We start from the raw sequence: 57,671 nt of genomic DNA, 5'->3' as shown, positions 1-57,671 counted from the left end.
AATCGCCATTTTACCTGTGCTTAAAACAAGACGTTTTACTTTGTTTGGTTTTGTGCCAAGGTTTTCTTGTTCTAAAGCAGGTTGGAAACGACCTTCGCTTAACTGACTAGCAGTTGAAAGCGTAAGTGGGTGACGTAATAAACTCTTCGGCGTCATCAGTACTAATGGTCGAACAGCTTCTGTTCCTAAGATAGATGCTTGACGACGTAAAATATGGAAGTATTGTGCCGCGCTCGTTAAGTTTGCAACTGTCCAGTTGTTCTCAGCAGCTAACTGTAAGAAACGCTCAGGACGCGCACTAGAGTGCTCTGGTCCTTGACCTTCATAACCGTGTGGTAATAGAAGAACTAAACCAGATTTTTGACCCCATTTTGCTCTTCCTGCTGAAACATATTGATCAAATAATGCTTGCGCAGTATTTGAGAAGTCACCATATTGCGCTTCCCACATAACAAGCGTTTCTGGAGCAAATACGTTATAACCATACTCGTAACCAACAACAGCAGCTTCTGATAACGGACTGTTATGAACAGAGAATGAAGCGTTGATGTTTGGTAAGCGATGTAATGGTGAATATGTTTCATTTGTATCCGTATCGTGTAATACGATGTGACGGTGCGCGAATGTACCACGCTGTGAATCTTGACCAGTTAAACGAATTGGCGTACCTTCTTGTAAAATAGAAGCGAATGCCAATGACTCAGCAAGTGCCCATTCAATTTTACCGTTCTCTTCAAGAGCATCTTTACGGCGCTCAAGAATTTTCTTCACTTTCGGATATACGTTAAAGCCTTCTGGCCAAGATAGTAGACCTTCATTAATTGCACGAAGTGAGTCAATTTCAACACCAGTATCAATTAGTTGAATGCCTTTTGCAACAACATCTGGCACTTTAACGTGAATTGTTGCATCGCTCGTATCAGCTGGCGGTACTTGTGCATAGTCAGATTTTAATTGCTCTTGCGTAAACTGTGTAATTGTTTCAATTTCATCTGCATTTAGAACACCAGCAGCTTGTAATTGATCTGCATAAATTGCTCTTACCGTTGGGTGATTTTTAATCTTTTTGTACACTTGTGGTTGTGTAACTGCTGGGTCATCCATTTCGTTATGACCGTAGCGGCGGTAACCAATTAAATCGATTAAGAAATCTTTTTTGAACAACATGCGATATTGAATCGCAAGGTTAGCAGCAGCAAGACAAGCTTCCGGATCATCAGCGTTCACGTGAACAATCGGAATATCGAAACCCTTTGCAAGGTCACTTGAATATTTTGTAGAACGAGAATCATAGCTATCAGTCGTAAAACCAACTGCATTGTTTGCGATAACATGAATTGTTCCGCCTGTTTGGTACGCGTTCAATCTGCTTAAGTTGAGTGTCTCAGATACAATACCTTGACCAGGGAATGCAGCATCACCATGAACTAAAATTACGAATGATTTTGAAGTATCTTGTTCTGGAAGACCAGATTTTTTACGGTTTTCTTGAGCCGCACGTGCGAAACCTTCTACAACAGGATTCACGAACTCAAGGTGACTTGGGTTATTTGCTAATGTAACGCGAGTGCTAACTTCCTCGTTACTAACGACTTGTTCTCTACCTAAATGGTATTTTACGTCGCCAGTCCAGCCAGAATTTGCTACTGCGCCTTCTATTTTTGCATGTTTGAACTCGGCAAACATGTGACTATATGGTTTTTCTAATACGTGTGCAAGTACGCTTAGACGACCGCGGTGAGCCATACCGATCATGACATCTTCTACGCCGTTTTTAGCACCTTCTAGCACAATTTCATCTAGAACAGGTACAAGCATATCAACGCCCTCGATAGAGAAACGCTTTTGCCCAACGAATGTTTTATGCAAGAATTGCTCGAAACCTTCAACAGCTGTTAAACGTTTTAAAAGAGCAGTTCGTTTTTTATTTGATAGTGGTTGACGCAATGAATTTGATTCCACCATTTGATGCAACCACGCGCGTTCTTCACTATCTTGTATATGAGAAAATTCATAAGCTAAAGTTTGTGTATACACTTCTTTTAATCTATGAATTACATCAAGTGCAGTGTGAATACCTTCTGGTGCATCTTGCCATACTGTTTTTGCTGGAATCGCTTTCAAATCAGCATCGCTCAGTTCGTTCATTGCTTTCTCAAGAAGAGATTGTCCATTTGCAGCATCTTCCATCGGATTGATGTGAGCCAACGTATGCCCGAAAGAACGAATCTGTTCAACAAGTTGAACGACTTTAAGAATTTTTTCAATGTTACCTGTGTTTTGAGGAGAAAAATGTGTTGCTGTGTTGTCCCCTGTTACGACATCATCTTGAAACGAAGGAGCTCCAAAAATTTCAAAAAGCTCTTGTAATTCCGGATCAACAGAACCTGCTCCAGTTACGTAAAGATCATACTGTTCAATAACATAACCAAGGTTCGGACCGTGGAACTTGGCCCAAGGGTTTGTCGTTGTATTCTTCCTCGTCATTTGTTTAAACCTCCCAATGCATATAATCCTTTTTCCATACAAAAAGGTGCATTTTGCTCTTTTCAATAATTGATGAACCAATAATCAATGTAAATGTTTTTCTTTACTCTTATGTTATTACAATAATTTACATAATACCAAACACTATTACTTATCTGTTTTGTAAAAAAACATTCACAATAACTTATCACCCAAGTTAATCTTTCATGTTATAAAGTAATTTCACAGAAAAATAGGGTGGATATATTTGGTATACCTATACAAATAACTAAAATTGTTGCATGTAAATATAAGTATAATAGTTAGAATGTTTCGATAAAAATAAGTTCGAATTATGTATATTGAAATAATAAGCGCTTTCATTGATATTATACAACAATATAACGGAATATAGTATAAAAAATAAAAAATTATGAATTTATCGTAAACTTTATTTAGATAGTGTTAAATATTGAAAGGAAAGTGAAGGATTTCTACAAAAAAAGTTGCTAAACATAAAAAATGCTTCATAAACAGTTAGTTTCTATAAATATGACGAAAAACAGCGTAAAACCAATAACGTATTTCGTGGAATAAAGGGATAAATGAAATATTTTAAAAGGATAAAACAAATATGGAGATATTAAATTTTAAAAAAAGAGAGGTGGAGATATAGTAACAGTTATTTACATTGTTCCATGTTTCATTACAAAATAGACGTGCTGAAATTGAAAAAGTTTCTTCTATAATAGCGTGAATAATAATTAAAATGAATGTAAAGGAAACTTGACGTAAAGTTTGCTTTACGTATATACTCTGTATAAGGGAGGAGGGAGAAATTTCCTTGGAAAATAAAATGGTCGAATACCGAAAAAAATTTGGACTATCTCAAGAAAAATTGGCTGAGAAACTTGGCGTTTCCAGACAAACCATCATTTCAATTGAAAAAGGAAAATACGATCCGTCACTTCCGTTAGCATTTGAAATAGCAAAAACATTTCAGACAACGATAGAACATGTATTTATTTATGAAGGAAAAGAAGGGGAGGAGTAAAGATGAATTATTCACAAAAGTACTTCGTAATTATGGGGATTATTTTTCTATTTATGAGTGGATTTATGATACTAACAGGTATAATGACGCATTCTGCACCACCAACTCCAACTTATACAGTGCTTGCGATGATGATCATGTGCTTTTGCTTAAGCTACTTACATCCGCAATTTAAAGAAAAAGACGAGCGGATGAAATTAATTCGTTATAAAGGCATGTTCTTCAGCTTTTTTGCATTAACAGCGTATTATCTTCTTTTCTCTATTGGCTTAAACTTAAATGTTATTACACTATCTGCAGTTGAACTACTGAACATACTTATGGCACTCACGATGAGTACCGTCTTTATCTCGTTTGTTGTTTTGGCAAAAAGATATTAAGATGGAAGAGAGAAAGGAAGATTAACATATGCAAATGATGTATGCTTTTGGCATTGGACTTGTATTATTTTTAGCCGTATTCTTATTTATTCGGAAAGACGTGCAAGGTGGGACGTTAACGAAACGAGGCTTTTATAAAATGATCGGCTGTTTAGTTGTTATGTTTATAGCGATTATCGTAATGATCGTTTTAATAAATCAGTCACTATAGAATGAACCTTACTTGAGTAAGGTTTTTCTTTTTGTTATAAAATCCTAAAATTCCCACTAAATCCATTTGCTGAATATAGTAGATATTATATAATTTAATAAAATGATAGATAGAGAGCATATTATATGAATAAAAAAACTATCTTCTTTTTATTAACATTTCTATTACTTGTAGCTAGTACTACTTATATAATATGTAACAAACGAGAACAAGTGCCACCTATGTTAGTATGGGAGGGACAAGAATACTACGTAACGCATGAACCTGCCAAAGCAGAAGAAGTCGGGCAAAGGCTAGGCGAAGTAACAAAGAAAATTGAAACAAGTGAAAAACCTATTAAAAATAGTGAATCCAACATATTAAACGAAAAAACAGAAGTATTCACATTGATAGAAGAAACAGAACCTCATTCACCTTTAATCATAAAGGAACCTGATGGTGACGAATACAGAATCGTGAGGCCAATGTTAAAAGTACTATAAAGTGAAAAGGAGATTCATATGCAGACAGTAACTTCATATCCATGGTCGTTAAGAAAAATGTTTGTTTTTTCCTTTGCTTCATCCTTCCTCCTATCGGTGCGATTTACATTGTAATGAATAGAGGGACGCTACAAAAAAGAGACTTCATTTTATATGTATTATTTGCTGCTATTAATATATCGTTTTGGGTGTCAATTATGATTTTTGATCGGAGCGTGTGGATGGTTTCGGGGCATTATGTGCTTGGGGCAATTGTGATTGTTTTTTCGAATATGAATAAGAGATAAGCCAGCAATCTTAAAATTACTGGTTTTTATTTTGCTATTTATAATGAAGAAACAAATTTTTAATAGAGAGTAGTGAGCGTTATGAGATGGAAAGAGGGAACGTTTGAAAAAATAGAAACGAATGACTCATCTATTGAGAAACTCATACATACATTCAAGGAACAAAACGTGAATGGCGGAGCGGTTATAAGCTGTTTTAAAGTACATAACGAAAATTTTTTCAAAGAAATACCACATTCGAAAGAGGGACACGAACACTTCTTTAGAAGAATCGTTAACTCTTTAGATATAATACATAACTTAGAAGAGTTAAAAATACATACATCAGAAAAATATAAGTTTCATTTTGAAGAACATCTGGCAGTCATGCTTGATGGTAGCATTGCCGCGCAAATTTTGTGGGGTGGAGCATATGGAGGGTTTAAGGAACGACCAGTTATCGCAAAGCAATTAGCAGTCAATGTATGCCAATATATGTTCCAAGATCGATACGAAGATATTAAAGTTTTTGAAAGCTATCGCCCTTGGACAGATTGGTTTTACGATGTTGCGTGGGATATTACTTGGATGGTGTTAGATAGTAAGGAGCAGAAAATGTGGTTCATTTGTGCTACGGATACGGATTGATAGAAAAGGGCCTTGTAGGAATGCTGCAGGGCTCTTTATCTTTTGGAAATGAATAGAAAATAAATCCTATAAATGCTATACTAAAAAATGTTTGTAATGTCAGTTTCATACTATTATATAATGCTGACTTACTAGAAAAGATAAGAGGAGAATGGGCGTGCAAAAGATAAAGAAATTATTGCTGTTAATGATGGTAGTAGGATTAACAGTAGTTGTTTTAGCAGGATGTGCAAATCCGAAAGATACGACAGAAGAATTTTTAACAGCGATACAAAAAGGTGATGTAGAAAAGGCTCGTACATTTGTTGAGAGTGACAAAGAATTTAATAAACTAAATGAAAAAACAGATGATGCTGAGGCAAAAGCAATGCTGAGTGCAATTACGAAAAACTTTAAATTTGAAAAGCCAGAAGAAGTGTCGAAAAAGGATGACAAAGCAGAAGTGAAAGTGAAAATTACATCTGCTGATCTATCCGTTGCTGTAACAAAAGCAGTGGGAGAAGTTATGCCAATGGCCTTCGCTAGTGCCTTTAGCGAAGACAAAGAGCAATCTGAAAAAGCAATCGAAAAAACAATGACATCAGCAATCGTCAAACACTTATCAGATAAAGATGCAGTCATGGCAACTCGCGAAGTTACATTGAACTTAAAGAAAAACAAAGATGGCGACTATAAAATCGTTGCAGATGATAACTTGAAAGAAGTATTATTTGCAAATGCGAAGTCTTTAGAGAAGATGTTTGGTGGGAAGTAATTAGCTTAGATAAAAAAGATAAACCATATCACGTAGAAGTTTGATATGGTTTATCTTTTTTTATGCCCCCGGAGAGGATCGAACTCACTATCTCCACCAACACTCTTTCATGATTATAGCAGATGATAGGGGATGAAAGTTGTTGTAGCTCCGTTACATAGTGATACTATACAGGAAACAGTTGATAGGCATACCTCTTTAGTTTTATCTAGAAAAATAGGATGGGGGTAAGTCTACATATTTAATAGTAGAAATAATTTCGTAGAATGGGACTAGATGATATTACTGAGTTAGCACAAATGCATAAGTTATAATTTCAAGTGCCATAAGGGGACCCCTGAGGAGAAAAAGACTTCGGATTTTTAAGATTATATAAAATATTCATAGTTGCGAAAACTCTATTGTGGTAAAATATTCTATATGAATATTTAAAAGGGGAATGGATATGGGGGATATAAAAGTTACTCCTGAACAGTTGCGAAAAGTGGCAGGAACTATTAGATCAACTATCACGAATGCAACTGTAACACAGGAGCGACTAAAACGAGATATTGATATGATTTCTAGTAATTGGTTGGGCTCAACCTATATGAAATTTAATACGGATTTCCGTGATTCATCCTTTAAGATGGCACAATTTATAATCATATTAGAGCCACTTGAGAAGTTTCTTCTTGATTCTGCTAATAAATTTGAGCAAGTAGATAACATGGATGTTGCTATTGCACTAGCCTCCAGTATTTTAACTGGGAAACCTTTTAAAGGGGATTACGAAACTTTAACAGGTGATTTTAAATTAGCAGAAGGAAATCGAGTGGGGATGAAAGCAGAAGGTTCATTGATAAAAGGTGAATATGAAATTTCGAAAGGAACAAATCTTACTTTTAAAGGGGGAAATGGCTCCTTAGAGACCAGTGTCCCAATGGACGAGAAGACATTTATTAGTGATGTTGCAGGAGGGGGGTTAGTAGGGTTTAAAGTTGGTGCTTCTCTTTTTGAGGACTCAATAGAAAAACAAATAAATAGCGGTTTTGCAGAAAAAGCAACAGTTACACAAAAGTTTGCAGATGCATCTGCTGTTGTTGGAATAGATGAGTATACTTTTCAGTTAGGAGCAGAAGTTACAGCACAGAAATATGAAGCTTTATTCGAAAAAATTGATATTCCAGACTTTATCCCATTTTTTAAGGATCATGATTTAACAGTTCGTTTAGAATATGGATTTGGTACTGGAGGGGCTAAAATACATCTCGGTCAAGAGGTGGGTGCATACTTTGGTAAAGCTCATGGCGGAGGTTTTTTTGCTAAATTTGAGAAGAATACAAAGGAGTAGTATAATGATAAAAATTGCGAGAATCGTAATGATGATAGCAATTGTAATTGTAATCATTGCAGGGCTAATAGCCCCATTTTCATTAAAAGAAAAGATGGTACATACATTCGGCATGATTATTTATGGTGCAATCGGGTTAGGTGGACTTACTTTAATAGACTACATTATTAAAAAGAAAAGAAAAGGAGAATAACTATGAAATTTTTACCAATCGGAACAGTAGTTAAGCTAGAAGAGATAGAACAATTTGTTATGATTATTGGAAGAATGGTTGTATCAGCAGATAAACGTGATTTTGATTACGTGGGTGTTCCTTATCCAGTAGGCTATCTAGGTGATGAAAAAGTATTATGTTTTAATCATGAAAAGGTTGTAGAGGAAATGCATAGAGGGTATATGACTGAGAGTGAATTGGTTCTACGTGAGAAATTAGTAGAATTGTAAAAAGAAACATAAATCTTAAAGATATGATAGGAGAAACAAAATGAGGAAGATAATGAGAATTATTGTAATTATTGGTATCCTTATTCCTCCAGCGTTAATGTGGAGTGCACCTGACATTCCTCTAAATGTTAAACTTCTGTTTACAGGTTTACAACTAACTGTAGGATTCATCGCAGTAGTAGTGTTAGAGGTAATATTTAGAAATCGAAAAAAGAAGAGGGCAAAATAGATATAAACTGTATAGACTGGCAGATAAGAATATTGGTGGTTAATCTTCTTAATAAAAGAAGCTAACAGAAGCAGGGAGAAATCCTTGCTATATTTTTTGTATAGAATTACTAAGTAGAGTATCGTTAAATTAGGATATTTGAGGGGGATTATTGTAGGCGAAACTAGGGGGATCTGAGTTAAATAAACGGTAGTCTTAAGAGTTATCTAACTGATTTCAACGAGTGTAAAAACTATAATTTTAATTACTATACAAACTTAAGTAGCATTTTCTTTTCAGTCCTTTCTCAGTTTTATGGAAACAAAAAAGAGGATGCCCCCTGAGCCAGCTGATTTGCTGACTAGAAGTAGTCCTCTTTTAACTTGTGGTGTCTGATGGAGACCTCCACAGTTTTAGTTTTTGAGAATACCCTCTCAAACCTTGATACTATTAGGTTTTATGACCCCGGAGAGGCTCGAACTCACGACCTCCACCCTGTCAAGGTGGCGCTCTCCCTGCTGAGCTACGGGATCTTCAAAAATACTTATGTAATAGCATCTTTAATCATTATGTTAAAGCAATTATATATAATGAACTGAAATTTCGCAATATTTTTTGTGGTAAGTTTTAAAAGGGAAATCATATGCAATTATGCGAGTAGTATCTGAAGGGATAATAATGAGAAAAAACTTAGTAGGATGTAGCGGTCGTATTATTTAAGATATTTATCCAAAGGGTTTTCATCGTTTAAATCAACAAGTAAAGGACATAGGAATAATAGAGGTAGAGCGGCATTAGCATGAAGAAAGGTGTCATTAGATAGATACTGCCTTCCAAAACAATACGGGTAATCCTTTTCAAATGTCACGAGTATCGACCACACATCTTTTACTTTCCACTTCGTTTTACAATACGTACAACGCGCCATGGAGTTCCTCCTCATTATAAGTTTTCTTCTAGTATATTCCATTCTATTGTACGAAAGTCATTTGTATTTGGTGTGATACAATGTAAGTTGTTTTATTTTTATGTGAATGTATTTAGTAATTTATGATCATTTGCATATCGTTTCATATTTTTGCAGGATGATAGATTTTCAGTTTCAATATGCAAATTGGCCAATATATCCTTTTTACAATTTACTGAAAATCATGTATAACAGAGATACAAGATTATTTTATAATTATTCAGAAGTAGAGGGAGAATTATTGTAATGATAAGGAAAACGTTCAAGATGCGCGTATCTAAAAATAGAACGATTTCAATTAATGGCTCAATTCTTGATGTGGATGTTACACATGATGAGTTTTTGCAAGAGTTTGTTGAGTGGGTCGATTCTAAAGGTTGGTCGTTTATGGGGATGACAGATGAGATTACACCTGAGGAAGCTAGTCAAAATTTAATAGATTCATTAATTGATGAGAAGGATAAGAAAGAATAATTCTTTCTTATTTTTTATTGTATATTTATGTTCTTCATCGTAAAAGTATGATATAGTAAAAAACAGTGAATGTTCTTCCAATTTAATACAAATTACATATAGATTGGTAGATTCAGTTTGTAAGCTGTGAGAGTATAGTGAAAAGGGAGAGTCATATGGTAAATTTTAAGAAAATTTTGGCTTTTATTACCGTTATTTGTTTATTTTTTTTGACACCTATGACGTTACGTGCTGAGACGAATGTTGGAGTGAATCCAGAACAAGTGGCACCACCACCTAAGGAAGGGCCAAATGTTTTTAGTCAGTTTGCAACTACGATTGATGCGAAAACTGGAGATATTTTGTATGATAAAAACGCACATCATCGTGCATTTCCGGCTAGTATGACGAAAGTGTTAACGGCGATTTTACTTATGGAGCATACGAAGCCAGAGGATCAATTTACGTTTTCACAATTAGCATTAGATCAAGAGAAGAGTAATTATCAAATTGAGTTTCAACCTGGTGAGACGATTAATAGAAATACTGCACTTATGATTTTAATGGTGCTAAGTGCGAATGATGTGTCATATGCAATTGCAGAGCGTATTGGCGGAAGTGTTGAGAATTTCGCTCATATGATGAATGAGAGAGCGAAGCAATTAGGGGCTACCGATAGTCATTTTGTAACACCAAATGGATTGCATGATCCGAATCATTATACTACGCCATATGATATGGCTATGATTACGAGAGGTGTGCAAAAGTACCCTGAGATTTTGCAAGCGATGAATACGAAAAGGACGACAGTTACGACATCTAGGCAGACGGTGTCCATTTTTAATAAATCTACTTATTTTGAAAATCCATTTAGTATTGGCGGTAAGACAGGTTTTACAAATGAAGCGCGCAATACGCTCGTTCTATTAAATGAGAAGGATGGAAATCGTATTATAAATGTAGTAATGGCTTCTCAAAGACCTGAAATTTATGAAGATTTAAAGCAGATGGCGGACTATTCTTTTGGTCAATTTGTGAAGCAAACTGTATTAGATAAACATACTTGGCACCAAAAGACAACGTATTTAAATAAAGATATTGATAGCGAGCTTGAAAAAAGTGCAGAAGTGATGCTTAAGAAAGATGAAGGAAAAAATGTGAGGACGATTTTCCGTGCGGCTTCATTAGATAAAGATTCTTTGTATCATAAAGGAATTCATCGTGGTGAGGTAGTTGGGGCAGTTGATATCACAAAGAATAATCAAACAATTGCGACGGTTAATGTTCTTTCTAAAGAAGATGTTACTTTTGCAATGCCTAAAAAAGATACGATCGAGCCTGAAGTAAACGAATCAAACGTGAAAATAATAAGCATTGGGATAGGTGCTGCCATATTATTTGGAGCCATTTTATTTGTAGTGTTACGCCGAAATACAAAAGGAATGAAATCAGAAGAAAAATAAATTACTAGTTTAAAGGGCTGTGAAGAGAATTTGTCACAGTCCTTTTTATATTGGAAATAACTAATAATTGTAAATTTTCTTATTGCATTTCCATTTCGTTCGTTATATTATTTACTTGTGTTCTTTTTAAAGAACGAAGGTGAATATTGCATACTTCAAATAATATAAAACAACGGAGAGGGAGAGAAACAATGAAATTAATTTGGAAGGTGATTAGCAACGTTATCTCATTTGTTTTATTTGCATTAATGGTTTGCTTAGCTTTTGTAGTTATTTCTTCAAAAGCTAGCGGTGGGGATCCAACGGTGATGGGATATCAATTTAAATCAGTGTTATCAGGATCGATGGAACCAACATTTTTAACAGGATCAATCATTGCGATAGAACCGACGAAAGATGGCTCTAAATATCAAAAAGGTGATGTTATTACTTTTAAAGAGAAAGATGAAAAAATTATCACTCACCGTATTATCGGTGTGAAAGATACAAATGGAAAAGTAATGTATGAAACAAAAGGGGATAACAACAATGGCCCTGATTTAGAACCAGTACTTGCGGATAATGTCATTGGGAAATATGCAGATATTACAGTTCCTTATGCAGGGTATGCATTAAATTATGCGAATTCAAAAGCTGGAGCTGCTTTACTTCTTATTATTCCAGGAATCTTTTTACTAGGCTATTCAGCGATTACTATTTTTAGTGCGATTCGTAGCATTGATGGAGAAAAGAAAGAGAAAAAAGTAGAACAATCCGTCTAGTTATTTTGGTTATAGTTTCCTATTAGGAAATTAACAAATATATATTAAGGGGATATGGACATGACTTTAAAGAAAAAATTAGGAATGGGTATCGCATCAGCAGTATTAGGGGCTGCATTAGTTGGCGGAGGAACGTTTGCATTTTTCAGTGATAAAGAAGTGTCAAACAATACATTTGCGGCTGGTACGCTGGATTTAGCATTAAATCCATCAACAGTTGTTAATGTATCCAATTTAAAACCTGGTGATACAGTTGAAAAAGAATTTAAATTAGAAAATAAAGGGACATTAGATATTAAAAAAGTACTACTAAAAACAGATTATACAGTAGAAGATGTGAAGAAAGATAATAAAGATGATTTTGGTAAGCATATTAAAGTAACATTCTTAAAAAATGTAGACAAGCATGAAACAATCGTAAAGGAAACAACGCTAGATAAATTGAAGGGTGACACACTTACTGCGGTAAATAACGATTTAGCTGCTTGGTTCTGGGATGAAAAAGGTATTTCTGCAGGTAAATCTGATAAATTCAAAGTGAAATTTGAGTTTGTTGATAATAAAAAAGATCAAAATGAATTCCAAGGCGATAAGTTACAATTAACTTGGACGTTTGATGCACAACAAGGCGATGCTGAAGGAAAACAATAAGGACAACAAAAAGAGACTATCAAAAGCGGTAGTCTCTTTTTATGTTAAAAGAGAAATATAAAAAGAAACATAATTTGTATATCATTTTGTAATTCACTTTATTATAATAAAGATATAGTTCTTGATAAAGAACGAGTTGTTCGATAGGAGAGATTAAAATGCTGAAGCCACCTCGCAAATTCAAAAAGATGCTTATATTGCCATGTTTGTGTTCTATTACTTTTTATTTAGGCTCTCAAATGATGACTTATACAGAAGCGTCATTCGTTCATGAAACGAAAGTAACGGCTACAATTTCGACAGCAAGTATTTTTCCAAAAACAGTTGATCAATTAATAGAACAAGCTAAGGAACATAAGGAAGTCATTTTGCATGAGTATGAAGGGATGAAATCAAAAGAAACTGCTACCTCCATTCAAGAGTTAGAACAGGCGCTTATTACGTGGAAGCAAGGGCGTGAGAAAATAACTGCTGAGAGAGAAGCGTTACAAAAAGTATATAAATCAATAGAAGAACCTTATAATCAAATACAAGAAGAGTTAAAAGGAAATACAACTGAATCGAATAAGCAAGTATTCTCGTATGTGAATGCTGGTTTTCATATAGTGAAAGAAAACTGTGAGTATGTTGATAAAGAAGTTAATTTACAAGTGATTGATAAAAAAATTCAAGATTTTGAGAAGTTATTAGTAGATGAAACAGCAAACCAAGTGAGTGAGGTTGAGAAGCAAAAGGAATTAGAAGAGAAGAAGAAACAAGAAGAAGCGAAAAAACTAGAAGAGAGTAAGAAACAAGAAGAAACGAAAAAGCTAGAAGAGAGTAAGAAACAAGAAGAAGCGAAAAAGCTAGAAGAGAGTAAGAAACAAGAAGAAGCGAAAAAGCTAGAAGAGAGTAAGAAACAAGAAGAAGCGAAAAAACTAGAAGAGAAGAAGAAACAAGAGGAAGCAAAAAAGCAAGAAGAGAGTTAGAAACAAGAATAGCAAGTAAAATGCAGTAACATATAGAGCGAATAGTGGTTATAAAGGCTGAGTAGGTGAGAGAATATTGCGACTCACCTATTCGGCGTGTCCTCTTTATTTTAACAATCTACGTCAAAAAACAGATATGAGAAAATTAATTGGCAATATGATGTTGAAGATTAATAATTAGTATAGATAGGGAATATTAATTAAAGTTTTTCTTTATTTCTCGATTTTTTTCGGAAATTTCAGAATAATATTGAGAAATAAAAATAACTGAAAATATTAATAAATATTTGTTGTATTTATATAGGGTTGTTCGTTATAATGAACGTAAGGTTTTTAAAAAAGAACAAATATTAGCTAATGCTAATATAGTTTTAGTTACATCTCTTATTTTAAATAAGAGATAGCAATAAAAATATAAAAAACAGCTAGGGGGAATTGATTGTGAGTCTGAAAAAGAAATTAGGTATGGGAGTTGCATCAGCAGCATTGGGGTTATCTTTAATTGGTGGAGGAACATTCGCATACTTTAGCGATAAAGAAGTATCGAATAATACATTTGCGGCTGGGACGTTAGATCTTACATTAGACCCTAAAACGCTTGTAGATATTAAAGATTTAAAACCAGGGGATTCTGTTAAGAAAGAGTTCTTATTAAAGAATAGCGGTTCATTAACAATTAAAGACGTTAAATTAGCGACAAAGTATACCGTGAAAGATGCAAAAGGCGATAATGCTGGTGAAGACTTTGGTAAGCACATTAAAGTGAAATTCCTTTGGAACTGGGATAAACAAAGTGAGCCTGTATATGAAACAACTTTAGCAGACTTACAAAAAACTGATCCAGATCTTTTAGCTAAAGACATCTTTGCTCCTGAGTGGGGAGAAAAGGGTGGATTAGAAGCTGGTACAGAGGATTATTTATGGGTACAATTTGAATTTGTAGATGATGGAAAAGACCAAAATATCTTCCAAGGTGATTCATTGAATTTAGAATGGACATTCAATGCTAATCAAGAAGCTGGCGAAGAAAAATAATAAAAAAGCGGGTATCCCCCGCTTTTTTTATAAAGAAAAAAGAAGTGCTGATTGTAAGCACTTCTTTCTATTTATTATTTTTGATCTTGCTTCCATTTTGTAAATTCAAGAAATTCACGAAATTGTTCTTTGGAGACGCCAGAGCTCATCGCATCTTTAACGAGTTGTGTCCATTCGGAGTCTAATTGATTTTCCTTTGTTGTTTCATCATGAAGTAAAGTATCAACTGGAATTTGTAGAACTGCTGCGATCTTTTCAAGAAATTGAATGGAAGGGTTTTTTTGTAAATTTCGTTCTATAGAACTAATGTAAGATTTAGCAACACCAGCTTTTTCGGCAAGTTCAGTTAATGAAATACCTTTTTGTAAGCGAAGGCGTTTTATACGTTCTCCAATCATATTTGCGCACCTTTCTATCAATATGTCGTCGTCTTATGATGTCATTATTATAACATAAACTTCGCTAAAAAGAACAAACCTATTGAGCCTGACTAGATGGTTTCATACGTTGGAAAAAATGTTCGATATCTTGTAGTGCAATGCCAGCGTCTAGAGCTTCAAGTATTAAATCAATCCATTCTTGATCCAATGCGTCAGTCTTATCTTTGTACAAATGTAATTCCTCCCTAATTATCGGTCATAACTGCTGCTACAGAATACGTGATAATGCAATCGGATTTTGTATTTATGTAGTGAATTATCAAATATTTTGTAGATAAAACAAAGATAAAATCCCCATTAAATTCCCTCTATGGCGATTATAAAGTTTCTGACAAATATTTTCAATATTTTCAGAAAACATTGTTGAATTGTGATATACTCGTATGCTAACTATGAAATTTTTACAAATATATTAAAAACATTACATAATATGACTAAATATTGAAAAAATATTGAATTTTTAATAAAATTCAATTTGTAATACATATTATTTATTAGGGGAGGAAATAAGGGATGAACAAGAAACCGTTCAAAGTTTTATCATCAATCGCTTTGACAGCTGTATTAGGTCTTTCATTCGGAGCAGGTGGCCAGTCTGCATATGCTGAAACGCCTGTTAATAAGACAGCTACGAGCCCAGTTGATGATCATTTAATTCCGGAAGAACGTTTAGCAGATGCACTAAAAAAACGTGGGGTAATTGATTCGAAGGCTTCAGAGACAGAAACAAAGAAAGCTGTCGAAAAATATGTAGAGAACAAAAAGGGTGAAAATCCTGGGAAAGAAGTATCAAATGGGGACCCACTTATGAAAGAAGCATCTGACTTTTTAAAGAAAGTGAAAGATGCGAAAGCAGATACGAAAGAAAAGTTAGATAAACCTGCAACAGGAACACCTACTGCGACAGGACCAGTTAAAGGCGGCTTAAATGGTAAAGTACCAACATCTCCGGCAAAGCAAAAAGCGTATAACGGTGATGTGCGTAAAGATAAAGTACTTGTTTTACTTGTAGAGTACGCGGACTTTAAACATAACAATATCGATAAAGAACCTGGTTATATGTATTCTAACGATTTTAACAAAGAACATTATGAAAAAATGTTATTCGGTGATGAGCCATTCACATTAGATGATGGAAGTAAAATCGAAACGTTTAAACAATATTATGAAGAGCAATCTGGCGGTAGTTACACAGTGGATGGAACGGTTACAAAATGGTTAACAGTTCCTGGTAAAGCCGCTGATTACGGTGCAGATGCTGCAAGTGGCGGTCATGATAATAAAGGACCAAAAGGACCACGTGATTTAGTAAAAGATGCATTAAAAGCAGCTGTAGATAGCGGTATTGATTTATCTGAGTTTGATCAATTCGATCAATACGATGTAAATGGTGATGGTAATCAAAATCAACCGGATGGTTTAATCGATCACTTAATGATTATCCATGCAGGTGTTGGACAAGAAGCTGGCGGCGGTAAATTAGGTGACGATGCAATTTGGTCACATCGCTGGACAGTTGGACCAAAACCATTCCCAATTGAAGGCACACAAGCGAAAGTTCCATATTGGGGTGGAAAAATGGCAGCATTCGACTACACAATTGAACCAGAAGATGGAGCAGTTGGTGTATTCGCACATGAATATGGTCACGATTTAGGTCTTCCAGATGAGTACGATACACAATATAGTGGTCAAGGTGAGCCGATTGAAGCTTGGTCTATTATGAGTGGCGGAAGCTGGGCTGGTAAAATCGCTGGAACGACGCCAACGAGTTTCTCACCACAAAATAAAGAATTTTTCCAAAAAACAATCGGTGGTAACTGGGCAAATATCGTAGAAGTAGATTACGAGAAATTAAATAAAGGTATCGGTCTAGCGACGTATTTAGATCAAAGTGTAACGAAGTCAGATCGTCCAGGTATGATTCGTGTTAACTTACCGGATAAAGATGTTAAAACAATTGAACCAGCATTTGGTAAGAAGTATTATTACAGCACAAAAGGTGACGATCTTCATACAAAGATGGAAACACCGCTGTTTGATTTAACGAATGCAACGACTGCGAAATTTGATTTCAAATCGTTATATGAAATTGAAGCAGAGTATGACTTCCTTGAAGTACATGCTGTAACAGAAGATGGGAAACAAACGTTAATTGAAAGACTTGGTGAGAAAGCAAATAGTGGAAATGCAGATTCGACAAATGGAAAATGGATTGACAAATCATACGATTTAAGTCAATTCAAAGGCAAGAAAGTAAAATTAACATTTGATTACATTACTGATGGTGGTTTAGCATTAAATGGATTCGCTCTTGATAATGCTTCATTAACAGTAGATGGTAAAGTAGTATTCTCTGATGACGCAGAAGGTACACCACAATTAAAATTAGATGGTTTCGTTGTATCTAACGGAACAGAGAAGAAAAAACATAACTATTATGTAGAGTGGAGAAATTATGCTGGTGCAGATAATGCATTGAAATTTGCACGCGGTCCAGTATTTAACACTGGTATGGTCGTATGGTATGCGGACTCTGCTTACACAGATAACTGGGTTGGCGTACATCCAGGACATGGTTTCCTTGGTGTAGTTGACTCTCACCCAGAAGCAATTGTAGGAACTTTAAATGGTAAACCGACAGTTAAGAGTAGTACACGATTCCAAATCGCTGATGCAGCGTTCTCATTCGACAAAACACCAGCTTGGAAAGTTGTATCTCCAACGCGTGGAACATTTACGTATGATGGCTTAGCGGGTGTACCGAAATTTGACGATTCGAAAACGTATATTAACCAACAGATTCCAGATGCAGGACGTATTTTACCGAATCTTGGTCTGAAGTTTGAAGTAGTAGGACAAGCTGATGATAATTCTGCAGGTGCTGTTCGTTTATATCGTTAATACAGTAAAACTACCGAGAGATTTTTTTTCGGTAGTTTTTTTGTGAGCAATGAATTTTATATACAAAAAGAAATTATATATAATGTAACTTTACGAATAGAAATTTATTATATATGAAGTCTATATAAATAATGAAAGAATTGGATAAAAATAGTGGGAGAAGGTGAATGAATGAGTGTTTCTTCTATTGTAAATAAACAAAAAGCATATTTTTATAATGGCCATACGAGAAGTATAGAAGTGAGAAAGAATAATTTGAAGAAGCTTTATGAAGGCATTCAGCGTTTTGAAGAAGAAATATTTCAGGCGTTGAAATTAGATTTAAATAAGTCAGTTCATGAGTCGTTTACAACGGAAGTGGGATATGTATTAAAAGAAATCTCTTTTCAATTGAAGCATATTTCATCGTGGAGTAAACCGAAGCGTGTTCGAACAGCACTCACTCATTTTGGATCAAAGGGGAAAGTAGTGCCTGAACCGTACGGTGTGACACTTATTATTGCACCGTGGAACTATCCGTTTCAATTAGCAATTGCACCGCTTGTAGGAGCGCTAGCAGCCGGAAATACAATCGTTTTAAAACCGTCGGAGTTAACGCCAAACGTTTCCAAAGTGATTACGAGGATGTTAGAAGAATTATTCCAAGAAGAGCTTGTAGCGGTAGTAGAAGGCGGCGTTGAAGAGAGTACAGCTTTGCTGAAAGAACCGTTTGATTATATTTTCTTTACAGGAAGTGTGGGCGTTGGAAAAGTAGTAATGGAAGCAGCAGCAAAACAGTTGACGCCGCTTACGTTAGAACTTGGCGGGAAAAGTCCATGTATTGTACATAAAGATGCGAAAATAGATGTAACAGCAAGAAGGATTGTGTGGGGAAAGTTTTTAAATGCAGGGCAAACGTGTGTAGCGCCTGATTATATGTATGTGCATGCTTCCGTGAAAGAACAGTTAATTGAAGCGTTGCGACATGAAATTGAGGAGCAGTATGGAAAAGAGCCACTGCACAATGATAATTATGTACGAATTGTGAGTGAACGTCATTTTGAACGTTTATGTACGTTTTTGAAAGATGGTAAAACTGTAATTGGCGGGAACTATAAAAAAGAAACTTTACATATAGAACCAACAGTGTTAACTAATGTTACATGGGAAAGTGCTGTTATGGAAGACGAAATTTTTGGTCCGATTTTACCAATTATAGAATACGACAACATAGAAGATGTAATTGACACGATTCAGCAACACCCGAAGCCGTTAGCGTTATATGTATTCTCTGAAAATAAAGGAGTGCAAAAGAAAGTAACGAGTAATATTTCGTATGGCGGAGGCTGTATTAATGATGTCGTCTATCATCTTGCAACGCCATATTTACCTTTTGGGGGCGTCGGAAGTAGTGGATTAGGGAGTTATCATGGAGAAGAAAGTTTTCGGACTTTTTCACATTATAAAAGCATTTTAGCCCAATCTACGGCATTCGATATGAAAATTCGTTACTCTTCTACAAAAAGTGCTTTAAAATTCATACGAAAGTTGTTAAAATGATGATGGTGTTTATCAGTAGGCGTAGCCGTATGATAATAGCCCCTTCGGAATGGAAGGGGTTTTTCTGTTCGACATTATGTATCATGCGAAAATGAATCAAACATACTACATAAAGAATAGAAGTGAACGCTTGCTAAATAACCATTTTTGTTTGGATCGAAACAAAAAATAGTCTATAGAACATAAATATTTATTCATGAATATAAAAATTTAAATTTGAGGTAGATAGGACGGGAAAATGAAAAAGATTATTAAAGTTGAAGCAGTAGAAAAACATTTTGGAAATCAAGTGATTATCCCACCGCTTTCTTTAGATATTAAAGAAGGGGAATTTTTAACTATTTTAGGGCCGAGTGGTTGCGGGAAAACGACGTTACTTCGTATGATCGCAGGATTTGAAACTCCAACTAAAGGGAATCTTTTATTAGATGATGAAAAGATTAACGATTTGCCACCATATAAGCGTCATATGAACCTAGTGTTCCAACATTATGCGCTATTCCCACATATGAATGTGGAGAAAAATATTTGTTTCGGTATGAAAATGCAGAAAGTACCGGCAGCAGAGCAGAAAGAGCGTGCTGAAGAGGCAATGCGTTTAACGCAGTTACTTGAGTTCCGTAATCGTAAACCTGCAAAGCTTTCTGGTGGACAGCAGCAGCGTGTAGCAATTGCGAGAGCGATTGTAAATAACCCGCGTGTACTATTACTAGACGAGCCACTTGGGGCGTTAGACTTTAAGTTAAGAAAAGACTTGCAACGTGAATTGAAAAACTTACAACGTAATTTAGGAATTACGTTCATATACGTAACGCACGATCAAGAAGAAGCGATGAGCATGAGTGATCGTATCGTAGTTATGAATAAAGGACATATTGAACAAATTGGAACGCCGAAAGAAATTTATAATAAGCCGAAAACGTTGTTCGTTGCGACATTTATCGGTGAAAATAATATTGTGAAAAACGGGGAAGGCTATGTAGCAATTCGCCCTGAAAACGTAAAAGTGCGTTCGGTTGAAGAACCGGTTTTAAAAGAATACCATCTTGGACATATTGAAGACATTGAGTTTGTTGGAAATATGGAAAAGCTTTATGTACGTGATGAGAAAACATCAGAATTACTAATGGCATATCAAACTGCTGAAGAAGCAGCGCAGTGGAGCATTGGAGATAATGTATACGTAGGCTGGGAGCAAGAGGACGAGGTGACCTTAAATTGAAAAAAGGGAAATTACTCGCACTACCTACAGTCGCATGGCTGTTAATCTTCTTCTTAATTCCCCTTCTGTTTGTATTGGCATTTGCCTTCATGCAACGCGGAGCATATGGGACAGTAGAAATGCAATTTACATTAGAGAACATAGTACGTGTATTTGACCCATTATATATGGGGACGTTATGGGAAACAGTGAAAATTGCGGTTATCACCACAGTAATATGTTTACTGATTGGTTATCCATTTGCATATACAATTACAATTGTTGATCGCAAATATCGTTCGATTCTTTTATTATTGGCAACGATCCCGTTTTGGATTAACTTCCTTGTTCGTTCTTACGCATGGATTGTTATTTTACGTTCACAAGGTCTTGTAAACACATTGCTATTGAAGCTGGGTATTATTAGTGAACCTTTAAATTTACTATATAATACACCTTCTGTCATACTCGGGATGGTATATTCTTTATTACCATTTATGATTTTACCAGTGTATGCAGCGATTGAGCAGCTTGATAAGCGTAAGCTAGAAGCAGCTTATGATTTAGGGGCAACACCAGTAAAGGCATTTTGGAATGTTACAGTACCAATGACGATGTCAGGGATTGCTACCGGTTCTATTTTAGTGTTTGTTTCTTCTATCGGAATGTTTGTTGTATCAGACGTTATGGGTGGATCGAAAGTAGCATTAATCGGCAACGTAATTCAAAATCAATTCTTAGGAGCGCGTGATTGGCCGTTTGGATCTGCGTTATCTATGATTGTTGTTCTATTCTCTGTTCTGTTAATTTACTTATATTATCGTGCAACGAAAGTATATAAATATGATGGGAACGGAGGGGAATAGGCAAAGATGAAGAAGTTTTTAGTTTCTTATTCTTGGTTAATTTTATTGTTCTTGTATTTTCCAATGATGGTTTTAATGGTGTATTCCTTCAATGATTCTCGCATTAATGCGGAATGGGAAGGATTCACATTCCATTGGTATACAGATTTATTTCAAAAACAAGATGTTATTGATGCGTTTGTAAATAGTATGACGATTGCGGTCGTAACGACGATTGTAACGACAGTTCTTGGCGTGATTTTCGCAATTGCATTACATCGTTATAAATATCGTTATGAAGGTGCGATTAACGGTCTTGTATATTTACCAATTTTAATCCCTGATATTTTAATGGGATTATCTTTACTTATTTTATTTAGTCAATTAGGTATGGAGCTTGGTAAAACAACAATTATTATTGCACACATTACATTTAGTATTTCATTTGTTGTCGTTATTTTAGCAGCACGCCTTTCTGGTATGGGACGTGATTTAGAAGAGGCTGCGAATGATTTAGGAGCAACGCCGTGGCAAACGTTTCGTTATGTAACGTTTCCAGCAATTGCACCAGGAGTTATTTCTGCCGCATTATTAACATTCACATTATCAATTGATGATTTTGTAATTAGTTTCTTCGTATCAGGACCAGGATCAACAACATTGCCATTATACATTTACAGTATGGTTAAGCGCGGAGTATCACCAGAAATTAATGCACTTTCTACAATTCTAATTGTGGCTATCGTAGGATTAATGGTTCTATCTGAAATCTTCCGTAACAAAGGTGCAGATGGTGAAGAAAACTCTGGAGGACACCTTCCTTTATAATACGAACGATATAGAAAGTACGAGGAGGTAATAAAACCGATGAAATTAATGAAAAGATTAGCAGGCGCAGCAATTAGCTTTAGCCTTGTTGCTGGTGTACTTGCTGGTTGTGGTGAAAAAAAAGAAGAGTTAAACATTTATAGCTGGGCTGACAATTTTGATGAGCAAGTGTTAAGAGATTTTGAAAAGAAATATAACGTGAAAATTAACTATGATAAGTATGCAAGTAATGAAGAAATGCTTGCGAAATTACAAGCAGGTGGCGCGAAGTATGATTTAATTCAGCCGTCTGATTACATGGTTAAAACAATGGCGAAAATGGATTTATTAGCGCCGTTAGATAAAAAGAATATCCCAAATATCGAAAACATGATTTCTAATTTCAAAACACCTGCATTTGATCCAGAGAATAAATATTCTTTAGTATATACTTGGGGCGTAACAGGTATTGCATACAATAAAAAGTATGTGAAGGAAGCACCTACAAGTTGGGCTGACTTATGGAATGAGAAATATAAAGGGCATGTAACTTTATTAAATGATTCTCGTGAAGTGTTAGGAATGGGTCTTAAGAAGCATGGATTTTCAAACAGCACGAAAGACGATGCACAGTTAAAGACAGCAGCAACTGATTTACAGAAGCTACTTCCAAACTTATTAGCATTTGATACAGATAATATTAAACAAAAATTTATTACAGAAGATGCTTGGATTGGAACAGTTTGGTCTGGAGATGCCGCATTTATCGCAAAAGATAATAAAGATGTAGAGTACGTTGTACCAAAAGAAGGCGGCACAATTTGGGCTGATACGTTAGCAATTCCAAAAGGCGCGAAAAACAAAGAGCTTGCAGAGAAGTTTATGAACTACTTACTAGATGAAAAAGTAAGTGTGAAAAACTACGAGTCAATTGGATACAGTAATCCAAATGAAAAAGCTCACCCTCTTCATAGTAAAGAATATCGTGAAAACCACATGATCTTCTTAACGAAAGAAGAATTAGATCGTACAGAATGGCTTGTTGATGTAGACGATAAGCTAAAAGACTACGACCGTTACTGGACAGAGTTAAAAACAAAAGGTAAATAAGTGAGAAAATGCGGTTTCTAAAGTAGAAATCGCATTTTTTCATAGTAGGAGGAAATCGTTTGAAGAAGAAGTTGCATCAATATGAGGTAATGTGTATCGGTTTATTATTTGCTGTATTTGGCATTGTTGCTTGGAGAGTACATGCTGGTGGTGTTACAGTGATGGATACATATGTCAGAGGGTTAGTAAAAGCATTACAAACTGAAAGTTCGCTTACATTTTTCTCACACTATACAAAATTAGGGTCTGCTATTGGGATTGTAACTACGCTCGTTATAAGTTTACTTGTTTTTTGGAGAAAACGTTACTATGCTGCGATGATCGTATATCCAGTGGGCATCTTAATAACCCATCTTGTGAATAAAGGGATAAAAGAAATTATGAAAAGGGATCGTCCGTCGCTAAATGAAGCGTTGGATGCACTTGGATATAGCTTCCCTAGTGGACATGCGATGTTATCTATTATGACATTCGGATTTCTTGCTTATATCATTGCGGCAAATTTGAAGAGTGTAACAGGGAAATATATGATAACCATTTTGATGGGAATAATCATTGTATCGATTGGATTAAGTAGAGTCATTTTAAATGTACATTATCCAACTGATATTTTAGCAGGCTATTGCGTAGGTGGTATTTTATTAATTATGGCGATTTATTACCATCGTTTACTTACTGAGAGGTTTGGTCTTAATAAAGAGAGATAGAAAAACGTCTAGAAAAACTATTATTATAGTTTTTTTAGACGTTTTTTGTTTGTATGAAGATGTGATACAGTATAAGTGACAATTGAATGATGTAAAGTAGGTGGAAATGTGTGAAAACAAATGTACATAAAGTAGATAAGTGGGGAAAATTAGGAGCTTTTTTGTATCAGTTCCGTTATACAGTAATAGTAGCATTACTATTGGTTGCGATAGCACTCGGTATATTCGCACCAAAGCTACCAGGCGTACTAGGTGGGGATGGCTTCCAAACGGAAGGGGACTACCAAAAAACGAAAGAAATTTTAGATAAAGATTTTAAGAGGTCTCAAGATACACTTCTACTCGTTTTTGAAAAAAATAAGGGCGTTTCACATGAGGAATTTCAAAAGCAAGTAGAGGGGATTGTAAAAAATGTACAAGAAAAAGAGACATATGAATCTTTCCATCATCCAGTGCAAAATAAAGAAATGTTACAAGATGATATTGGCTATGCGACAATTTTATTTTCCGGGAAAACAAATAAAGAACGACTGGAAAAGACATTACGATTTGCTGATAAAATTGAAAAGGAAAGTAATACAGCATTAAAAGTAACACCTACAGGGTTTCCGAAAATTAATAAAGAAATTAATGAAAGAACGCAAAATGATTTAAAAGTGGCAGAGATGATTGGGTTACCAATTGCATTCCTCGTATTACTATTTTCATTCGGTAGCCTTTTGGCATCTATTTTACCAATTGTAAATGGGGCACTTAGTGTTATTAGTACGATGGGAATATTATACTTTATAGGTAGCGATAAGGAACTATCTATCTTTGTGTTAAATGTTGCACCGATGATTGGACTTGCATTATCTATTGATTTTGCACTATTATTTGTAAATCGCTTTCGAGAGGAAGTTGCAAAGCGAACGGTAAAAGAAGCGATAGCAATTACATATCAAACAGCAGGGCGGGCAATCGTATTTTCAGGATTATGTGTATTCGTTGGCCTATCCGGTTTGTTTTTCTTTAAAATCGATTATATTCAGTCTGTCGCAATTAGTGGAATGATTGTTGTGATTATGAGTGTTTTATTCTCGCTCACACTTCTTCCAGCGCTATTATCGTTAATCGGTAAACGAATATTAAAAAAGAATCAAGTAGCACATACACCGGCAAAGGCGTGGCGTACATTTGCACAATTTGTAATGAAACATCCAATTGCGATGATTATTGTTGTTACAACATTTATTGTGATTTGCTTATTACCATTACGTACAGCTAATTTGCAGTTCCCTGATGTGGAGGCTTTACCTAAACAAAGTGATACAAGAATTGCATATGAGAAGTACGAAGAGGCATTTAATGAAACTGCAAAAACACATGCTGATGTTACGTTAGTCGTAGAGACGAAAAAAGATATAAAAGAAAAAGAAAGTTTACAAAAGCTAGAAGAAGTCATTCGGAAGTTAAAAGATGATAAGAAAGTATATGAAGTAAGAAGTTTATACGACAGTTTAAATGGAATGAAATCAGATCAAGTTGCTGGGATGTTACAGTCGCCAGAAGCTGCTAAAATAGCTCCGGTATTTGAAGCGTATACGAAAGGAAATAAGACAACAATCGAAGTCTTTTTAGATACAAAACCACGTACTGAAACTGCTAAACAGTGGGTTCGTGATTTTAAACGAAATTATAAAGAAACGAATGTTACGTATTATCTAGGCGGAATGACGACGTTCCAACAAGAGTTAGAAGATGAAATTAAAGATAAAGTTGCAATTGGTATGTCTGTTATATTTGGATCGACGTTTGTTATATTATTATTTGCATTTCGATCTATACTCATTCCAATTAAGGCGATTATTATGAATATACTTAGTCTAAGTGCAACAATTGGAATTGTTGTTTGGTTATTTGAAGGTGGTCATTTTGGTTTAGAAGCAAGTCCAGTTCTATTTGTTTTACCAATCTTCATTTTCGGCCTCGTCTTTGGGCTTAGCATGGATTATGAAGTCTTTCTTATTTCGCGTATCCATGAACTGTATGAAGAAACAGGGGATAACGATCAAGCGACGTTAGAAGGACTTGTTTCAACAAGTAGAATTATTACATCAGCTGCATTAATTATGATTGTTGTAACTGGTGCTTTCGCCTTTACTGATATTTTACCAGTACGGCAAATGGGTCTTGGCGTTGCATTAGCGATATTTCTTGATGCAACAATTATTCGTCTTATGCTCGTACCAAGTTTAATGAAATTGTTTGGAGACTGGAACTGGTGGTTACCATTTCGAAAGAAGAGAGAAAAATCATCATAAAAAATACTCGTCTATAAGATGAGTATTTTTTTTATGAATAGCAAGACCTACATTTTGCAAATAGTATGTGATAAGAACATTACATATAAGTAGGTGAAGGCAATGTTTCGTTATTTTAAGTTTAAGCTAAATGATACAGTACAGTTTGCAGAAAACGATGGGCATATGTATCGCATTGTCGGTTATCGGTTAGAAAAAGGGTTTTATCCAAAAGATGAATGGACTCATATCATTTATGAATTGCTTAGAGATTTTGATGGGTATACGATGGATGCGGAGGAAGAGGAACTTGTAAAAGTTATTCAAGTAGAAGATGAGTATTACAAAATACAAGAAGTATCGGGCTATCGTTATCCAGTAAAAATGAAGCAAAAACAACAAGTGATGAAAGCAGAAAAGATGGATGACTTATTAGATACGTATAATGATTATAAAAGATTGGCGGATTTCTTTAAAGATTTATCGTATGAACAAAAAGCGGAAGAAGTATTGCAGGAAATGAGAAGGCGTAGAGCGTGAGGGGCAGTCTATTATAAGACTGTCCTCTATTTTTGACGGTGCATCAAAGTGTATTTTCCGTTACAATGAGAGAATCAATAGAAATAAGGTGATACAGTATGGAAACGAAAAAGAAGGGCGAATGGTGCGAAATTACTGTGCCAGCGAAATGGAATGGTATAAGCATTGAGTCGTTATTAAAAATAGAATGGGAAATACCGAAAAAGTTGTTACATCAGCTTCGTATGGAAAAAGGTGTTACTGTTAACGGAGAACAGAGAAGATGGAATGAGCTTTTAAAAGAGGATGAAAAGTTACAAGTTCATATGTTTATGGAGGAAGAATACGGTGTAGAGCCTGAATATGGTGAATTAGATGTAGTATATGAAGACGATCATGTACTCATTGTCAATAAGCCTGAGAAGATGGATACGCACCCTGCTGAAAAAGGCGGGATGGGAACACTTGCAAATCTTGTTGCCTTTCATTTTCAAATGCAAGGTTTAGAGACGAAGGTTCGTCATATTCATCGGTTAGATAAAGATACGACAGGTGGTGTTGTATTTGCCAAACATAGAATTGCTGGTGCAATTATGGATCGTCTATTAATGGAACGAAAAATTAAAAGAACGTATGCGGCTCTTGTAGAAGGGAAAGTGAACAAGAAGCAAGGAACGATTAATGCGGCTATCGGAAGAGATCGCCATCATGCGACGAGACGACGTGTTTCTCCAAAGGGAGATCAAGCAATCACATATTATAAAGTAGAGAAGTATTTTAAAAAACAAAATGTTACGCTCGTAACGTTACAATTAGAAACTGGTAGAACCCATCAAATTCGTGTTCATATGAGCTATAATGGTAATCCGTTAGTTGGGGATATTTTATATGGTGGAGGAACGAAATATATGTCTAGGCAAGCGTTACATGCGATGAAGATAAACTTTTTACACCCAATTACGAAAGAAGAGATTGAAGTTGATGTACCATTTCCTACAAAATTAAATGACACAATGAAAGAATTTCAAAGAGTAAATGCGTAAAGTGTAAGTTTAAATTTGAGAAAAGTAGATTTTTGCAGGAATTTCTCTAAAAGAAGCGAAGCCGTTAAGAGAAAAGAGAGGTGAGAATCACTTGATCAAATATAAATATATACTAGGAATATTTTTCGCTTGTCTTTTAGTTACTCTATGTCTCTATCCATATTTACCAGAGCATTTGGCGGTACATTGGGATGTAAATGGTCGGCCGAACGAGTTTATGAGTAAACAAGTTGTTATAGCACTTATTCCTTGTCTTATTATTTTCTTACATGGATTGATGTATATTATTTCACATAATATATATAAGTTTAATGAAGACGAGCATGTCATGATAAGTGGATTTCTAAAGACGATTACTTTATTTATGTTGTTTATCCATATGCTCATTCTCTTTATTAATTTTGGAAGCATGATATCCTTTCAAACAGGACTAACAATAGGGATTAGTATGTTTCTTTTTATGCTTAGTAAGGCGTTTAAAAAAGTTCAGAGTACGGAAAAAGACTCAATCAAATTAAAAAAGATCCGTTTAGTGAGTAGACGGATTTTTCAAGTGATGGCATGTAGTATATTGTTTTCATTGTTTTTGAACTTGAAATGGGGATTTTATGTGTTACTTAGCGTAATAAGTGGTGGTTCTATTTTGTTTATGTTCTACGCTTTATACTCTTACATAATAGAAAGTTATGAAACGTAAAAAAGAGTCTTCTCATTATGAGAAGACTCTTTTAATCTATTTACTTCGTAATAAATTGTTGTGTCCAGTAGTTACCGCTTTCTACATAGCCAACACCGATGTGAGTGAAGCCATTATTTAAGATGTTTGCACGGTGTCCAGCACTGTTCATCCAAGCTTGTACTACTTCTTCAGGTGTACGTTGGCCTTGGGCGATGTTTTCACCTGCAGATGTATAAGAAATACCAAATTTCTTCATCATGTCAAACGGAGACCCGTATGTAGGACTGTTATGATCAAAGTAGTTATTTTTTTGCATATCTTCAGATTTAATGCGTGCTACTTTGCTTAATTCAGTGTCAATTTTTAAAGCTGGTAGACCTTGTTTTGCACGCTCAGCGTTTGTTAATTCAACAACACGTTGTTCGAACTCGCTTAAAGATTTTGCTTCTTCAGCAGGCTTTTGCTCAGCCGGTTTTTGTTCAGCTGGTTTTTGCGTATTATTGTTTTCAGCAGGCTTTTGAGCTTCTGGTTTTTGAACTTCTTCAGCAGGCTTTTGCTCGGCAGGTTTTTGCTCAGCAGGCTTTTGAGTTTCTGGCTTAGCTGTCGGTTGCTCAGTTACAACATTTTCAGTAGGTTGTTGACCAGGAATAATGCAATTTGGTTGGAAGTTTCCTTGTTGCCATTGTGCTAATGACTCAACGCCCATAGATTGTAAGAATGCTTGTAATTCTTGTTGGCTCATTTGCTTCATCATCACTTTTGAATGCTGAATATTTTGAACCTTTATGTTAGATGGTTGTACTGTTGCAGCTTGTGCATCTAGAGAAGATACTCCTAAAGTAAGAGCCGTTGCAGCGGCTACAGATAATAAAACACGCTTTTTCATGATGTGTGTCCCCCTATATAAAGTTTTAATTTGTTTTCACACGATTTGTTTTTGACAGCCTGTCTGACTGACAAACTCATCGTAGCATAGATTTTGTGAGAAAAAAGATGGAAAAAAATTCATAGACTTAAAATTTACCTAATTTATCCTAAGAGGGGAAAGGGGGGGAAATAAGAGAAACATAGAGTATAAAAGGAATTTTCAGCATTTTTATACTTGATTATAAGAGGGGGTTTTTGGATAAATGTACCTATATTGAAAATGAGGAATCCTATTGTATCAATGGTTTGAGCGTTTTTTTTAGGAATATACTGGATTGATTTTTACAAAACTGTAATGTTTCTGTTGTTCTTTTTTATAATAAAGTAACATATTTTTAATGTTGTAGCGGACAAAAAAGCGGCTATCTCTTTACATAGACGAAGGAGATAGCCGTTTTCCTATTATTACGTATGTTACGAGTTATTACGAGCTGGTTTCAATTGCTTCTAATAATAAATCAACAATGTGAATTCCTCTCATTTTATGAGAAAGACCCTCTCGTTCAATGCCTAATTTCATTTGTAATAAACAACCTGGATTTGCAGTAACAATGGTTGCTGCTTCTGTTTCATGCACACGGTCCATTTTGTAATCTAGAAATTCCATGGATAGTTCTGAATGAACAATGTTATAAATACCAGCAGAACCACAGCAGCGATCCGCATCTTTCATTTCACGGTATGTTGCGCCTTGAATTGCTTCTAGTAACATACGAGGTTCTGAAGATGTTCGCATAACATTGCGTAAGTGACAAGAGTCTTGATACGTAATAATTTGCGGCGTGAGTCGTAAGTCATTACGTTTATGGAAATCTAGTTCTACTAGAATAGCAGTAATATCTTTAATTTTAGAAACAAACTGCTTTGCACGTTTTGCCCACTGTGGATCATCTTTTAACAGGTAATAGTAGTCTACGAGGTAAGCTCCGCAACCACCAGCATTCGTAATAATATAGTCGATGTTTAAGTCTTCGAATGCTTTTATATTGCGTTTAGCTAATTCTTTTGCTCCACTTTTCTCACCAGCATGCCCGTGTAATGCTCCGCAGCAACTTTGTGTTTTCGGAATAACGATATCACAACCAGCTAACTGAAGAAGTTTCATCGTTGCGTTATTTGTTTCTAAAAACATTGTATCCATTAAACAACCTGTGAAGAATGCAACTTGTTTCTTCTTTGTACTTTCAGCAGGTAAAAATTCAGGCCGATCTTTCATTGCTTTCATTTTAGGGACCTTAGGCAAAACGAGATCCATTGTTGCAAGGGTTTCAGGGAATAACTTCATAATTCCTGTTTTGTGTGTTAGCGTTTGTAAACCGGAACGTTGGTAAAATCCGATTAACCCTGTTAATGTTCTCATTCGATTTTGATGAGGGAAAAGTCCTTCAAAAACGACTTTACGAACAGCTCTCACTGGCACTGAGAATTTTTTGTTTTGATTTATAATATCACGGGCTTCTTCTAATAAATGCCCATAATTCACACCAGATGGACAAACAGGTTCACAAGCACGGCAGCCGAGGCAAACATTTAATGTGTTTTCAACATCTTCATCTGGCTCAATTAAACCGTCAACGACTGCTTTCATTAATGCGATACGTCCACGTGGTGAATGTGATTCTTTATATCCAGATTGAATATAAGTAGGACAAGTTGGTAAGCAGAAACCGCATCGCATACAGTTTAGTAGTTCATCTTCACTTAATCGTTCTTTAAATTCTTTTTGAATGTTTTCTTTATTTAATGTTGTCATCGCTCAACCACCACTCTTTTGCGAGTGTCCTTCGCGAACATCTTTCCTGGATTCATAATGTTATTTGGATCGAAGGCATGTTTAATTCCTTGCATAGCAGCAATACCTTCTTTACCTAATTTCATTTCTAAATACGGAGCTTTCATTGCACCAACACCATGCTCACCAGTGATCGTGCCACCAAGTTCGATTGCTTTCGCAAATATTTCAGCAAAAGCTTGTTCAGCTCGGTGCATTTCTTCTTCGTTGCGAGCATCTGTCATACAAGTTGGGTGTAGGTTACCATCGCCAGCATGTCCAAACGTACAAATAGGAATATTATACTTTTTAGCAATGGCATTAATGGCTTCAACCATTGGAGCAATCTGTGATCGTGGTACCGTTGCATCTTCTAATATTGTAGTAGGCTTTAATCTTGCGAGTGCTGACAGTGCACTACGGCGAGCTGTACGAAGCGCATCGGCTTCCGCTTCATCTTTTGCAACGCGAACATCAACTGCATTCATAGAACGACAAACATTAGCCATTTTTTCAATATCTCGATTCACAACTTCAGGCGGGCCGTCTTGTTCAATTAATAAAATTGCTTTTACATCAGTTGGTAAACCGATTTGTGCAAACTCTTCTACTACTTCAATGGTCGGCTGATCTAAAAACTCAAGTGTCGCTGGAATGATTTTATTTGCAATAATAGAAGAAACAGCACGAGCAGCTTCATTAATATCTTCATATAGTGCAAGCATCGTTTTCTTCGTTTCAGGCATAGGAACAAGTTTTAATATCGCTTCAGTCACGACGCCAAGTGTTCCTTCAGAACCGATAAATAAACGAGTTAAATCATAACCAGCTACATCTTTTGCCAATTTACCACCAGTACGAATCATATCACCATTTGGTAAGACAAGTTCAAGACCCATCACATAATCACGTGTTACGCCATATTTTAATCCACGTAATCCACCCGAGTTTTCATTAATGTTACCGCCAATTGTAGAAATTTTCATTGAGCTTGGATCTGGTGGATAAAATAAACCTTTTTCTTCCACCACTTTAATAATATCAAGGGTAATGACACCAGCTTGTACAGTAATTGTTAAATTTTCTTCATCAATTTCTAAAATGTTATTCATATGGCGGAAGATAAGGACGATACCGCCTTCAAGTGGACATGTCCCTGCACAAAGGTTTGTTCCAGAACCACGAACATATACAGGAATATGATGAGTGTTACATACTTTTAACACTTCAGCTACTTCATTTGTATTACGAGGAGCAATGACTGCATCAGGCATTGCTTGGAAGTTTGGAGTGGCATCATAACTATACGTTAAACGCCCCATATTGGATGTATCCACATTATCTTCGCCAACAATAGATACGAATGAATCAATAATTTTTTTTTCTAACATTGGAAATCCCCCTCAAACTGTTAACGTAATTAGTCATAATAAAAAACGTTATCACAGTGCTTTCATTATAATGATAAAAAAGTCGGGGGATTCTTTCTATGTATAATCATCTAAAGATTAATCTGTTTTATCATTCTTTTTTGTGTGATTATCTAATAAGAGGAGCGAGAAGTATAAAATGTTTAAGTCTTTGAATTGTTTCGGATTAAGTCCTGTATACTCCTCAATTTTTTTAAGTCTGTAATGCAGTGTGTTAATGTGTATGTGTAATTGCTCCGCTGTTTGTTTATAGGATTGGTTATAATCGATAAATAAACGTAAAGTGTGCATAAGCTCAGGAGATGATAGTAAGTTTTCAATGGTGCGCTTTAGAAACTGTTCCCGCGTTTCCGCAGAAATATCTTGTAAGCACATTTCTAAACGTAAATCTTCATTAAATACAATTTTTTTCGTTTCAAGTGATACAGAAAGAGCTTGTAATGCTTGTTCATACGATAAGTTCATATTGCTTGGCATAACGGATTGTCCAATCCCGATATATAAAGGAATAGAAAATAAAGTTTCACAGTCTTGTTTTAATCGTTTTAAAAATTGATACGTTTGCTCTTTGGAGTTCGTGGCTGTAAATAAAATGAATCGATCATTTCCCCAGCGAACAAATAGATGCTCCTTTGTTAATAGATTGCGTACATGTTGCCAAATCTTACGCTGAAGCATCGTGTCATTTTGATCGATAGAGAACAAAATAAGTTGTTTTTTCTTATATAAATCAATACCAAGTGTTTTGGCACGATCGAGAAAGCTTGGAGACCAGTCTGTATTTTGAAGCCAATCAAAGACAAATGCTTCATAAGAACGGTGTTCAAGTTCTAGTTGTTCTAAAAAGTAGTTTTCATGGATGAGTAGTTCGGTCATTTTACGTAATATTTCTCCGTATTGTGAAATATTTTCAGGTTCGCCTGTGATTCCAATGACACCAATTACTTCGTCATGGAATAGTAAAGGGAGATTCATACCTGCCTTTACGCCTTGCAAACGTCGTTCATCCTCTTTTGTAATAATGACAGTTTTCTTTTGTTTTGCGCAGCGGAGTGCGCCCTCATGAAATTGGCCGATTCTTTCTATATCTGTACTTGCGATAATAACGCCTTGTATATTAATGATAATAATATTTTCTTTAATTAGCCTGCGTACTTCTCGTACAATTTTATTCGCTAAATCAGGAAAAAGCATAATTGGCACACCTCAAATTCTATTTGTTGTACATTATATATGTAAATGAAGTAGGAAAGGGAAATTTCACACTTTCCACACATTTATTTGTTATTTTACAATTATAACGAAATCATCCGAAGATGGAGGGGATCTTTTGAGAAAGTATGTTTTTCTTCTCTGTTTTTTATTTCTATTAGTAGGGTGTCAAGGAAGTTCCTATACATCGATTGCTAAAGATAAAAGTGTTATTATAACAACGAATATAAAAGAAGGTAGTATTAGTTTTGTAGATAAACATACTAAAAAGTTAATTACGACATGGGAACTTAACGAACCAATGGCAGGGATTGCACTACTTCCAAATGGTGAGGACATACTTGTATATGGTAAGCAGTTAGAGTACATGTATGTATATTCACTAGCAGAAGGAAGGCAAGTGGAAAAATATAAAACAGGAAAAGGCATTGTAAATGTAGTCGTATCAGAAGATAAAAAGCAATTATTTGCTGCCGATCAAAATGCCCAAAAGGTAAGGTTCTTTACGATTAATGGAAAAGAGACAGGGAATGTTTCGACAGGAAAAGGACCAATAACGATGGTAGAGTACCATAACCAGTTATCTGTATTAAACTTTTATGATACGAAGCTAACGACAATTGATACAAAGAAAAAAGAAGTGATGCAATCCTTTATGATTCCACCAGCGTCAACGGGAGCGACAATTAGTCCAGAGGGGAAAGAAATATGGATTGGCGGACATGGTGATGGAAATCAGGTAAATGAGAAAGTATTAGTGTATTCTTTGCAGAGCGGAGAAATGGTACGTTCTTTACACGCTCCGTTTATGCCTGTGAATATTACGAAGGATAATAAGTATGTATATGCATTAAGTCACGGTTCGAATACGCTTAGAAAGTTTGATGTTAGCACGTATAAAGAGGTGGCTTCTGTAGAAGTAGGATCGAACCCATTTGCATTTTTGAAGAGCGGAGCAGAAGGATACGTAGCCAGCTATGATAGTGATGAAGTGTGCGTCATGGATATGAAGAATTTGAAAATAAAACAAACAATTAAAGTCGGAAAAGGACCGTTTCAACTCATAGAGAGAGAAGGGAAGGACAATGAGTAAATATAGGGTGCTAGTTGTAGATGATGAAAGTGATATGAGGCAACTTGTTGGAATGTACTTAGATAATTTCGGATACGAGTGGGGAGAAGCTGAAAATGGAAAAGAGGCTCTAAAAAAATTAGAAACGGACCATTATGATTTCGTTGTATTAGATATTATGATGCCAGAGATGGATGGACTTTCAGTTTGCAAAGAAATTAGAAAAACGTCAGATGTACCAATTATATTTTTAACAGCAAAAGGTGAAGAGTGGAATAGGGTGAACGGCTTACGTATGGGAGCAGATGATTATATTGTAAAGCCATTTAGTCCTGGTGAATTAATTGCTCGTATGGAAGCTGTATTAAGGCGTTATACAAAGCAAGAGCAACAAGAGGAATTTCAGTTTGGACCGATCCTTATTAATGAAAAAAGTAGGAAAATTGAGGTGGATGATGAGCCAATTTCTCTTACAGTAAAAGAGTTTGATTTACTCTATTTTCTTTGCCAACATACGGGACAAGTATTTAGCCGAGAACAATTGCTAGAAAAGGTATGGGGATATGATTATGCCGGAAGTACAAGAACCGTAGATACGCACGTGAAAACGATGCGTTTGAAGCTTGGAGAAAGTGGAAACTACATTCAAACTGTTTGGGGTGTAGGCTATAAATTTGAGGTGTAACGTATGTTTACGATGGTACAGAAGCTTTGGCTGACAGTAGTATGTGCAGTATTTGTAACAGTTTCTTTTCTTTATTTCGTATCTTTATACTCGTATGAAAAACTATACGTTGATAATTTAAAAGATTCATTAGTAATGGAAGGGAAGCGTCTTTCTGCGCAATATGATAAGCGCGAAGGAATATCAATTTTTGAAGAGAAAGTAAGAGCATTTGATCAAATATCTAGTTCAGACGTTCTTTTCGTATCGAACCCACGTGATTTAAGCGCTTGTTTACCATTTGATGTGCACCATCATTCTCTTATAAGTGAAGGGGACAGGCAAGCATTATTAGATGGAAAAACTGTGACAAAGATAGGATACGAGGAACATTTTGACCGTAATATTATGGGGGTTGTCATCCCTGTTTTAGAAAATAAAAAATTAGTTGGTATTGTATATTCTTATATTCCTTTAAAAAGTATAAAAGACTTAATATATGATATGGGTCTTATTTTAGCACCGTTAGCACTTGCTATAACTTTACTGACAATATGGATTGGTAGAAAAATTATTATTGCTATTACGAAACCACTTTCGCAAATGGAGCGAGTTGCCAATCATTTGGCTACGGGAGATTTCTCAGAACGAATTACAATTTCTTCTGAAGATGAAATTGGGCGATTAGGAAAAGCATTTAATAAAATGGCAAATTCTTTGGAGACAGAAGATGTAAAGCGTAAGGAGTTTTTAGCTAACGTTTCGCATGAACTAAGAACACCGCTTAGTTATATAAAAGGGTATAGCGAGGCTATTTTAGATGGTGTAGCGAAGGGACCACAGCAGGAAAAAGTAACACAGCTTATTCATAAAGAAGCAGATCGTATGCAGCGTCTCGTTCATGATTTATTAGATTTAGCACAACTAGAAGGGGAACATTTTCCGTTAAAGAAACAACCTATCGTTTTTTCACAACTAATTGAAGATGTGTTAGATACGTATGAGATTAAGTTTATAGAAAAGAAAATTCGTATTTCAACAAATTTAAATCCAGAAATCATTGTAATGATTGATGAGGATCGTATGCAACAAGTGCTTCATAACGTGTTAGATAATGCGATACGGTATACGAATCAAAACGGGGATATTATGATAACGCTCAGGCAGGTAGATGATTACTGTGAATTGAACATAAAAGATACGGGAATCGGTATTGATACAGAGCATTTAGAAAACCTTGGCGAGCGTTTTTACCGAGTTGATAAAGCGAGAAGTCGTCAACATGGTGGAACAGGTTTAGGCCTGGCAATTGTAAGACAAATTGTTCATATACATGATGGACAGTGGCGGATTGAAAGTGAAAAAGGGGACGGTACGACGGTTAGTATTAAATTGAAAGTACAGGATGAGGAGAGCATGTTCTAATTTTTAGGGCATGCTCTTTATATGGAAGACAATAATTATACGTAAGATATAAATTAATATGTAATAAATATCGGAATTTTGACGATTTTATGAACAAAACATTTGTACTTCTTACCAATTCGTTCTAAAATAGTTATGATGCAAAGTTCTTATAAATCGTTTCAATTGTTGTTTGGAAGATACTGAGGTGATTTAACTGGAGTACAAATCTATTAAACCGAAAAAGATTTACGAAGAAGTATCTGAAGCTATTTTAACAATGATTAAAAATGGTACGTTAAAACCTGGTGACAAACTACTTCCTGTACATCAATTAGCTGAGCAGTTTCAAGTTGGTAGATCTGCTGTTCGTGAAGCGCTAAGTGCGCTAAGAGCAATGGGCTTAATTGAGATGAAACAAGGAGAAGGTACATATGTGAAGAACTTCGATTCTTCTTCATTAACAAAATCATTAAACAATAGATTATTGATGAAGAAAGAAGATATTTTGAATTTATTAGAAGTACGAAAGGTGCTTGAAGTGGGGGCAGTTCGAGCAGCTGCGGCAAAACGTACGGAAGATAATTTGCAAAATATGAAGCATTGGTTAGATGAAATGGCAAAGAGCGTTGGAGATGAAAAAGCTGGTGAAAAAGCAGATTTTCAGTTCCATATGGGAATTGCGGAGTCTTCGCATAACAACATTTTGCTTGAACTTATGAATCATGTTTCAGAGATGATTGCTGAAACGATTGGTGAATCAAGGCGCATTATTTTATATGGTGAACAAACAACATCAGAACGACTTATAGAAGAGCATCAAGTTATATATGATGCAGTGTTAAAGCAAGATGTAGAATTAGCGCAGCAAGCAATGCTAGATCATTTAACAAATGTAGAACATATTGTCACAGGTAGAAACGATATAAATTCTTAATTTAATCTTTTAAAAATCTAATTTTCTGATAAAATAGAGAGAGATTAAGTAAGCGTTTTCTTTAGAAGAGGGAGAGGATAGGCCATGGTTGAGCCTATTTCTTCTCTCCTTAGTCATCTGATGACCATATGTTTGTTGGTGGAGTTGTAAAAAGGGGGAGTAATAATTATGAAAGTTACTTTATTTGTTACTTGTTTAGTCGATATGTTTGAAACAAATGTCGGCAAAGCAACAGTTGAGGTGTTGGAGCGTTTAGGTTGTGAAATTGAATTTCCAGAAGCACAAGTTTGTTGCGGTCAGCCTGCTTATAATAGCGGCCATGTAGAAGCGGCAAAAGAAGCGATGAAACATATGATTGAGACTTTCGAGGATGCAGAATATATCGTTACGCCATCTGGTTCTTGTGCGACAATGTTTCATGAGTATCCGCATGTTTTTAAAGATGATCCGAAGTGGGCTAAACGTGCACAAAAAGTTGCTGATAAAACATATGAATTTACACAATTCATTGTAGACGTTTTAAAGGTTACTGATGTTGGTGCAAGTTTACCAGGGATTGCTACTATTCATAAATCATGTCATATGACACGTATGCTTGGAGTAACAGAGGCACCAGGAATTTTATTATCTAATGTAAAAGGGTTAACTGTGAGAGAGTTACCAAATGTGCAAAATTGTTGTGGGTTTGGGGGAACGTTTTCAGTGAAGATGACTCCAATTTCTGAGCAAATGGTAGATGAAAAGGTAGATAGTGCAATGGAAACAGGTGCTGATTATTTAATCGGTGCAGATTGTGGGTGTTTGTTAAACATTGGCGGACGTATTGAGCGTTTAGGAAAAGAAATAAAAGTAATGCATATTGCTGAGGTACTGAATAGTCGCTCATGAAGGGGGAACATAAGCTATGTCTATGAAAATCAGTGAGAAAAAATTTAATGATCGCGTTGGCGATGGAATTCAAGATTCGTTTATGCGCGGAGCAGTATCTTCTGCACAAACACGCTTATATACGAATCGTTTAAAAGCAGCAGATGAATTAGGAAACTGGGAAGAATGGCGTGAACTCGGTGAAGAAATTCGTCAACATACGTTAGAAAATCTTGATTATTATTTAATGCAGTTAAGTGAAAATGTATCAAAAAGAGGCGGACATGTGTACTTTGCGAAAACGAAGGAGGAAGCAGCAAAGTATATTCAAGACGTTGCAAAAAAGAAGCAGGCAAAAAAGGTAGTAAAATCAAAGTCAATGGTAACAGAAGAAATTAGTATGAACCATGCGCTTGAAGAAATCGGTTGTGAAGTGTTAGAAAGTGATCTAGGAGAGTATATTCTGCAAGTAGATAACGATCCACCTTCACATATTATTGCGCCTGCTCTTCATAAAAATAGAACGCAAATTCGTGATGTATTTAAAGAAAAGCTTGGCTATGAAAATTCTGATGATCCATACGAAATGACAAAGTTTGTTCGTAAACAACTTCGTGAAAAATTTATGGATGCAGAAATTGGTGTGACAGGTTGTAACTTCGCTGTTGCAAATACTGGCTCTCTTTGTTTAGTAACGAATGAAGGTAATGCCGATCTTGTTATGTCGATTCCAAAAACACAAATTGCGGTTATGGGTATGGAACGTATGGTTCCGACAATGGAAGAATTAGATGTTTTAGTTGGTTTACTATGTCGTAGTGCAGTAGGTCAAAAGTTAACAAGTTATGTAACGGTAGCGGGACCAATTCAAGAAGAGGAAGTAGATGGACCAGAAGAATTCCACTTAGTTGTGGTTGATAATGGTCGTTCTCAAATTCTTGGATCTGAATTCCGTCAAGTGTTGCAATGTATTCGTTGTGCTGCTTGTGTGAACGTATGCCCTGTATATCGACATGTTGGTGGACATTCATACGGCTCTATATACTCAGGACCAATTGGGGCGGTATTAACACCACTTTTAGGTGGATATGATGATTACAAAGAGCTTCCTTATGCTTCTAGTTTATGCGGAGCGTGTACAGAAGCTTGTCCAGTAAAAATTCCATTGCATGATTTATTATTAAAACATCGTCAGGTTATCGTTGAGCAAGAAGGTCGTGCTCCACTTGCAGAAAAATTAGCAATGAAAATGTTTAGTATGGGTGCATCTTCAGCAGCTTTATATAAAATGGGATCAAAGATGGCGCCAGCAGCAATGAGTCCATTTACATCTGGTAACCGTGTATCAAAAGGTGTTGGGCCACTTAAAAACTGGACAGATATTCGTGAATTCCCGGCTCCAAGTAAAGAACGATTCCGTGATTGGTATAAAGATCATAAGAAAGGCGGGGACAAATAATGACAGGATTAATTCAAAACCGTGAGTCCTTTCTAGAGAATATTGCAAAAGAACTTGGACGTGCGCGTAAAACGGATGGTATAAAACGTCCAGTATGGAAAAATAATGTGAATAAAGAAACGTTAAAAGATTATTCACAAGAAGAATTGTTAGAAGTATTTAAAAATCAATGTACAAACATTCATACAACTGTTGTGGAAACGACAAACGATCGTTTACGTGAAGATATTCAAAAAGTAATCGTTGAAAACGGCGGGGGACCTATTATGTTATCGACAGATGAACGTTTTGATTCTTATGGGTTGACTTCTTTATTTAAAGAAGAACTTCCAAAGCAAAATGTTGAAGTGAACGTATGGGATCCTGAGAAAAAAGAAGAGAATATGCGTATCGCGGAAAGAGCGAATATTGGAATTGCATTTAGTGATTATACTTTAGCCGAATCTGGTACGATCGTTGTACAAAGTCATAAAGGCCAAGGTCGTTCTTTACACTTTTTACCGACTATATACTTTGCTATTATTCCACGTGAAACACTTGTGCCTCGTATTACACAAGCAGTTGAGGATATGAATAAGCGTGTAGAAAATGGCGAGACAGTGGCATCTTGTATTAACTTTATTACAGGACCTAGTAACTCAGCAGATATAGAAATGAATCTTGTTGTCGGAGTACATGGACCATTAAAAGCAGTATATTTCATCGTATAAAATAGGGGAAAGCAGGCCAGAAAATGGCCTGCTTTTTTAATAGAATAGAGATAATATGAAGTAGAAGTTCTCTCCTTTTTTTGCTATGTTCTTCTGGAAAGGAGAGGAAGGGATGTTCACTTATGTATATGCATTGTTAGCGGGGATGGTGTTTGGTTCTTTTTTTATGGTAATTGCGATGAGAGTTCCGCTAGGGGAGTCTATCATAACCCCGCGTTCATATTGTCATTATTGTAAGTATGTGCTGAAGCCAAAAGAATTGATTCCAATCATTTCTTTTTGTATACAAAGAGGACGTTGTACGAATTGTAAGAGGAAAATTTCAATTTTGTACGTAGTATTTGAACTTATAACTGGAATGATATGTCTTCTTACTGTATATATGATTGGGGTGGAACGAGAGCTTATTATCGTTTTATCACTTTTTTCGTTACTTCTTATCATTTCAGTTACAGATTACATATATATGTTAATTCCAAATCGTATTTTAGCTTGGTTTGCTTGTTTACTCATTTTAGAAAATGTTTTTGTACCGTTAGTCACTTGGATAGATAGTATAGTTGGTAGTTGCGTTATATTCATTTTGTTATACTGCATGCAAAAGATACATCCAGAAGGGCTTGGTGGAGGGGATATAAAACTACTTTCGTTACTTGGATTTATTGCGGGATTAAAAGGGGTTTTTATGATTTTATTTTTATCATCTTTCTTTAGTCTTTGTTTCTTTGGAGCTGGTCTCGTATTAAAACGTATGAAAATGAGGACTCAAATACCGTTTGGTCCTTTTATTAGTCTTGGGGCAATATGTTACATGTTGGTCACGTATGCAAAATAGAGAGGGGATAGAAAATGAATGTATATATGGATGATCAAAGAAGTTGTCCGTACGGTTACGTGCTCGCAACTACAGTAGAATGTGCTTTGCAAATGGTACGAGATTATGAGGTGAATGTTCTTTCCCTTGATTTCAATATGGGATGGGGAGAAAAAAGTGGATTAGATTTTGTAGAGGCTTTTTGTAAAGAGGGCCTATATGTAAATGAAATACACTTTCATACGAATGATGTTATCGGTATGCATAAGATGAAACAGAGAATGAATAAGGGAAAGGAAGAAGGAGAGATTAACCCTAATCTTGTTGTTAAATATGTGGGGAGCTAAAAACTCCAAAGTAAAACTTTGGAGTTTTTAATGTTTCATATGCGCTTGCAACGGAATGATTTCTTCTTGTTGAGTTGCTCCTAATTCAGTTTCTTCTTGTTTCACGTCAGGTACTTTCTTTGTTAAGTAATGGTATACCATACCGACAAATACAGACCCGCCAATAATGTTACCAATTGTAACTGGAATTAAGTTATGAATAGCACCTGTAAAAGAAATTGTCTCTGGATGCGGTGAAACTAAAGATAAAGCAAACAGTGATAAGTTTGCGATGCTATGCTCGTAACCAGATAAGAAGAATGTGAAAACGAGCATCATCATCATCATAATTTTTGCTGTATCACCTTTAACTTGAGAAGGTAAGAAACAAGCAAGACATACAAGCCAGTTACATAAAATTGCTTTAAAGAATAGTTGCATTGTAGGTGTATTCATTTTTCCCTCAACGACTTTATTCATGAAATGACCGTGATCAATTGTTTCGAAAATTCCAGTGGCATAAAATAGTAAGGCAAAGAATAAAGCGCCAGCTAAATTGCCTGCATAACAAGCAAACCAGTTACGAAGTGTATCAGCAATTGTTGTTTCTTTTCTTAAAGTTGCTACAGTGAAGTACATTGTGTTTCCAGTAAACAATTCAGCACCGCCATATATAATAAGTACGAGGGCAATTCCGAAAAACATAGAAGCAGCTAAATAAGTTGCTGGTGAATCTGCAATGTGAAAAAAGTTACCTAATTTAAAACATAGTACAATAATAAAACCGATATAAATACCCGCAAGTGCGGCACGAATGAAATATTGCATCGGGTTTGTATCTAACATTTGTTTTTTGCTCTTAGCCAGTTTGACAACATAATCTAATCCTTGTTCTAGCATGAGTAATACGCTCCTTTAGTACATCATCTATAAATACTCCTTATATGAATAAAGTACATGGATTAGGTCATAGTTTCAATAAGTTTGTGCAATATTTCACAAAAAGGACATACATAGACAAGGAAAACGCTTACAAATAATAGTATAATAGAATTTTTTCTGGACATAGAGAGGGGACAAGGAAAAAAGAAAAAGCGCTGTAATTACAGCGCTTTTTCGTCTAAATTCTTTTCTACTTTTGTTTCTACTTCTTTTGAGAAGAACCAACCACCAGCTGCGATTCCAACTAATACAATCCAGAATGTAAGCTTCCATGGTGTAGATTCTGGGAATGAATGCGGAATTACATTTAATGCAGGATGTGCTAACGTATAAACTGCTAGTTTCACACCAACCCAACCTACAATTAAGAATGCCGCAGTTTCAAGTCCTGGTTTACGTTTTAAAATTTGTACGAAAGCAGTTGCCGCAAATCGCATAATGATTAATCCGATAAGTCCACCTACAAAGATAACAACGAATTGCCCAGTATCAAGACTACCAATTGTACCTAATCCTGTTTTTGGTAAAGTCATTGCTAATGCAACAGCAGCTAAAATAGAATCAACTGCGAAGGCGATATCTGCAACTTCAACTTTAAATACAGTCCACCAAAAGTTCTCTTGTTTTTTCTTTGCTTCTTTTTCTTCTGTTTCTTCATCTGTATTCTTTTTAACATACGTTTTAAATAAGTGATTACCAGCGATAAACATAAGGTAAATGGCACCGATTGCTTGCACTTGCCATACGTCGACTAGGAACGAAATCATAAATAACGATCCGAAACGGAAAACAAATGCCCCTGCTAATCCATAAAATAGTGCTTTCTTTCTTTTTTCTTCTGGTAAATGTTTTACCATAATTGCAAGAACAAGAGCGTTGTCAGCCGCTAAAATCCCCTCTAGTGCAATTAGGATGAGTAATACCCAACCATACTCCAATAATAATGATACATCCATGTACATTCTCCTCTCATTTCTATAAGTACTAAATAAGTGAAGAATTCCCCACTATTTAGTTTCCCCATACTCCTGCCTATTAACTTTGGAAGAATTTGGAAATGGATGCAAAAAAGACCTCTGCCGTTAATAGGCAAAGGTCTTGCTAGACATATGTAATAAAAATGCCAACAAAGCCGGAAGAACTAAGTTCTACGTAATGACGACTTTGTTTCCAAGAAGTCTTCTTGGACGCTACTCCCCTTTGGAGATATGCTATTGTACTCTCATTATATGGATAATTTATACGGTTGTCAACCTGTTAAAATGTCTTCATTCGGATATTTTATTTTCCGGTTCTTTTTACGTGCAAATGAAAAAGCTAATGTTAAAGGTCCCATCTTCCCAAAAAACATCATAAAGATAATAATAGCTTTTCCAATCATAGTTAAGTGTGGTGTGAAATTCATACTGAGACCGACAGTCCCAAATGCTGAAAATACTTCGAAAGCACTCATCAATAGAGGAACTCGCTCAGTAATGCTTAAAATTAAAATAGCAAAAAAAATAAATGAAATAGAAATAATAGCGATGGTCAATGATTTGACAATGAGGGTATCTTTAATGGATTTTTTAAACACGACAATATCATCTTGTTCTTGTAAAAATTTAAATACCCCAAAAAACATGATTAAAAATGTTGTCAACTTAATCCCACCACCAGTTGAAGCACTACCAGCGCCAATAAACATAAGGAGCATCATTAATAGTAAGGAAGGCTTCGATAAGGCAGAAATATCAACTGTATTGAAACCGGCAGTACGCGTTGAAACTGCTTGAAAATAAGCGGCCATGCCTTCTTCAAATGGAGTAAAGCCTCTCATAGAAAGAGAATTGTGAAACTCGAATATAAAAATAAAAACAGTCGCAATAATATTGACGATTAGAGTAGAAGAGAGCATAAGTTTTGAGTGTAATGTAAGGTTTTTAAAATTTTTCTTTCTTTTTATATCTACGATTACTGTAAAACCAATCCCACCTAAAATAATGAGGGAGGAAATGACGAGATTGACAAGAATGCTGTGAGAGTGGGGCATTAAATTATCGCTCCAAACAGAAAAACCTGCATTGTTAAAAGCAGAGATGGAATGAAAAAAGCTATAATAGATCCCCTTAGCAATCCCATATTTCGGAACCCATTCAAAAGAGAGAATGAAAGTAGCGATACATTCGACTGTAAAAGAGAATAAAAATAATGCTTTGGCAAGACGAATGACACCGCCTATATTCGTTTGATTTAATGCTTGTTGCAGTAAAATTCGGTTTTGAAGGCCAATTTTTCTGCCGAGCATAATCGCAATTAAAACGGCAAAGCTCATAATGCCAAGTCCACCCACTTGTATAAGTGTTAAAATGACACATTGGCCAAATAAGGTAAATACTTTCCCAGTGTCCACAACACCAAGCCCTGTAACCGTACAAGCAGAAACGGTTGTAAATAAAGCATCGAGCCATGAAATAGACGTCGTTGTAGCAATTGGCAATTTTAATAAGCATGTACCGATAATTGATAACATAATAAAAGACAAAGTAAGAACACGGGGAGGACTCATGTGAATGTTAATCCGTTTCATGTTACATATCGTTCCTTTCAGTTTGCTTTTACTAGTATGTGAAAAAGCACCATTATGTATGTTAAAAATAGAAAGAGGCAGAGAATATCTGCCTCTAAGCCATATGTTATATTGTTATCCACGTAATTGTTGTTGAGCTAAAGAAACAAGACGTTTTGTTACTTCACCGCCAACTGATCCGTTAGAACGAGATGCTGTATTAGACCCTAAGCTTACACCGAATTCTTGTGCAATTTCATATTTAAATTGATCAAGTGCTTGTTCAGCACCTGGAACTAGTAATTTGTTTGTTTTTGCCATGATGATACACATCCTTATGAGTAGTCCAGTCCAGCTAAGTACTTAGCTGAACTGGTACCGTTATTTTATGTGGAACCGACGTACTCATACGCGGAAGTAATCGGTGTGATTAGAAGTTATTGGATAGAAAAAAGAGTAGCAAAAATTGCTACTCTTTTTTTAGTATTGTCGCTGTACCTTCCACGACAATATCATCCGATTGATTATATATATTTGTTTGCAACGTAATGATTTTTTTATCGTCACGTTTTTTGATGACCTCTGCCACAACGCGAAGTGTATCACCGATTTTGACAGGAGCGCGGAATGAAACGTTTTGAGATAAATAAATCGTATTTTTACCCGGGAGTTTCGTTCCAAGGATTGTAGAAATAAAACTTGAAACGAGCATACCATGAGCAATGCGTTCTTTAAACATTGTCGTTTTTGCAAAAGAGTCTAAAATATGAATAGGATTCACATCTCCAGTCAATTTTGCAAAATTGATAACGTCCTCATCCGTAATCGTTTTTGTAAGGGATGCTTGATCACCGACTTGAATCTCATCATAACGAAGCTCCGGGACGGTTTGTGCTTCTTGAAATGGATTCATTTTGTCCTCCTTCTTTTCCATATCGAAAAATGCTAGCCATCTTGATGTAGTAGGAGGAAGAAAGAGTTTTGTTTGTGCTGCAGTTAGCTCCCACATTTTTCTTACTTGATGGAAGTAAATAGATTTTTTGAGTTTTCCTCGAACTTTTTTGCGAGTTCCAACTGTTTTGTCTTGAAATCTTCCAAAAAACCTTCTAACTGTTTTTGAGCCTCTTCACGTTGTAATTGTTGTTGTTCAATAAATTGCTTCGTTGTTTCTTCAAATTGACCGCTTGTTTGAGTAAGGATAGACAAAGATGTTTTTGTAGGAGAAACAGTTAGCTGTTGCATATGAGCAGAAAGTTCTTTCCACTTGTCTTGCCACTCGTTAATTTGATCATTTAAGGAGTTTCCAGTTAATTGCTTCACGTAATCTGTATATTGATTATTGAATTGAGTAGTAAATTGTTGCAGTTCTTTTTCCAGTTCATCTACTCCTGATGTTAATTTATGCAAAGCGTCTTGTTGTTGTTTTAATGTTTCTAAAGTAAGTTGCTCTAATTGTTTCCCAGCTGAAGAGAAAAGGGAAAGAGATTGAGACCAGTTTTTCCAAAATGCATCGACCAATTCGTATGGTTTAGTTTCCATTGTTTGACCCCCAAATGTTTTTTTGCATATTGTGAACGCAGATTACTCTGCTGTACCACCAGGTGAAGATGAAGAATCCTTTTCATCCTTTTCTGGAGAAGTGGCAAATGGAAAGAATGCGTTCGTATATAACGTGAAAAACGTTCGCAGCATATTTTGGTAATGCTCAAAAGAAGTTGCACATGTTGCTAAATATTTCTCTCCATATTCAGTTAAAGAATAAATTCTTTTTGCTGGCCCTCCTTCGCTTGTATCCCAAGTAGAAGAAATGAGGTTTTCTTTTTCTAATTTGCGTAGTGTTCTATAGACATTACCTTGGTCAACAGAAGAAAAGCCGATATCCATTAGCATTTGAATAAGTTTGTAACCATGAAGACTCCAGTCTTTTAGACATAGAAGTAAGAAGGGAACTAAGAAGTTTTTTGGCATGGAGTTTGGTTGTTTTGCTTGGTTGTTCTCCAAACTTTCGCGTTGTTCTGGTTCATTATGTAGCATGATTGTGCATCACCTCATGAATCAGTTAGATGGAATTTTTTGCTTATAAGTGCAATTTACACCTATCTGTTTTTAAAGTCAATACATTTGTTAGAAAATAGAAAAAAATAAAATATAGACTTGAAGTTTTATTCAGAATATTAGAAAATAATGAATAGGTTGAATTGTTTCAAAAACGAAAAAGGGAGTGTAGGTAAAGTGATTGATCAAAAATTCGATCCACTACAAGCATGGAAAAATGCTTATGAACAAACCGAAACATTTTGGGGAAAAGCGCTCAATGAAACAATTAAAACAGAAGAATATTCTGCTTGGATGGGCAGCGTTCTAGATTTGAATTTGTTTTATCAAAAAGCATTAAATGATACGACAAAAAATTATTTAGAGCAGGTGAATGTGCCTACGAAAGAGGATATCGCTAGAGTGGCTACGCTTGTTATTAACTTAGAAAATAAAGTGGATAACATTGAGGAGTTTCTAGAAGAGAAGGTAGAGTCAGTAGGACAAGCTCCTACATTAAAGCGCGATGTTACGAAAGTAAAACAAGATATTCGCACATTAGAAACGAAAGTTGATCAAATTTTAGAATTGCTAGAAAAGCAAAATGCAGTACTAGCAAAACTACAAGAACCTGTAAAAGAAGAAGTAAAACCTACGAATAAGCCAGAAAATAAAAAGTGATAATAGCGCTTGTTTATAACATATGAAAGAGAAAGAGAGAAACTTATTTCTATGTATAAACAGCGAAACATAATTATATAGGGACTCCATAGTATGAGTACCAAAATGATTCATAGTAGTCGTTCACAAATTCATTTAAGGGGGAAAAGAAATGGTTCAATTAAATGGAAAAGTAGCAATCGTAACAGGTGGGGCAAAAGGAATTGGAAAAGCGATTACAGTAGCGTTAGCACAAGAGGGCGCAAAAGTTGTTATTAACTATAACAGCAGTAAAGAAGCAGCTGAAAACTTAGTAAATGAACTAGGAAAAGAAGGACATGACGTTTATGCAGTTCAAGCAGATGTTTCTAAAGTAGAAGATGCAAACCGACTTGTAGAAGAAGCAGTGAATCATTTTGGTAAAGTTGATATTCTTGTTAATAATGCTGGTATTACAAGAGATCGTACATTCAAAAAGTTAAATCGTGAAGATTGGGAACGCGTAATTGACGTGAACTTAAGCAGTGTGTTTAATACGACAAGCGCGGTACTTCCATACATAACGGAAGCGGAAGAAGGTAGAATTATTAGCATTTCTTCTATTATTGGTCAAGCTGGTGGATTTGGACAAACAAACTACTCAGCAGCTAAAGCAGGTATGCTAGGATTTACAAAATCATTAGCATTAGAGCTTGCAAAAACAAATGTAACTGTAAACGCTATTTGCCCAGGATTTATTGATACTGAAATGGTAGCAGAAGTACCAGAAGAAGTACGTCAAAAAATCGTTGCAAAAATCCCGAAAAAACGTTTTGGTCAAGCTGATGAAATTGCAAAAGGTGTAGTATACCTATGCCGTGATGGTGCTTATATCACAGGTCAGCAATTAAACATTAACGGCGGATTATATATGTAATGAAGTAAGAAAAAAGTGCATATCCATAGCAGGAATGCACTTCTTTTTTTAGAAGGAAATTGACCAAAAAGGAGATAGAAAAATGACTACATTCGCAACAGAATGGGAAAAGCAATTAGAGCTATACCCAGAAGAGTACCGAAAAGCATATCGCCGAGTGAAAAGGGCGAGTGAAATTTTATTACGTGAACCAGAGCCACAAGTAGGATTAACGCCGAAAGAGGTTATTTGGACGAAGAATAAGACGAAGCTTTATCGCTACATTCCAAAACAAGAAAAAACACAAAGAGTTCCAATTCTATTAATATATGCTCTTATTAATAAACCATATATTATGGATTTAACTCCTGGAAATAGTTTAGTGGAATATCTAGTGGACCGTGGTTTTGATGTGTATATGCTTGATTGGGGTACATTTGGTTTAGAAGATAGTCATTTGAAATTTGATGATTTTGTGTTTGATTATATTGCAAAAGCAGTGAAAAAAGTAATGCGAACTGCAAAATCGGACGAGATTTCTTTACTTGGTTATTGCATGGGGGGAACGCTAACTTCTATTTATGCGGCACTTCATCCACACATGCCAATTCGTAACCTAATCTTTATGACAAGTCCTTTTGATTTCTCTGAAACAGGATTATATGGTCCTTTATTAGATGAGAAATACTTCAATCTAGATAAAGCGGTTGATACATTTGGAAATATTCCGCCAGAAATGATTGATTTCGGAAACAAAATGTTAAAACCAATTACGAACTTTGTTGGTCCATATGTTGCTTTAGTAGATCGTTCAGAGAATGAGCGCTTCGTTGAAAGCTGGAGGTTAGTTCAAAAGTGGGTTGGCGATGGCATTCCGTTCCCAGGTGAATCATACAGACAGTGGATTCGTGATTTTTATCAAAACAATAAACTGGTTAAGGGTGAGCTCGTTATTCGCGGACAAAAGGTAGATCTTGCAAATATTAAGGCGAATGTCTTAAATATTTCAGGGAAACGTGATCATATCGCCCTACCATGCCAAGTAGAAGCGTTGCTAGATCATATTTCTAGCACAGATAAACAATATGTATGTTTACCAACGGGACATATGTCGATTGTTTACGGTGGAACAGCGGTAAAACAAACGTATCCGACGATTGGAGACTGGCTTGACGAGCGCTCTAAGTAAAAATAAAAAATCCAACTAGCATATGTTAGTTGGATTTTTTTATGTAAAATAACAAAACATAGAAAGGAGAAACTTATATTTTAGGAGTATAATTATGAAGCTTATGACTGGTAAGTTGTTTTGGGATACAGGAGTTTCTATGCCTTGTTATCCATCGTTAGAAAATGATATGATATGTGATGTGCTTGTAGTTGGAAGTGGCGAAGCAGGTGCTCAAATAGCGTATTCGTTAGTGAAAATTGGAATGCGCGTTACACTTATTGAAAAAAATATGATTTCATGTGGTAGCACAGCTGCTAATACAGGGTTATTACAATTTCTTCATGATAAATCGTTAACCTCACTTATCCATACATTTGGCGAAGAAAAAGGGGTGCGAGCATATAAGCTTTGTTACGAAGCGTTACGAACAATGGAGAAAGTTGTACCGACTCTCGATATCGATCCCCAGTTTATTCCGCGAAACAGTTTATATTATGCAAGTAAAAGTGAAGATGTCTCATTTTTACAAGAGGAATACAAAACGTTACAGAATTATGAGTTTCCAGTTGAGTATTTTACAGCATCTGATATTAAGGAACGTTATCCTTTTACAAAACAAGCGGCATTATATACACACGGTGATGCTGAGGTAAATCCGTATTTATTAGCGCATAGCCTTTTGCATAAAGCAAATCAAATGGGTGCTACTATATATGAACATACAGAGGCCATACATATAAAAAAACGTCAAAATGATTTAATTTGTTATACGAAAACAGGAAATCAAATTGTAGCAAAGAATATTATTATGGCGACGGGTTATGAAGCACTTTTCGGAAAGAAAGAAAAAAATACAACAGTGGAAACATCATATGCAGTTGTGACAAATAAGGTAGATTCATTTGAAGGCTGGCATGAGCAATCATTAATTTGGGAAACAGCAAGGCCTTATTTATATTTTAGGACGTATGAAAATCGTATTATTGTAGGTGGATTGGATGAAGTAATGAAAATTCAAACAATCGGTGATACGAAATTATTGCATAAGCGTGATGTGCTTATTAACATTATAAAAGAGATGTTCCCGCAGTATAAAGATATACAGGCGGAGTATTATTGGGCGGCAGCATTTGGCGGTAGTCACGATGGTCTCCCTATTTTAAAAGAAGATAATAAGATACATAATTTATTTTATGCATTGCCATATGGAGGTAACGGAACTGTGTATGGAATGGTATTTGCTAAAATATTTGAGCAGTTATTTACAAATAAAGAAAGTGAAGATTTTTCTTTATTTAATCGATAGAAAAAAGGTAGCGAAGTGATGGAATGAGAGATATAAAAAAGTTTTTACAAAAATTGCGTCCTGTACAACTCATTGTTTTGTTTTATTTATTAGCAGTAGTTGTATCGGTAATATTACTTAGTTTACCGTTTGTTACAAAGGCTGATGTGAAATGGACATTTATCGATGCCCTCTTTACATCTGTTAGTGCGGTAAGTGTTACGGGACTGTCTGTTGTTACGATTTCAGATACATTTACTACGGCAGGAATTATTATTTTAGCCCTTATTTTACAATTGGGTGGCTTAGGAATTATGGCGTTAGGTACATTCGTTTGGATTATAACAGGAAAAAAGATTGGTTTGCAGAGAAGAAGACTGATTATGGCAGACCATAATCAAGGGAATTTATCAGGTCTTGTAGAATTGATGCGTTCTATTTTAATTGTAATTATTTCAATAGAGCTTATTGGAGCAATATTATTAGGTACAAGATTCTTACTTTACTTTCCAACTTGGCAAGAAGCCTATTTTCACGGTTTCTTTGCAGCTGTTAGTGCAACTACGAACGGCGGATTTGATTTAACAGGACAATCGCTAATTCCGTATAAAAAAGATTACATTGTTCAAATGATTCATATGTTACTTATTATTTTAGGAGCAATTGGATTCCCTGTATTAATGGAAGTGAAACAATTCCTTAGTAAAAGGAGACAGCAACTATTTCGTTTTTCGTTATTTACAAAATTGACGACAACAACATTTTTTGCGCTCGTGGTCGTTGGAACGATTATGATTTTTTTACTAGAACGAAATCATTTTTTAGCAGGAAAGTCATGGCATGAAACAGTTTTCTATACACTGTTCCAATCTGTGACGACGCGAAGCGGGGGACTTGCTACAATGGATATACTTGAATTGTCACAACCGACGCTTTTATTTATGAGTATATTAATGTTTATAGGAGCATCTCCAAGTTCGGTTGGGGGCGGGATACGTACAACAACATTTGCTGTCAGTATATTGTCACTATACACTTTTGCAAGAGGCGGGAGAACAGTTAGAGTCTTCAAACGTCAGCTACATGAAGAGGACGTGCTGAAAGCATCTGTTGTTATGACAATGGGGATTTTATTATGTGCCACAGCACTATTTATTTTATCTATTACGGAAAATGTACCGCTTATGAGTTTAATTGTTGAAGTCTGTTCTGCTTTCGGGACGACAGGACTATCGACAGGTATTACGCCAGATTTAACAACTGTTGGTAAACTTGTACTCATTGTACTTATGTTTATCGGGCGTGTCGGTATTTTAACATTTATACTAGCTAGTGGTGGAAGAGAACAGCCACCTCGCTATAAATACCCGAAAGAGAGAATTATTATTGGATAGTATGAAACCATTCTACCTATGTTAGGTAGAATGGTTTTTTAGTCGTTAATGCCAAATTGCGGATGCATAAAAGTATCCTTCTTATTATCTCCTTCTTTTTTTAGTAACTCTTGATTTTCTTCTGAAATCCACCCAATATCATTTGTAGGATGGATCCATTCTTCTCCAGCCATAATGGCAGGGTCTACATCATCACTCCAATTGTGAAGTGGACTGTTCTCGGAATCATATTTACTGTCTCCGATTACGACGTCATATTGATTTATGAAAGGTTGTTGCATCTTCTTTCCTGTTCCTTTAAAAGATGGGAAATTCATTTGATGCGGGAGCGTTTCATCTAAAATGGGTGACTGGACTTTATCTTTCTTCTTCAAAATAAGAGCTCCTTTTTAGTATGATTTCTTCATATGTAGTATTTCCATCTAGCAGTTCTTATGTACTTGTTAACACTTGCCAGTAATAATTATTTTAGCTTGCTTCAAACTAGAGTAGAAAGTGAATTTTTGAGAGCAGGTGAATGTATTGGTAAAAAGAAAAGTGAAACAAAATGCGGCAATCAACAATAATAAAACTCCGAAAGAAAGCTTACCAGATGCAGAATTTGCATTAGAGTATGAAGGAGAAAATAGCGCGAAGTATGCAAATCGTAATTCAAAAAAAGGTAAGCAAAAGTGAGGCGTTTTTTACAAACGCCTCATTTTTTTGTGGGATTATAAAGGTTTTTTTAATTATTTGTAAATTTAGTGTTCATTATTAGCAGAAAAATGCGAAAAAACATAGAAGTAGCAACGTATTACACAAAAACAAACAACAAACAAAAGATTAATGTTGGTTTAATACTGCTTTTACACTAGTTGTTTATATTTGAGTTGTACATAAGATTTGTAAAAGGAGAGAGAGATAGTGAAAAAAACAATCTTTAAAGCTGTAGCAACTGGAATGGTATTTTCGTTATTAATGGGGTGTGGTGCAAAGAAAGAAGGAAGTGCTGGGGCAAAAGTAAAAGATGATAAATTATCTGGATCATTAACTGTTTACACAGCAATTGAAGAAGAACTTGTACCAATTTATCTTGATTCTTTTAAAAAGAAATACCCAGATGTGAAGCTGAATATTGTTCGTGATTCAACTGGAGTTATTACAGCGAAATTGCTAGCTGAAGGAAAAAATACACAAGCAGATGTTGTATGGGGAACTGCAGCTTCAAGTCTATTAGCTTTAGATAAAAAAGATATGTTAAAAGGATACTCTCCAAAAGGAGCGGATCGCGTTTTACCGCAATTTAAAGATGATAAACAACCAGAAAAATGGGTAGGAAATACTGCATTTATGACGGGGATTGCTATAAATAAAGAAGAATTAAAGAAGAAAAATTTACCGATGCCAGAATCATACGAAGACTTAACGAAACCAGAGTATAAAGGAACGCTTGTTATGCCACATCCAGCATCTTCTGGAACAGGATTTTTAACAGTTTCTGCATGGTTACAAATTATGGGTGAAGATAAAGGTTGGGATTACATGAAGAAACTTCATGATAATATGGCAACTTATACTCATTCAGGTTCAAAACCAGCGAAATTAGCGGGTGCGGGTGAATATCCAGTTGGTGTATCGATGGTTTATAGTGCTTTGAAAGAGAAACAAAAAGGTGCACCAGTTGAAGTTGTATTGCCAAAAGAAGGATTAGGTTGGGAAGTAGAAGCGAACGCACTTATTAAAAAAGATAATGCAAAAAATGAAAAATTAGCGCAAGCATTTTTAGATTGGGCAATTACTGATGATGTAATGAAGTTATACTTCGAGAAAAATGGATTTGCGACAATTAAAAATGATTATAAACTTCCAGATGGATTCCCTAAAGATGTGACGGAAAAGTTATACAAAAAGAACGACTTTAAGTGGGCAGCAGAAAATCGTGACAAAATTTTAGAAAAATGGGAAAAAGAGTTTGGCCAAAAAGCAGAACCGAAAAAGTAAGTGAGTGGGAGAGAGAAAAAATGAGCGAATATTTATCAATTCAACACATTCAAAAACAGTTTGATGCATTTACAGCGTTAAAAGATATTTCTTTTACTGTGAAAAAAAATGAGTTTGTATGTTTATTAGGCCCAAGTGGTTGTGGGAAAACAACATTGCTTCGAATTTTAGCAGGGCTAGAAGAGGCGACAACAGGTAGTATAGCTGTGAATGGAAAAGATATTACAGCATTACCTCCTGGAAAGAGGAATTTCGGAATGGTGTTTCAATCCTATGCGTTATTTCCGAATTTAACAGCACTTGAAAACATTGAATACGGCTTAAAGACAAAAAAGTATGGAAAAGCAGAAGTAAAAGAAAAGGCGCTATCGGCGTTAGAACTAGTTGATTTACTGAATGTAAAAGATAAATATCCTGCTCAAATGTCTGGTGGACAACAGCAGCGAGTAGCACTTGCACGTGCACTCGCTCTGTCTCCGGATATTTTGTTACTCGATGAGCCGTTATCTGCTTTAGATGCAAAAGTACGTGAAAAGTTACGTAGAGAAATGCGTGATTTGCAAGAAAAAGTAGGAGTGACAACTATTATGGTCACGCATGATCAAGAAGAGGCATTAACGATGGCTGATAAAATTGTTGTAATGAATCATGCGGAAATTATGCAGATTGGCACACCAGAAGAGATTTACCAAAGACCAGCCAATCCGTTTGTGGCAGATTTTATTGGTTCTATTAATTTCTTTTCGAAAAATAACGAAGAATATGCAATTCGTCCGGAACATGTAACAGTCGTACAAAATAATGGTATGAAAACAATTGTAGAAAGCATGGAGTTTCGCGGATCTGTATATCGGACAGAAGTGCGCGTTATAGATGAGAAAACGCATCTATATAATGAGAAAATCGTTGTAGATATATTGGCATCAGAAGTAGAAAAAACAGTTATTAGGAAAGGAACGCCGATTCAAATCTCTTTCTCGGAAAATCATATGTTGTCATATGGAAAGAAGGTTGTTGTATAGATGGAGATGTTAGAAAATTTAAAGGTAGAAAGTACGAAAAAAAAGATTAAGAGACGTATCGGTAAAGAAGAGTGGGTACAAAGACTATTAATTATTGGTATGATTCTTGCTTTTTTGATTATGCTTGTATTGCCACTATTACAATTGTTTACACAAGCTTTTTATGATAAAGATGGAGTTTTCATTGGTGTTGCGAATTTCAGTAAATATTTCACAACCCCAACATTAGTTCAATCATTACAAAATACGATATGGATTTCGGGCGTGACAACAATTATTGCCGTGGCACTTGCTTTCGCTTACGCCTATGCAATCGCTCGTACGAATGTATTTGGAAAGCGTGTATTTCAATATGTCGCGTTGTTACCATTATTCGCACCAACGATGATGCATGGTATCGCACTTACATATTTATTTGGTAATCAAGGATTAGTAACGAAAGGGATGTTTGGTTTATTTGAAGGCATACAAATCCCTTTATATGGACCAGTAGGAATTGTAATGGCTGAAGTCATGTATACATTTCCGCAAGCATTTCTTATATTATTAATTGCTTTCCAAGGTTCTGATTATCGTTTATACGAAGCTTCTAATATGTTGGGAGCGAGTAAAATAAAGCAATTTCTCACTGTTACTTTACCTAGTGTAAAGTATGGATTAATTAGTGCGATGTTTGTTGTGTTTACACTTAGTTTTACTGATTTTGGCGCACCAAAAATTGTTGGTGGGCAATATAATGTACTTGCTACTGATGTATACAAACAAGTAATTGGACAACAAAATATGCCGATGGGGGCAACTGTCGGAATGATTTTATTAATCCCAGCTATATTTGCGTTTGCAGTTGATCGTGTTACACAAAGAAAGCAGGCAAATTTCTTATCTTCAAAAGCAGTGCCATATAGAATAACTGCTAATAAGAAAAGAGATGTAGCCTCGTTCACATATTGTAGTGTGATTACACTTATGATTATTCTTTTATTTGTGGCAGTTGGTATTGCGGCAAGTGTGAAAGTATGGCCATATAATATGAGTTTTACATTTGAACATTTTAATTTTTCGAGTTTAACAGGAGATGGACTTGAAGCATTTAAAAATAGTGTAATTGTATCAGCGGTAACAGCAGTTATTGGAGCAATTTTAACATTTATGTTCGCATATGCGATTGAAAAAATAAATCAGCTAAAGTTTTTCCGAAAAACAGGCTATTTTTTCTCAATCGTACCTTTAGCAATCCCAGGTCTAGTACTTGGATTGGGATACGTCTTTTTCTTTAGTCAACCAACGATTCAAATACTTGGATTATCAGTAACGAATCCGTTTCATTCTTTATACGGAACAATCGCTGTGTTAGTACTAGTCAATATCATTCATTTTTATTCTGTAACATTTGTTACGGCAACGACTGCTTTAAAGAAATTAGACCGAGAGTTTGAGCTTGTTTCGCAGTCGATGGGCATTCCGTTTTATAAAACATTCTTTAAAGTAACGGTACCAATGTGCTTACCAGCAATTTTAGAAATGGTC

At 35.5% G+C, this 57,671-nt stretch carries 61 protein-coding genes, 1 tRNA gene and 1 pseudogene (2 of these 63 only partly in view); 46 read left to right on the top strand and 17 right to left on the bottom strand.

Translation table 11 applies throughout. The features are described 5' to 3' along the window. Window positions 1-2,487, bottom strand: partial view of a 2-oxoglutarate dehydrogenase E1 component gene (odhA, locus tag ACTFRS_RS17925; RefSeq protein WP_440023516.1) — the 5' portion only. Its footprint begins 381 nt before the window's first position; 2,487 of the gene's 2,868 nt are visible here — the first part of the coding sequence; it begins with the start codon at window positions 2,485-2,487; its stop codon lies off the left edge, out of view. A gap of 823 nt (window positions 2,488-3,310) precedes the next feature. Here odhA and ACTFRS_RS17920 point away from each other — a divergent pair. The 11 genes and pseudogenes from ACTFRS_RS17920 to ACTFRS_RS17870 all read left to right on the top strand — a co-directional run bounded on the left by ACTFRS_RS17920 (window position 3,311) and on the right by ACTFRS_RS17870 (window position 8,267). Next, complete coding sequence (locus ACTFRS_RS17920; RefSeq protein ID WP_000428510.1) at window positions 3,311-3,520, top strand: helix-turn-helix transcriptional regulator; 210 nt, start codon at window positions 3,311-3,313, stop codon at window positions 3,518-3,520. Between the two features lie 2 nt (window positions 3,521-3,522). After that, window positions 3,523-3,900, top strand: a complete 378-nt coding sequence (locus ACTFRS_RS17915) for a hypothetical protein (protein ID WP_001109914.1) — start codon at window positions 3,523-3,525, stop codon at window positions 3,898-3,900. A 28-nt stretch (window positions 3,901-3,928) separates the two neighbouring features. Beyond that, window positions 3,929-4,111 carry a DUF3976 domain-containing protein gene (locus ACTFRS_RS17910; RefSeq protein WP_001178300.1) on the top strand — a complete coding sequence of 61 codons (183 nt, stop codon included), beginning with the start codon at window positions 3,929-3,931 and terminating at the stop codon, window positions 4,109-4,111. 125 nt (window positions 4,112-4,236) lie between these two features. Next, complete coding sequence (locus tag ACTFRS_RS17905; protein WP_440023519.1) at window positions 4,237-4,593, top strand: hypothetical protein; 357 nt, start codon at window positions 4,237-4,239, stop codon at window positions 4,591-4,593. A gap of 18 nt (window positions 4,594-4,611) precedes the next feature. Continuing rightward, window positions 4,612-4,880, top strand: a pseudogene (locus tag ACTFRS_RS17900) (hypothetical protein). 81 nt (window positions 4,881-4,961) lie between these two features. Further along, on the top strand, window positions 4,962-5,507 hold the full coding sequence (locus tag ACTFRS_RS17895; protein WP_440023520.1) for a hypothetical protein: 546 nt from the start codon (window positions 4,962-4,964) through the stop codon (window positions 5,505-5,507). Between the two features lie 157 nt (window positions 5,508-5,664). After that, window positions 5,665-6,261 carry a hypothetical protein gene (locus tag ACTFRS_RS17890; RefSeq protein WP_431085375.1) on the top strand — a complete coding sequence of 199 codons (597 nt, stop codon included), beginning with the start codon at window positions 5,665-5,667 and terminating at the stop codon, window positions 6,259-6,261. A gap of 445 nt (window positions 6,262-6,706) precedes the next feature. Beyond that, window positions 6,707-7,594, top strand: a complete 888-nt coding sequence (locus tag ACTFRS_RS17885) for a WXG100 family type VII secretion target (protein ID WP_440023522.1) — start codon at window positions 6,707-6,709, stop codon at window positions 7,592-7,594. Between the two features lie 4 nt (window positions 7,595-7,598). After that, the gene (locus ACTFRS_RS17880; protein WP_000589989.1) at window positions 7,599-7,787 is read left to right on the top strand and encodes a hypothetical protein; all 189 of its coding nucleotides are present in this window, start codon (window positions 7,599-7,601) and stop codon (window positions 7,785-7,787) included. Between the two features lie 2 nt (window positions 7,788-7,789). Next, entirely contained in the window at window positions 7,790-8,038 is a 249-nt protein-coding gene (locus ACTFRS_RS17875; RefSeq protein WP_440023523.1) for a DUF4176 domain-containing protein, read from the top strand. A 40-nt stretch (window positions 8,039-8,078) separates the two neighbouring features. Then, window positions 8,079-8,267, top strand: coding sequence for a hypothetical protein (locus ACTFRS_RS17870; protein ID WP_440023525.1), 189 nt, complete (start codon window positions 8,079-8,081; stop codon window positions 8,265-8,267). Window positions 8,268-8,706: 439 nt separating this feature from the next. Here ACTFRS_RS17870 and ACTFRS_RS17865 read toward each other — a convergent pair. Together ACTFRS_RS17865 and ACTFRS_RS17860 are read right to left on the bottom strand one after the other, a co-directional pair. Continuing rightward, window positions 8,707-8,779: transfer RNA gene (locus tag ACTFRS_RS17865), tRNA-Val, on the bottom strand. A gap of 179 nt (window positions 8,780-8,958) precedes the next feature. Beyond that, on the bottom strand, window positions 8,959-9,174 hold the full coding sequence (locus ACTFRS_RS17860) for a hypothetical protein (protein WP_139869736.1): 216 nt from the start codon (window positions 9,172-9,174) through the stop codon (window positions 8,959-8,961). Window positions 9,175-9,459: 285 nt separating this feature from the next. Here ACTFRS_RS17860 and ACTFRS_RS17855 point away from each other — a divergent pair, with 285 nt between their 5' ends. The 6 genes from ACTFRS_RS17855 to calY all read left to right on the top strand — a co-directional run bounded on the left by ACTFRS_RS17855 (window position 9,460) and on the right by calY (window position 14,544). Then, on the top strand, window positions 9,460-9,687 hold the full coding sequence (locus tag ACTFRS_RS17855) for a hypothetical protein (protein ID WP_431085377.1): 228 nt from the start codon (window positions 9,460-9,462) through the stop codon (window positions 9,685-9,687). Between the two features lie 155 nt (window positions 9,688-9,842). Continuing rightward, entirely contained in the window at window positions 9,843-11,129 is a 1,287-nt protein-coding gene (locus ACTFRS_RS17850) for a D-alanyl-D-alanine carboxypeptidase family protein (protein WP_440023528.1), read from the top strand. A gap of 191 nt (window positions 11,130-11,320) precedes the next feature. After that, window positions 11,321-11,890, top strand: coding sequence for a signal peptidase I SipW (gene sipW / locus ACTFRS_RS17845; protein WP_000767811.1), 570 nt, complete (start codon window positions 11,321-11,323; stop codon window positions 11,888-11,890). 60 nt (window positions 11,891-11,950) lie between these two features. Then, entirely contained in the window at window positions 11,951-12,541 is a 591-nt protein-coding gene (locus ACTFRS_RS17840) for a CalY family protein (RefSeq protein ID WP_098556540.1), read from the top strand. Between the two features lie 158 nt (window positions 12,542-12,699). Continuing rightward, window positions 12,700-13,509 carry a DUF4047 domain-containing protein gene (locus ACTFRS_RS17835; protein ID WP_440023530.1) on the top strand — a complete coding sequence of 270 codons (810 nt, stop codon included), beginning with the start codon at window positions 12,700-12,702 and terminating at the stop codon, window positions 13,507-13,509. A gap of 441 nt (window positions 13,510-13,950) precedes the next feature. Then, window positions 13,951-14,544 carry a biofilm matrix protein CalY gene (calY, locus tag ACTFRS_RS17830; protein ID WP_070805540.1) on the top strand — a complete coding sequence of 198 codons (594 nt, stop codon included), beginning with the start codon at window positions 13,951-13,953 and terminating at the stop codon, window positions 14,542-14,544. Window positions 14,545-14,618: 74 nt separating this feature from the next. Here calY and ACTFRS_RS17825 read toward each other — a convergent pair whose 3' ends face one another. Together ACTFRS_RS17825 and ACTFRS_RS17820 are read right to left on the bottom strand one after the other, a co-directional pair. Continuing rightward, entirely contained in the window at window positions 14,619-14,942 is a 324-nt protein-coding gene (locus tag ACTFRS_RS17825; RefSeq protein WP_139869697.1) for a helix-turn-helix domain-containing protein, read from the bottom strand. Between the two features lie 79 nt (window positions 14,943-15,021). Beyond that, on the bottom strand, window positions 15,022-15,156 hold the full coding sequence (locus tag ACTFRS_RS17820) for an anti-repressor SinI family protein (RefSeq protein ID WP_000276217.1): 135 nt from the start codon (window positions 15,154-15,156) through the stop codon (window positions 15,022-15,024). Window positions 15,157-15,497: 341 nt separating this feature from the next. Here ACTFRS_RS17820 and inhA1 point away from each other — a divergent pair, with 341 nt between their 5' ends. The 11 genes from inhA1 (at window position 15,498) to ACTFRS_RS17765 (ending at window position 28,638) form a co-directional block, all read left to right on the top strand. Then, entirely contained in the window at window positions 15,498-17,888 is a 2,391-nt protein-coding gene (gene inhA1, locus ACTFRS_RS17815; protein WP_440023533.1) for a M6 family metalloprotease immune inhibitor InhA1, read from the top strand. A 171-nt stretch (window positions 17,889-18,059) separates the two neighbouring features. Next, window positions 18,060-19,427, top strand: a complete 1,368-nt coding sequence (locus ACTFRS_RS17810) for an aldehyde dehydrogenase (RefSeq protein ID WP_440023534.1) — start codon at window positions 18,060-18,062, stop codon at window positions 19,425-19,427. 238 nt (window positions 19,428-19,665) lie between these two features. Continuing rightward, window positions 19,666-20,649: a spermidine/putrescine ABC transporter ATP-binding protein PotA gene (gene potA, locus ACTFRS_RS17805; protein ID WP_074607973.1), complete on the top strand. Its 984-nt coding sequence runs from the start codon at window positions 19,666-19,668 to the stop codon at window positions 20,647-20,649. Next, a complete protein-coding gene (potB, locus tag ACTFRS_RS17800) occupies window positions 20,646-21,494 on the top strand; it encodes a spermidine/putrescine ABC transporter permease PotB (protein WP_139869694.1) in 849 nt (282 codons plus the stop codon). Before potA ends, potB begins: the two co-directional genes overlap by 4 nt. Before the next feature lie 6 nt (window positions 21,495-21,500). Then, window positions 21,501-22,301 (top strand): spermidine/putrescine ABC transporter permease PotC, encoded by an 801-nt coding sequence (gene potC, locus ACTFRS_RS17795; protein WP_000714205.1) that lies wholly within the window; start codon window positions 21,501-21,503, stop codon window positions 22,299-22,301. A 39-nt stretch (window positions 22,302-22,340) separates the two neighbouring features. Further along, window positions 22,341-23,390 (top strand): spermidine/putrescine ABC transporter substrate-binding protein PotD, encoded by a 1,050-nt coding sequence (gene potD, locus ACTFRS_RS17790; protein WP_000772497.1) that lies wholly within the window; start codon window positions 22,341-22,343, stop codon window positions 23,388-23,390. Window positions 23,391-23,449: 59 nt separating this feature from the next. Continuing rightward, window positions 23,450-24,097, top strand: coding sequence for a phosphatase PAP2 family protein (locus ACTFRS_RS17785; protein WP_440023537.1), 648 nt, complete (start codon window positions 23,450-23,452; stop codon window positions 24,095-24,097). Between the two features lie 110 nt (window positions 24,098-24,207). Continuing rightward, on the top strand, window positions 24,208-26,400 hold the full coding sequence (locus ACTFRS_RS17780) for an MMPL family transporter (RefSeq protein ID WP_440023539.1): 2,193 nt from the start codon (window positions 24,208-24,210) through the stop codon (window positions 26,398-26,400). 102 nt (window positions 26,401-26,502) lie between these two features. Continuing rightward, window positions 26,503-26,919 (top strand): histidinol dehydrogenase, encoded by a 417-nt coding sequence (locus ACTFRS_RS17775; protein WP_139869691.1) that lies wholly within the window; start codon window positions 26,503-26,505, stop codon window positions 26,917-26,919. 98 nt (window positions 26,920-27,017) lie between these two features. After that, window positions 27,018-27,941: an RluA family pseudouridine synthase gene (locus tag ACTFRS_RS17770; RefSeq protein WP_139869690.1), complete on the top strand. Its 924-nt coding sequence runs from the start codon at window positions 27,018-27,020 to the stop codon at window positions 27,939-27,941. 91 nt (window positions 27,942-28,032) lie between these two features. Beyond that, a complete protein-coding gene (locus tag ACTFRS_RS17765) occupies window positions 28,033-28,638 on the top strand; it encodes a DUF1648 domain-containing protein (RefSeq protein WP_000598990.1) in 606 nt (201 codons plus the stop codon). Between the two features lie 40 nt (window positions 28,639-28,678). On the opposite strand, the gene ACTFRS_RS17760 is transcribed toward ACTFRS_RS17765, so the two are convergent. The 4 genes from ACTFRS_RS17760 to ACTFRS_RS17745 form a co-directional block, all read right to left on the bottom strand. Then, the gene (locus ACTFRS_RS17760; RefSeq protein ID WP_000747582.1) at window positions 28,679-29,506 is read right to left on the bottom strand and encodes a CAP domain-containing protein; all 828 of its coding nucleotides are present in this window, start codon (window positions 29,504-29,506) and stop codon (window positions 28,679-28,681) included. A 465-nt stretch (window positions 29,507-29,971) separates the two neighbouring features. Continuing rightward, window positions 29,972-31,300: a (Fe-S)-binding protein gene (locus ACTFRS_RS17755; RefSeq protein WP_440023542.1), complete on the bottom strand. Its 1,329-nt coding sequence runs from the start codon at window positions 31,298-31,300 to the stop codon at window positions 29,972-29,974. After that, window positions 31,297-32,709: a glycolate oxidase subunit GlcD gene (gene glcD / locus ACTFRS_RS17750; protein WP_431085149.1), complete on the bottom strand. Its 1,413-nt coding sequence runs from the start codon at window positions 32,707-32,709 to the stop codon at window positions 31,297-31,299. The genes ACTFRS_RS17755 and glcD overlap by 4 nt, the downstream gene beginning before the upstream one ends. Window positions 32,710-32,826: 117 nt before the next feature. Beyond that, on the bottom strand, window positions 32,827-33,942 hold the full coding sequence (locus tag ACTFRS_RS17745) for a CdaR family transcriptional regulator (protein ID WP_139869686.1): 1,116 nt from the start codon (window positions 33,940-33,942) through the stop codon (window positions 32,827-32,829). A 136-nt stretch (window positions 33,943-34,078) separates the two neighbouring features. Here ACTFRS_RS17745 and ACTFRS_RS17740 point away from each other — a divergent pair, with 136 nt between their 5' ends. From ACTFRS_RS17740 to ACTFRS_RS17700, 9 genes are all read left to right on the top strand, one after another. Next, window positions 34,079-35,053: a YncE family protein gene (locus ACTFRS_RS17740; protein ID WP_139869685.1), complete on the top strand. Its 975-nt coding sequence runs from the start codon at window positions 34,079-34,081 to the stop codon at window positions 35,051-35,053. Next, window positions 35,046-35,717 (top strand): response regulator transcription factor, encoded by a 672-nt coding sequence (locus ACTFRS_RS17735; RefSeq protein WP_431085151.1) that lies wholly within the window; start codon window positions 35,046-35,048, stop codon window positions 35,715-35,717. The genes ACTFRS_RS17740 and ACTFRS_RS17735 overlap by 8 nt, the downstream gene beginning before the upstream one ends. Before the next feature lie 3 nt (window positions 35,718-35,720). Next, entirely contained in the window at window positions 35,721-37,121 is a 1,401-nt protein-coding gene (locus tag ACTFRS_RS17730; RefSeq protein WP_440023545.1) for a sensor histidine kinase, read from the top strand. A 226-nt stretch (window positions 37,122-37,347) separates the two neighbouring features. Then, window positions 37,348-38,037 (top strand): FadR/GntR family transcriptional regulator, encoded by a 690-nt coding sequence (locus ACTFRS_RS17725; RefSeq protein WP_254912616.1) that lies wholly within the window; start codon window positions 37,348-37,350, stop codon window positions 38,035-38,037. Between the two features lie 168 nt (window positions 38,038-38,205). Continuing rightward, on the top strand, window positions 38,206-38,925 hold the full coding sequence (locus tag ACTFRS_RS17720) for a (Fe-S)-binding protein (RefSeq protein WP_000869149.1): 720 nt from the start codon (window positions 38,206-38,208) through the stop codon (window positions 38,923-38,925). A gap of 16 nt (window positions 38,926-38,941) precedes the next feature. Beyond that, window positions 38,942-40,363: a LutB/LldF family L-lactate oxidation iron-sulfur protein gene (locus ACTFRS_RS17715; protein WP_000061914.1), complete on the top strand. Its 1,422-nt coding sequence runs from the start codon at window positions 38,942-38,944 to the stop codon at window positions 40,361-40,363. Continuing rightward, complete coding sequence (locus ACTFRS_RS17710) at window positions 40,363-41,073, top strand: LutC/YkgG family protein (RefSeq protein ID WP_440023547.1); 711 nt, start codon at window positions 40,363-40,365, stop codon at window positions 41,071-41,073. Before ACTFRS_RS17715 ends, ACTFRS_RS17710 begins: the two co-directional genes overlap by 1 nt. Window positions 41,074-41,185: 112 nt before the next feature. Beyond that, the gene (locus tag ACTFRS_RS17705) at window positions 41,186-41,908 is read left to right on the top strand and encodes a prepilin peptidase (protein WP_431085154.1); all 723 of its coding nucleotides are present in this window, start codon (window positions 41,186-41,188) and stop codon (window positions 41,906-41,908) included. A gap of 14 nt (window positions 41,909-41,922) precedes the next feature. After that, on the top strand, window positions 41,923-42,234 hold the full coding sequence (locus tag ACTFRS_RS17700) for a cyclic-phosphate processing receiver domain-containing protein (RefSeq protein ID WP_001103780.1): 312 nt from the start codon (window positions 41,923-41,925) through the stop codon (window positions 42,232-42,234). Window positions 42,235-42,261: 27 nt separating this feature from the next. Here ACTFRS_RS17700 and ACTFRS_RS17695 read toward each other — a convergent pair whose 3' ends face one another. From ACTFRS_RS17695 to phaQ, 7 genes are all read right to left on the bottom strand, one after another. Continuing rightward, window positions 42,262-43,113, bottom strand: coding sequence for a formate/nitrite transporter family protein (locus ACTFRS_RS17695; protein ID WP_242294410.1), 852 nt, complete (start codon window positions 43,111-43,113; stop codon window positions 42,262-42,264). Between the two features lie 203 nt (window positions 43,114-43,316). Beyond that, window positions 43,317-44,111 (bottom strand): TerC family protein, encoded by a 795-nt coding sequence (locus ACTFRS_RS17690; RefSeq protein ID WP_000383322.1) that lies wholly within the window; start codon window positions 44,109-44,111, stop codon window positions 43,317-43,319. A gap of 293 nt (window positions 44,112-44,404) precedes the next feature. Beyond that, window positions 44,405-45,724, bottom strand: a complete 1,320-nt coding sequence (locus ACTFRS_RS17685; RefSeq protein WP_139869680.1) for a TrkH family potassium uptake protein — start codon at window positions 45,722-45,724, stop codon at window positions 44,405-44,407. Between the two features lie 114 nt (window positions 45,725-45,838). Then, window positions 45,839-46,024 carry an alpha/beta-type small acid-soluble spore protein gene (locus tag ACTFRS_RS17680; protein ID WP_001140707.1) on the bottom strand — a complete coding sequence of 62 codons (186 nt, stop codon included), beginning with the start codon at window positions 46,022-46,024 and terminating at the stop codon, window positions 45,839-45,841. Window positions 46,025-46,172: 148 nt separating this feature from the next. Then, a complete protein-coding gene (locus ACTFRS_RS17675; RefSeq protein WP_001067916.1) occupies window positions 46,173-46,616 on the bottom strand; it encodes a MaoC family dehydratase in 444 nt (147 codons plus the stop codon). A 101-nt stretch (window positions 46,617-46,717) separates the two neighbouring features. Next, the gene (gene phaP / locus ACTFRS_RS17670) at window positions 46,718-47,242 is read right to left on the bottom strand and encodes a polyhydroxyalkanoic acid inclusion protein PhaP (protein WP_000448589.1); all 525 of its coding nucleotides are present in this window, start codon (window positions 47,240-47,242) and stop codon (window positions 46,718-46,720) included. A gap of 42 nt (window positions 47,243-47,284) precedes the next feature. Continuing rightward, the gene (gene phaQ / locus ACTFRS_RS17665; protein ID WP_000903021.1) at window positions 47,285-47,737 is read right to left on the bottom strand and encodes a poly-beta-hydroxybutyrate-responsive repressor; all 453 of its coding nucleotides are present in this window, start codon (window positions 47,735-47,737) and stop codon (window positions 47,285-47,287) included. Between the two features lie 198 nt (window positions 47,738-47,935). Here phaQ and phaR point away from each other — a divergent pair, with 198 nt between their 5' ends. The 5 genes from phaR to ACTFRS_RS17640 all read left to right on the top strand — a co-directional run bounded on the left by phaR (window position 47,936) and on the right by ACTFRS_RS17640 (window position 53,142). Then, entirely contained in the window at window positions 47,936-48,418 is a 483-nt protein-coding gene (gene phaR / locus ACTFRS_RS17660) for a polyhydroxyalkanoic acid synthase subunit PhaR (protein ID WP_074602806.1), read from the top strand. A gap of 151 nt (window positions 48,419-48,569) precedes the next feature. Beyond that, the gene (locus ACTFRS_RS17655) at window positions 48,570-49,313 is read left to right on the top strand and encodes an acetoacetyl-CoA reductase (RefSeq protein ID WP_000250412.1); all 744 of its coding nucleotides are present in this window, start codon (window positions 48,570-48,572) and stop codon (window positions 49,311-49,313) included. An 82-nt stretch (window positions 49,314-49,395) separates the two neighbouring features. Then, window positions 49,396-50,481 carry a class III poly(R)-hydroxyalkanoic acid synthase subunit PhaC gene (gene phaC, locus ACTFRS_RS17650; RefSeq protein WP_000206335.1) on the top strand — a complete coding sequence of 362 codons (1,086 nt, stop codon included), beginning with the start codon at window positions 49,396-49,398 and terminating at the stop codon, window positions 50,479-50,481. A gap of 94 nt (window positions 50,482-50,575) precedes the next feature. Next, window positions 50,576-51,769, top strand: coding sequence for an NAD(P)/FAD-dependent oxidoreductase (locus ACTFRS_RS17645; protein ID WP_431085155.1), 1,194 nt, complete (start codon window positions 50,576-50,578; stop codon window positions 51,767-51,769). Window positions 51,770-51,792: 23 nt separating this feature from the next. Further along, complete coding sequence (locus ACTFRS_RS17640; protein WP_001204696.1) at window positions 51,793-53,142, top strand: TrkH family potassium uptake protein; 1,350 nt, start codon at window positions 51,793-51,795, stop codon at window positions 53,140-53,142. Between the two features lie 38 nt (window positions 53,143-53,180). Here ACTFRS_RS17640 and ACTFRS_RS17635 read toward each other — a convergent pair whose 3' ends face one another. Next, window positions 53,181-53,516, bottom strand: a complete 336-nt coding sequence (locus ACTFRS_RS17635; protein WP_139869678.1) for a DUF3905 domain-containing protein — start codon at window positions 53,514-53,516, stop codon at window positions 53,181-53,183. Window positions 53,517-53,664: 148 nt separating this feature from the next. Here ACTFRS_RS17635 and ACTFRS_RS17630 point away from each other — a divergent pair, with 148 nt between their 5' ends. From ACTFRS_RS17630 to ACTFRS_RS17615, 4 genes are all read left to right on the top strand, one after another. Then, window positions 53,665-53,817 carry a hypothetical protein gene (locus tag ACTFRS_RS17630; RefSeq protein WP_000240799.1) on the top strand — a complete coding sequence of 51 codons (153 nt, stop codon included), beginning with the start codon at window positions 53,665-53,667 and terminating at the stop codon, window positions 53,815-53,817. A gap of 228 nt (window positions 53,818-54,045) precedes the next feature. Beyond that, window positions 54,046-55,122 carry a putative 2-aminoethylphosphonate ABC transporter substrate-binding protein gene (locus ACTFRS_RS17625; RefSeq protein ID WP_440023551.1) on the top strand — a complete coding sequence of 359 codons (1,077 nt, stop codon included), beginning with the start codon at window positions 54,046-54,048 and terminating at the stop codon, window positions 55,120-55,122. A 20-nt stretch (window positions 55,123-55,142) separates the two neighbouring features. Beyond that, window positions 55,143-56,144, top strand: coding sequence for a putative 2-aminoethylphosphonate ABC transporter ATP-binding protein (locus ACTFRS_RS17620; protein WP_139869677.1), 1,002 nt, complete (start codon window positions 55,143-55,145; stop codon window positions 56,142-56,144). Next, window positions 56,145-57,671 carry the 5' portion of a putative 2-aminoethylphosphonate ABC transporter permease subunit gene (locus tag ACTFRS_RS17615; RefSeq protein WP_440023553.1) on the top strand. 231 nt of this gene lie beyond the right edge of the window, so 1,527 of the gene's 1,758 nt are visible here — the first part of the coding sequence; its start codon is at window positions 56,145-56,147; its stop codon lies beyond the right edge, outside the window.

The organism is Bacillus cereus group sp. MYBK139-1 (genome assembly GCF_051916915.1).
GTDB classification, from domain to species: domain Bacteria; phylum Bacillota; class Bacilli; order Bacillales; family Bacillaceae_G; genus Bacillus_A; species Bacillus_A pacificus.
Note: the sequence above shows the minus strand (reverse complement) of the source record. Positions and strands in the feature narration are given on the sequence as shown.

Excerpts from the sequence above, each read along its gene's own strand:
- ACTFRS_RS17915 (WP_001109914.1), top strand. The coding sequence starts at position 3,523 with ATGAATTATTCACAAAAGTACTTCGTAATTATGGGGATTATTTTTCTA.
- ACTFRS_RS17910 (WP_001178300.1), top strand. The coding sequence starts at position 3,929 with ATGCAAATGATGTATGCTTTTGGCATTGGACTTGTATTATTTTTAGCC.
- ACTFRS_RS17905 (WP_440023519.1), top strand. The coding sequence starts at position 4,237 with ATGAATAAAAAAACTATCTTCTTTTTATTAACATTTCTATTACTTGTA.
- ACTFRS_RS17895 (WP_440023520.1), top strand. The coding sequence starts at position 4,962 with ATGAGATGGAAAGAGGGAACGTTTGAAAAAATAGAAACGAATGACTCA.
- ACTFRS_RS17885 (WP_440023522.1), top strand. The coding sequence starts at position 6,707 with ATGGGGGATATAAAAGTTACTCCTGAACAGTTGCGAAAAGTGGCAGGA.
- ACTFRS_RS17880 (WP_000589989.1), top strand. The coding sequence starts at position 7,599 with ATGATAAAAATTGCGAGAATCGTAATGATGATAGCAATTGTAATTGTA.
- ACTFRS_RS17875 (WP_440023523.1), top strand. The coding sequence starts at position 7,790 with ATGAAATTTTTACCAATCGGAACAGTAGTTAAGCTAGAAGAGATAGAA.
- ACTFRS_RS17870 (WP_440023525.1), top strand. The coding sequence starts at position 8,079 with ATGAGGAAGATAATGAGAATTATTGTAATTATTGGTATCCTTATTCCT.
- ACTFRS_RS17860 (WP_139869736.1), bottom strand. The coding sequence starts at position 9,174 with ATGGCGCGTTGTACGTATTGTAAAACGAAGTGGAAAGTAAAAGATGTG.
- ACTFRS_RS17855 (WP_431085377.1), top strand. The coding sequence starts at position 9,460 with ATGATAAGGAAAACGTTCAAGATGCGCGTATCTAAAAATAGAACGATT.
- ACTFRS_RS17850 (WP_440023528.1), top strand. The coding sequence starts at position 9,843 with ATGGTAAATTTTAAGAAAATTTTGGCTTTTATTACCGTTATTTGTTTA.
- sipW (WP_000767811.1), top strand. The coding sequence starts at position 11,321 with ATGAAATTAATTTGGAAGGTGATTAGCAACGTTATCTCATTTGTTTTA.
- ACTFRS_RS17840 (WP_098556540.1), top strand. The coding sequence starts at position 11,951 with ATGACTTTAAAGAAAAAATTAGGAATGGGTATCGCATCAGCAGTATTA.
- ACTFRS_RS17835 (WP_440023530.1), top strand. The coding sequence starts at position 12,700 with ATGCTGAAGCCACCTCGCAAATTCAAAAAGATGCTTATATTGCCATGT.
- ACTFRS_RS17825 (WP_139869697.1), bottom strand. The coding sequence starts at position 14,942 with ATGATTGGAGAACGTATAAAACGCCTTCGCTTACAAAAAGGTATTTCA.
- inhA1 (WP_440023533.1), top strand. The coding sequence starts at position 15,498 with ATGAACAAGAAACCGTTCAAAGTTTTATCATCAATCGCTTTGACAGCT.
- ACTFRS_RS17810 (WP_440023534.1), top strand. The coding sequence starts at position 18,060 with ATGAGTGTTTCTTCTATTGTAAATAAACAAAAAGCATATTTTTATAAT.
- potA (WP_074607973.1), top strand. The coding sequence starts at position 19,666 with ATGAAAAAGATTATTAAAGTTGAAGCAGTAGAAAAACATTTTGGAAAT.
- potC (WP_000714205.1), top strand. The coding sequence starts at position 21,501 with ATGAAGAAGTTTTTAGTTTCTTATTCTTGGTTAATTTTATTGTTCTTG.
- potD (WP_000772497.1), top strand. The coding sequence starts at position 22,341 with ATGAAATTAATGAAAAGATTAGCAGGCGCAGCAATTAGCTTTAGCCTT.
- ACTFRS_RS17775 (WP_139869691.1), top strand. The coding sequence starts at position 26,503 with ATGTTTCGTTATTTTAAGTTTAAGCTAAATGATACAGTACAGTTTGCA.
- ACTFRS_RS17770 (WP_139869690.1), top strand. The coding sequence starts at position 27,018 with ATGGAAACGAAAAAGAAGGGCGAATGGTGCGAAATTACTGTGCCAGCG.
- ACTFRS_RS17760 (WP_000747582.1), bottom strand. The coding sequence starts at position 29,506 with ATGAAAAAGCGTGTTTTATTATCTGTAGCCGCTGCAACGGCTCTTACT.
- ACTFRS_RS17755 (WP_440023542.1), bottom strand. The coding sequence starts at position 31,300 with ATGACAACATTAAATAAAGAAAACATTCAAAAAGAATTTAAAGAACGA.
- glcD (WP_431085149.1), bottom strand. The coding sequence starts at position 32,709 with ATGTTAGAAAAAAAAATTATTGATTCATTCGTATCTATTGTTGGCGAA.
- ACTFRS_RS17745 (WP_139869686.1), bottom strand. The coding sequence starts at position 33,942 with ATGCTTTTTCCTGATTTAGCGAATAAAATTGTACGAGAAGTACGCAGG.
- ACTFRS_RS17735 (WP_431085151.1), top strand. The coding sequence starts at position 35,046 with ATGAGTAAATATAGGGTGCTAGTTGTAGATGATGAAAGTGATATGAGG.
- ACTFRS_RS17730 (WP_440023545.1), top strand. The coding sequence starts at position 35,721 with ATGTTTACGATGGTACAGAAGCTTTGGCTGACAGTAGTATGTGCAGTA.
- ACTFRS_RS17720 (WP_000869149.1), top strand. The coding sequence starts at position 38,206 with ATGAAAGTTACTTTATTTGTTACTTGTTTAGTCGATATGTTTGAAACA.
- ACTFRS_RS17715 (WP_000061914.1), top strand. The coding sequence starts at position 38,942 with ATGTCTATGAAAATCAGTGAGAAAAAATTTAATGATCGCGTTGGCGAT.
- ACTFRS_RS17710 (WP_440023547.1), top strand. The coding sequence starts at position 40,363 with ATGACAGGATTAATTCAAAACCGTGAGTCCTTTCTAGAGAATATTGCA.
- ACTFRS_RS17705 (WP_431085154.1), top strand. The coding sequence starts at position 41,186 with ATGTTCACTTATGTATATGCATTGTTAGCGGGGATGGTGTTTGGTTCT.
- ACTFRS_RS17700 (WP_001103780.1), top strand. The coding sequence starts at position 41,923 with ATGAATGTATATATGGATGATCAAAGAAGTTGTCCGTACGGTTACGTG.
- ACTFRS_RS17695 (WP_242294410.1), bottom strand. The coding sequence starts at position 43,113 with ATGCTAGAACAAGGATTAGATTATGTTGTCAAACTGGCTAAGAGCAAA.
- ACTFRS_RS17690 (WP_000383322.1), bottom strand. The coding sequence starts at position 44,111 with ATGGATGTATCATTATTATTGGAGTATGGTTGGGTATTACTCATCCTA.
- ACTFRS_RS17685 (WP_139869680.1), bottom strand. The coding sequence starts at position 45,724 with ATGAAACGGATTAACATTCACATGAGTCCTCCCCGTGTTCTTACTTTG.
- ACTFRS_RS17680 (WP_001140707.1), bottom strand. The coding sequence starts at position 46,024 with ATGGCAAAAACAAACAAATTACTAGTTCCAGGTGCTGAACAAGCACTT.
- ACTFRS_RS17675 (WP_001067916.1), bottom strand. The coding sequence starts at position 46,616 with ATGAATCCATTTCAAGAAGCACAAACCGTCCCGGAGCTTCGTTATGAT.
- phaP (WP_000448589.1), bottom strand. The coding sequence starts at position 47,242 with ATGGAAACTAAACCATACGAATTGGTCGATGCATTTTGGAAAAACTGG.
- phaQ (WP_000903021.1), bottom strand. The coding sequence starts at position 47,737 with ATGCTACATAATGAACCAGAACAACGCGAAAGTTTGGAGAACAACCAA.
- ACTFRS_RS17655 (WP_000250412.1), top strand. The coding sequence starts at position 48,570 with ATGGTTCAATTAAATGGAAAAGTAGCAATCGTAACAGGTGGGGCAAAA.
- phaC (WP_000206335.1), top strand. The coding sequence starts at position 49,396 with ATGACTACATTCGCAACAGAATGGGAAAAGCAATTAGAGCTATACCCA.
- ACTFRS_RS17645 (WP_431085155.1), top strand. The coding sequence starts at position 50,576 with ATGAAGCTTATGACTGGTAAGTTGTTTTGGGATACAGGAGTTTCTATG.
- ACTFRS_RS17640 (WP_001204696.1), top strand. The coding sequence starts at position 51,793 with ATGAGAGATATAAAAAAGTTTTTACAAAAATTGCGTCCTGTACAACTC.
- ACTFRS_RS17620 (WP_139869677.1), top strand. The coding sequence starts at position 55,143 with ATGAGCGAATATTTATCAATTCAACACATTCAAAAACAGTTTGATGCA.